The sequence below is a fragment of the Stenotrophomonas sp. Sm10 genome (genome assembly GCF_030985515.1).
Classification (GTDB): Bacteria; Pseudomonadota; Gammaproteobacteria; order Xanthomonadales; family Xanthomonadaceae; genus Stenotrophomonas; species Stenotrophomonas hibiscicola.
The window spans coordinates 1-41,855 of record NZ_JAPTFO010000037.1 but is presented as its reverse complement, the minus strand read 5'-3'; the positions used below and the strand labels follow the sequence as shown (position 1 = coordinate 41,855).

The window sequence follows — 41,855 nt, the reverse complement described above, 5'->3', positions numbered from 1 at the left end:
GGGGGGGGGGGGTTGGCTGGGGGCGTGAGCCGCATGGGCCCGAGGCATGCCTCGGGCGGGTTGGGCCGGATGCCCAACCCCGGTCTTGCCGTGTGCGCAGGACAGTGCACACGAGCAAGCGGCGACCGAGCTTACATGGTCGTACTTGCAGCGGCCCCCAGACAATCCACCCGCCCGGCCAAACCAAGCATCACTGAAACCCTTACCACCGCAGAGGGGGCTCAGCCCGGTCGCCGGAAAACCTCAATATCCCGCCGCCTGCCCATCCTTGCGGCTCTCCGAAGCACCGTAGTAAACACCGGTCTCGGGATCACGCATGATCGCCTGGTACCCGCCATACGGGCCATCGGCGAACACGATGCGATGCCCCTTGCGCATCAACGCGCGCACCGTCTCGTACGGGAAGCCGGTTTCCAGATTCACTTCACCACCATCGGTCATCGCCGTGGCCTGACCCGTCGGTTCAGTCGAGCCTTCGTGCTGGATGCGCGGCGCATCACCGGCTTCCTGCAGATTCATGCCGAAGTCCACCAGGTTCATCACGATCTGCGCGTGGCCCTGCGGCTGCATCGCGCCGCCCATCACGCCGAAGCTGGCATACGGCTTGCCGCCCTTGGTGATGAACGCCGGAATGATGGTCTGGAAGGGGCGCTTGCCCGGCGCGTAGCCGTTGGGATGGTTCTTCTGCAGCACGAACATCTCGCCGCGGTCCTGCAGGATGAAACCCAGACCGGGCGGTGCCATGCCGCTGCCCATGCCACGGTAGTTGGACTGGATCAGCGAGACCATCATGCCGTCGGCGTCGGCCACGGTCATGTAGATCGTGTCGCCCTCCTCCAGCTGCTTCGGCGTGCCCGGCTGCACTTCCTTCAACGCCTTGTCCATCGAGATCAGCGCGCGGCGCTGCGCGGCGTATTCCTTGGAAATCAGCTTCTGCACCGGTGCCGGCTGGAACGCCATGTCGGCGTAGAAGCGTGCACGGTCGGCGAAGGCCAGCTTCTTCGCTTCAACGAACAGGTGCACATGCTCCGGTGAACCAAACGGGATCTTCGAGAAGTCGTAGCCTTCCAGCACGTTGAGGATCTGCAGCGCGGCTATGCCCTGGCTGTTCGGCGGCAGTTCCCACACGTCGTAGCCACGGTAGTTGCTGCTGACCGGTTCGACCCATTCGCCATGATGGTCAGCCATGTCCTGATAGCTCAGGTAGCCACCGTTGGCCTTGAAATAGTCGCCGATGGTGCGGGCGATGTCACCCTTGTAGAAGGCGTCGCGTCCGCCATCGGCGATCTTCTGCAGCGTGCTGGCCAGATTCGGGTTCTTCCACATCTCGCCCTTGCGCGGGGCGTGGCCGTTGATCGTGAACTGCTCCTTGAAGCCCGGGTACTGCGACAGCTTGGGCACCGAGCGGTCCCAGTAGTAGGCGATCACCTCGGCCACCGGGTGACCCTCGCGCGCGTAGCGGATGGCCGGCGCCAGGTTGTCGGCCATCGGCTTGCGACCGAAGCGTTCGTGCAGTGCGAACCAGCCGTCGACCGCGCCAGGTACTGACACCGGCAGCGGGCCGGTGGCCGGGATGTCCTTCAGGCCACGGCGCTGGAACTCTGCCAGGGTGAGCGATTTCGGCGAGCGCCCCGAGCCGTTGTAGCCATAGAGCTTCTGCGTCTTCGGGTCCCAGACGATGGCGAACAGGTCGCCGCCGATGCCGTTGCCGGTGGGCTCCATCAGGCCCAGCGCTGCGTTGGCCGCGATGGCGGCATCCACCGCCGAGCCACCGCCCTTCATCACGTCCAGCGCGATCTGGGTGGCCAGCGGCTGCGAGGTGGCGGCCATCGCATGGGGGGCGATCACCTCCGAACGGGTGGCGAAGGTGTGGCCGGTAATGCGGTCGGCGGCAAAGGACAGCGCGGGCACGGCAGCCAGCACGGCGGCGGCGATCAGGGAACGGGCAAGGCGTCGGGACACGGTCGGGTTCCGATGGACGGGTGGTTCCCCGATCTTCGCCGCTGCGGCCTTCACGCGGTATCGGACAGACGTCATGGACGTTGATCCTGGGGTGGAAGAATCCAACGGATTCCGCGCAAAAACCGCCCAGAAAGGAGTGAATTCGGGTTCACCGAAACACTTTCAGCAGCAACCATCCTTGTGCCGCAAGCGATTGCGCTGGATTCACTGGAAACCGATAAAAAAACCGTCGCGAGGGTTGACACCGCCAAAACGGCTGTGTTTCTCTCGATCACATGTTGCATCACAACACGCCACTGCGAACCCACATCGAAGCCGCCGACACCGGCGCCGCCTCGCTGCGTTCGATTCTTGTGCTCGTACTTATTACCCAGCCACCAGGTGCGGGACGAGCCAGCGTGTAAGCAACAAACACACCGGAACTCATCAAAACCCGCACCCGCCCCGGTGCGGGTTTTTTCATTTCAGGACCTGGTTTCAGACGCAACCACCATGACCAACGCTCAGTGCAAAGCCCGGCCCCAGACCACCACCACGCCTCGTGGTGGCTGTGCCTGTGCGATGCGCAGCGCCTCCTCCACCGCTTTCCCCTGACCGGCCGGTACGTCACCTCGACGACCGGCCGTTCTTTTTTCTTCCCACCGCAAGGAACCTCCCCCATGAGCACCAACGACCTGCCCCAGACCAAGATCGCCGTCATCGGCTACGGCAGCCAGGGCCGCGCCCACGCACTGAACCTGCGCGAATCCGGCTTCGACGTGGTGGTAGGCCTGCGTCCGGGCGGCCCGACCGAGGTGAAGGCGCAGGCCGATGGCTTCGCCGTCAAGGCGCCTGCCGATGCAGTGAAGGACGCCGACCTGGTTGCCGTGCTGACCCCGGACATGGTGCAGAAGAAGCTGTACGACGACGTGCTGGCACCGAACATGAAGCAGGGTGCGGTGCTGTTGTTCGCGCACGGCCTGAACGTTCATTTCGACATGATCAAGCCGCGCGACGACCTCGACGTGGTGCTGGTCGCACCGAAGGGCCCGGGCGCGCTGGTCCGTCGTGAATATGAAATCGGCCGCGGCGTGCCGTGCATCTGGGCGGTCTACCAGGACAAAAGCGGCAAGGCCGCCGAGTACGCACTCGCCTATGCAGCCGGCCTGGGTGGCGCCCGCGCCAACCTGATCCAGACCACCTTCAAGGAAGAGACCGAAACTGATCTGTTCGGCGAGCAGGCGGTGCTGTGCGGTGGCGCTTCGGCGCTGGTGCAGGCGGGCTTCGAGACCCTGGTGGAAGCCGGTTACCAGCCGGAAATCGCCTATTACGAAGTGCTGCACGAACTGAAGCTGATCGTGGACCTGTTCTACGAAGGGGGCATCTCGCGCATGCTGGAGTTCATCTCCGAGACCGCGCAGTACGGCGACTACGTCAGCGGCCCGCGTGTGATCGATGCCGGCACCAAGGAACGCATGAAGGAAGTACTGAAGGACATCCAGGACGGCACCTTCACCAAGAACTGGGTGGCCGAGTACGAAGCGGGCCTGCCGAACTACAACAGGTTCAAGCAGGCCGACCTGGAGCACCCGATCGAGAAGGTGGGCAAGGAACTGCGCGCCAAGATGGTCTGGTTGCAAGGACAGGCCGCGTAAACGCGCGGCCCTCCCCCACCCGCTTTGCAAGGTTCCCCCATGAACTCTTCGACACATCGCAGCGCGCCGCCCAACGGCGCGCGCTGGCTGACCCAGGCGCTGGAGGCCGAAGGCGTCGGCACGCTGTTCGGCTATCCAGGTGGCACCATCATGCCGTTCTACGACGCGCTGGTGGATTCGTCGCTGAAGCACATCCTGGTACGCCATGAGCAGGGCGCGGCGCTGGCCGCCAACGGCTTCGCCCGCGCCAGCAACCAGGTCGGCGTCTGCGTGGCCACATCCGGCCCGGGCGCCTCGAACCTGGTCACCGGCATTGCCGATGCGATGCTCGATTCGGTACCGATGGTCTGCATCACCGGCCAGGTCGGCACGCCGCTGCTGGGCACCGACGCCTTCCAGGAACTGGATGTGTTCGGCCTGACGATGCCGATCGTCAAGCACAGCTGGCTGGTGCGCAGCGTCGATGACCTGCCGCGCGTGGTGGCCGATGCGTTCCGCATTGCCCGTGAGGGTCGCCCCGGCCCGGTGCTGATCGACCTGCCCAAGGATGTGCAGTTGGCCGATGCCAGCCATCTGCCGGCGCATGTGCCCAGCAGCGTCGAACCGCCGCCGGCGCCGGCCGAGGCCGCCATCGCCGAGGCCATCGCCGCGCTGGCCGCAGCCGAGAAGCCGGTGGTCTACGCCGGTGGCGGCATCGCGCTGGGCGATGCCGTGCAGGACCTGCGCGACTTCGTCGAGGCCAGTGCCATCCCCACCGTGATGACCCTGCGCGGCCTGGGTGCCCTGCCGGCCAGCCATCCGCAGTCGCTGGGCATGCTGGGCATGCACGGCACTCGCGCGGCCAACATGGCGGTGCAGGAAAGCGACCTGCTGCTGGTGCTGGGGGCGCGTTTCGACGACCGTGCCACCGGCAAGCTGGCCGAGTTCGCCCCGTTCGCCCGTGTGGTCCACATCGATGCGGACGCCTACGAGATCTCCAAGCTGCGCAGCGCCGATGTCGCCGTGCCTGGCAACGTCGGTCACGCCATCCGCGCCCTGCGTGCGGCCTTCCCCTCCCCCAAGGCCCACCAGGAGGCGTGGCGCAAGCGCTGCGCGCAGCATCGCGATCGCTTCGCCGCACGCTACGACGCACCGGGCCAGCACATCTACGCACCGGCGTTGCTGAAGCGCCTGAGCGAGCTGGCCCCGGCCGATGCGGTGATCGCCTGCGATGTCGGCCAGCACCAGATGTGGGTGGCCCAGCACTGCCGCTTCAACCACCCGCGCAACCACCTGACCAGCGGCGCGCTGGGCACCATGGGCTTCGGCCTGCCGGCGGCGATGGGTGCGCAGTTTGCCTGCCCCGACCGCACCGTGGTGCTGGTGTCCGGCGATGGCAGCTTCATGATGAACGTGCAGGAGCTGGCGACCATCGCCCGCTGCCGCCTGCCGGTGAAGATCGTGCTGCTGGACAACAGTTCGCTGGGCATGGTGCGGCAGTGGCAGGAGCTGTTTTTCGCCGAGCGTTACAGCGAGATCGACCTGTCCGACAACCCGGACTTCGTGGCACTGGCGCAGGTGTTCGGCATCGCCGCCACCCGCATCGACAACCGCGACGACGTGGAAGGCGGCCTGGCCGCGCTGCTGGCCGAGCCGGGCCCGGCCCTGCTGCACGTGGCCATCGATGCACGCGCCAACGTGTGGCCGCTGGTGCCGCCGAACACCGCCAACAGCACGATGCTGGAAAGCAACCCCGCCCATGCCCGCCAGGAGACCCCCAATGCAATACCGGCTTGACCTGGTGCTGCACCCGGCCGAAGGCGCGCTGCTGCGCGTGATCGGCATGGCCGAACGTCGCGGCTTCGCGCCGCGTGCGATCAGCGGCGCGCCGGTAGCTGCCGACGATGGCCGCTGGCACCTGCAGCTGGTCGTGGATGGCCAGCGCCCGGCGGAAACGCTGTGCCGGCAGATCGAGAAGATCTACGACTGCGTGTCCGTACAGGTCACCGCCGTGGAAGGAGTATCGCCATGAACACCCGTACCGTAGCGACCACGGTGCCGGTACGGAGGCGTCTTCTTCGCCGCCCGTGCCCGCATGCGGCGGTCTTCCGCACCGCGCTGGTGGCCCATGCCGGCCGCTGATGCCAGCCAGGAAAGCGATGTCGGCGACGTAAGCGTTGCCGACGTTCTGGCAGCGCAGGCCCGCCTGCGCCGCTTCCTGCCGCCCACCCCGCTGCACCATGCAGAGCGCTTCGGTACCTGGCTGAAGCTGGAGAACCTGCAGCGCACCGGTTCCTACAAGGTGCGCGGCGCGTTGAACGCGCTGCTGGCCGGTCGCGAGCGCGGCGACACCCGCCCGGTGATCTGCGCTTCGGCCGGCAACCACGCCCAGGGCGTTGCGTGGGCGGCCTATCGCTTGGACGTGCCGGCGATCACGGTGATGCCGCATGGCGCGCCGGCGACCAAGATCGCCGGCGTCGCCCATTGGGGCGCCACCGTGCGCCAGCACGGCAACAGCTACGACGAGGCCTACGCCTTCGCGGTCGAACTGGCGCGGCGCCACGGCTACCGCTTCCTGTCCGCGTTCGATGATGCCGACGTGATCGCCGGCCAGGGCACGGTCGGCATCGAACTGGCCGCGCATGCCCCTGACGTGGTGATCGTGCCGATCGGCGGCGGTGGACTGGCCTCCGGCGTAGCCCTGGCGCTGAAATCACAGGGCGTGCGCGTGGTTGGTGCACAGGTAGAAGGCGTTGATTCGATGGCGCGCGCGATCCGTGGCGATGTCCGAGAGATCGCCCCCGTCGCCTCGCTGGCCGATGGCGTGCGAGTGAAGATCCCCGGCTTCCTGACCCGCCGCCTGTGCACCTCGCTGCTGGACGACGTGGTGATCGTGCGCGAAGCCGAGCTGCGCGAAACCCTGGTGCGGCTGGCGCTGGAAGAACACATCATCGCCGAGGGCGCCGGCGCGCTGGCGCTGGCTGCCGGCCGCCGCGTCGCCGGCCGCCGCAAGTGCGCGGTGGTGTCCGGCGGCAACATCGATGCCGGTGTGCTGGCCGGCCTGCTCACCGACATCCGGCCGCGCCCGCCGCGCAAACCGCGGCGACGGCGCAGCGAAACACCCCGCTCGCCCGCCAGGGCCAGCGCGCCGTCCTCCCCCACCTCTTCCCCTTCCCACCTGCAAGCCGCAACGCCCGCTGTCGAGGAGATTTCCCTGTGACCACCATCGAACGAATTACCACCCCGCGCATCCGCATCTTCGACACCACCCTGCGTGACGGCGAGCAGTCCCCCGGCTGCAGCATGAGCCCGCCGCAGAAGCTGGTGATGGCGCGTGCGCTGGACGAACTGGGTGTGGACATCATCGAAACCGGCTTCCCGGCCAGCTCGCAGTCCGACCGCGAGGCGATGGCACTGATCGGCCGCGAACTGCGCCGACCGAGCCTGAGCCTGGCGGTGCTGTCGCGCTGCCTGCAGGCCGATATCGAGACCTCGGCACGTGCACTGGAAGCCGCGGCCAACCCGCGCCTGCACGTGTTCCTGTCGACCAGCCCGCTGCACCGCGAACACAAGCTGCGGATGACCCGCGAGCAGGTACTGGAATCGGTACGCAAGCATGTATCGCTGGCACGCTCGTACATCGACGATGTCGAATTCTCGGCCGAGGATGCCACCCGCACCGAGCTGGACTACCTGATCGAAGTCTCGCGCGTGGCCATTGCCGCCGGCGCCACTACCATCAACCTGCCCGACACCGTCGGCTTCACCACGCCGGAAGAAATCCGCGCGATGTTCCAGCAGGTCATCGCCGGCGTGGCCGACGTGCCGAACGCCGCCAATGTGATCTTCAGCGCGCACTGCCACAACGACCTGGGCCTGGCCGTGGCCAACTCGCTGGCCGCCATCGAAGGTGGCGCGCGCCAGGTCGAGTGCACCATCAACGGCATCGGCGAGCGCGCCGGCAACTGCTCGCTGGAAGAGATCGCGATGGTGCTGAAGGTGCGCCAGGCCTTCTACGAGCAGGACAGTTCGATCAACACCCCGCGCATCGTCGGCACCTCGCAGCTGCTGCAGCGCCTGGTCGGCATGCCGGTACAGCGCAACAAGGCCATCGTCGGTGCCAATGCCTTTGCCCACGAATCGGGCATCCACCAGCACGGCATGCTGCGCCATCGCGGCACCTACGAAATCATGCGTCCGGAAGACGTGGGCTGGGAGGATTCGCAGATGGTGCTGGGCCGCCACAGCGGTCGCGCCGCCGTCGAAGCGCGCCTGCGTGCGCTGGGCTTCTGGCTGGACGAAGACGAACTGAAACTGGTGTTCGAGCAGTTCAAGGGCCTGTGCGAACAGCAGCGCGTGGTCACCGATGCCGACCTGCAGACGTTGATGCAGGGCGGCTCCAACGCGCAGGGCTACCGCCTGGCCTCGATGACCATCAGCGATGTCGGCAGCCGCGCCAACGCGCTGGTCGAACTGTCCGACCCGGACGGCAACCGCGTGGCCGAGACCGCGCAGGGCGATGGCCCGGTCGATGCGCTGTTCGGCGCGCTGTCGGCCGCCACCGGCGTGCAGCTGATGCTGGACAGCTACCACGTGCACAGCGTCGGCATCGGCGCCGATGCGCGCGGTGAGGCCAACCTGAGCGTGCGCCACGAAGGCGTGGAGTACGACGGCACCGGCACCAGCAAGGACATCATCGAAGCCTCCGCACTGGCCTGGCTGGATGTGGCCAACCGCCTGCTGCGCCAGCGCCAGGCCACCGCCCACAACAGCACCGACGTTCCCACCCCTGCCACCGCCTGAGGAACCCGCCATGAGCGCCTTCGACACCTTCACCCCGGCCAGCGCCGCTGGCCAGCAGTGGAACGCCCAGGACTATGCGATCGACGCCGGCTTCGTCCCGCTGCTCGGCGGCGCGGTCTCGCGCCTGCTCGACCCGCGCGCCGGTGAACGCATCCTCGACCTGGGCTGTGGCGATGGTGTGCTCAGCACCGAACTGGCGCTGAGCGGTGCGCGCATCCACGGCGTGGATGCCTCGCCGGAACTGGTGATCGCCGCCCGCGCGCGCGGTGTCGATGCCCAGGTGATGGACGGCCACGCACTGTCGTTCGACAGCGAGTTCGATGCAGTGTTCAGCAACGCGGCACTGCATTGGATGGGCACTCCCGACCGCGTGCTGGAAGGCGTGCGCCGCGCCCTGCGCCCCGGCGGCCGCTTTGTCGCCGAATTCGGTGGCCATGGCAACGTGGCCACGATCATCGCGGCGGTACAGGCCGCGCGCGTGGCCCACGGCCATGGCGCCAGCACCTTCCAGTGGTATTTCCCGACGGCCGATACCTACGCCGACCGCCTGCGCCAGCATGGCTTCCAGGTGCAACTGATCGAGTGCACGCCGCGCCCAACGGCATTGCCGACCGGCGTGGCCGGCTGGCTGCGCGTGTTCGCCGCGCCGCTGCTGGACGACCTGCCAGCCGAGGCACGGGCTACGGTGCGCGAGGCCGCGAGCGCGCTGCTGGCCGAGCTGCCGCGCAACGCCGCCGGCCAGCCGCTGGCGGACTATGTGCGGCTGCGCGTGCTCGCCCGCCGTCGCTGACTTGACCGTTCCGCCTTCTTTACTGATGTTCGCTATTTCGTACTTCTGCCAGGCATACGCATGACTTCCGCTCCCCGCACCCTGTACGACAAACTGTGGGACGCCCACGTGGTGGTTCCCGAATCCGACAGCGCGCCCGCCGTGCTGTACATCGACCTGCACCTGATCCACGAGGTGACCTCGCCGCAGGCGTTCACCGAGCTGCGCGAGCGCGGCCTGTCGCCGCGCCGCCCGGACCGCACCAAGGCGACGATGGACCACTCCACGCCGACCCTGCCGGCCGCCGTGGACGGCACGCTACCCTATGCCAGCGCCGCCTCCGAGGCACAGGTCGCCACGCTGGCACGCAACTGCGCCGAGCACGGCATCGAGCTGTTCGACATGGCCTCGGACAATCGCGGCATCGTCCACGTGATCGCGCCGGAACAGGGCTTCACCCAGCCGGGCATGACCATCGTCTGCGGCGACAGCCACACATCCACCCACGGGGCCTTCGGTTCGCTGGCGTTCGGCATCGGCACCAGCGAAGTCGGCCATGTGCTGGCCACGCAGTGCCTGCTTCAGCGCAAGGCGAAGACCTTTGCGATCACCGTCGATGGCCCGCTGGCGCCCGGCGTCGGCGCCAAGGACGTGGTGCTGCACATCATCGGCGTGATCGGCGTCAACGGCGGCACCGGCCACGTCATCGAGTTCCGTGGCAGCACCATCGAAGCGATGGACATGGAACAGCGCATGACCCTGTGCAACATGTCGATCGAGGCCGGTGCACGCGCCGGCATGGTCGCGCCCGACCAGGTCACCTTCGACTTCGTCGCCAACACCCCGCGCGGCCCAAAGGGCGCCGATTTCGAGGCTGCGGTGGCGCGCTGGCAGCAGCTGCGCAGTGATGACGGCGCGCGCTTCGACAGCGAAGTACGCATCGACGCCACCGACATCCGCCCGACCCTGACCTGGGGCACGCATCCGGGCACCGCCATCGCGGTGGATGCGCCGATTCCCGCCGCCAACGATGCCGCTGCACAGAAAGGCCTGGACTACATGCACTTCCAGGCCGGCAAGGCACTGGCCGGCACGCCGGTGGACGTGGTGTTCGTCGGTTCGTGCACCAACGGCCGCCTGAGTGACATGCGCGAGGTCGCGCAGGTGCTGCGCGGCCGCCGTGTCGCTGAGCGGGTGCGCATGCTGGTGGTGCCAGGTTCGGAGATCGTCAAGCGCGAGGCCGAGGCCGAGGGCATCCACGAGATCGTGCGCGCTGCCGGGGCCGAGTGGCGCGAGCCGGGCTGTTCGATGTGCATCGCCATGAACGGCGATCTGGTCGCGCCCGGCCAGCTGGCCGTGAGCACCAGCAACCGCAATTTCGAGGGCCGCCAAGGCCCCGGTTCGCGCACCCTGCTGGCTTCGCCGATGAGCGCGGCGTGGGCCGCGGTCAACGGGCACGTGGCCGATACCCGCGAACTGTTCGCACAGGAGGTGGCGTGATGGCCGGTTTCCGTACCCTGACCTCGGCCAGCGTGGTGCTGCGCCAGACCAACATCGACACCGACCAGATCATCCCGGCACGGTTCCTGTCCACCACCGAGCGTGCCGGCCTGGGCCGCAACGCGTTCAATGACTGGCGCTGGCAGGCTGATGGTTCGCCGGTGGCCGACTTCGCCTTCAACCAGCCGCACAACGCCGGCCGCAGCATCCTGCTGGCGGGCCGCAACTTCGGCTGCGGTTCTTCGCGCGAACATGCGCCGTGGGCGCTGACCGACCTGGGCCTGCGTGCCATCGTCAGCAGCGAGATCGCCGATATCTTCCGCGGCAACGCGCTGAAGAACGGCCTGCTGCCGATCGTGCTGGACGAGGCCGACGTCCAGGCGCTGATGCAGCGCCCGGACGATGCGCTGACCATCGACGTGGCTGCGCGCGAACTGCGCACGCCCGATGGCCGCGTCTATTCCTTCCCGCTGGATGGCTTCTCGCAGACCTGCCTGCTGGAAGGCGTCGACCAGTTGGGGTATCTGTTGGGCCGTGTCCCTGAAATCGAACGTTACGAGAGTGAGCATGCACGCTGAAATTGTTGTCCTGCCCGGTGATGGCATCGGCCCGGAAGTGGCCGCCGCGGCAGTGGCCGTCCTGAAGGCCGTCGCCGAGCGCTTCAACCACACCTTCACCTTCAGCGAGCACGACATCGGTGGCGTTGCCATCGACCGCCACGGTGAACCGCTGCCGGCGTCGACCCTGGAAGCCTGCCAGGCCGCCAACGCGGTGCTGCTGGGCGCGGTCGGCGGCCCGAAGTGGTCCGACCCGAACGCCAAGGTGCGTCCGGAACAGGGCCTGCTGGCAATCCGCAAGGCACTGGGCCTGTATGCCAACCTGCGCCCGGTGCGTACCCACGAAGCCGCGCTGCACGCCTCGCCGATCAAGGCCGAGCTGCTGCAGGGCGTGGACTTCGTGGTGGTACGCGAACTGACCGGTGGCATCTACTTCGGCGACAAGACCCGCGACGCCGACAGCGCCAGCGACCTGTGCCGCTACACGGTGGCCGAGATCGAACGCGTGCTGCGCAGTGCCTTCCGCCTGGCCCAGCAGCGGCGTGGCAAGGTCACCTCGGTGGACAAGGCCAACGTGCTGGAGACCTCGCGCCTGTGGCGTGACGTGGCCGCTCGCATCGGCCGCGAGGAGTTCCCGGAGGTGGCGCTGGAGCACCAGCTGGTCGATTCGATGGCCATGCACCTGCTGGCCAAGCCGCGCGAGTACGACGTGATCGTCACCGAGAACATGTTCGGCGACATCCTCACCGACGAAGCCTCGATGCTGGCCGGCTCGCTCGGCCTACTGCCGTCGGCCTCGCTGGGTGAGCCGGGTGCGGTCGGCATCTACGAACCGATCCACGGTTCGGCCCCGGACATCGCCGGCAAGGGCATCGCCAATCCGTACGCGACGATCTTCAGCGCCGCGATGCTGCTGCGCCATTCGCTGGGGCTGGAAGCCGAGGCTGCGGCGGTGGAAGCTGCAGTGCACGCCGTGCTGGACGATGGCGTGTTCACCGCCGATCTGGCCGCCAAGGGCCAGGCGGTGAGTACCGCCGCTGCCACCGACGCCGTGCTCGCCAAGCTGCGCTGACCCATCGGGCAACACCTGTAGAGCCGAGCCATGCTCGGCTCATGCAACAGCAGTCGAGCATGGCTCGACTCTACAGGTAGCAGGCAGCCACGCCAGGCGTGGCTGCATTATTTGGTGGTGTACCCACCATTGACCAGGATGGTCTGCCCCGTCATCCACCAGCCATCGGTGACCAGGAAACGGATCCACGGCACGATATCGGCGATGTCGGTCAGCCCGGTGCGGGTGAACGCCGAGAGCGCGGCCGCGGTCTTGTGGTACGCCTGCGCATCGGCACTCTCGGCCGGGTAGAAGAACGGCGTGTCCATCGGGCCGGGCCCGATCGCAGTCACCGAGATGCCGCGCTCGCCGAACTCCTTCGACGCCGCGCGGGTGAAGTGCTCGACTGGCGCCTTGGTACCGGCGTAGCTGGAATAGAACGGCGTGTAGGCACCCAGCAATGAGGTGACCAGGGTGCAGATGCGACCACCGTCGTTGACGTGGCGGCCGGCTTCCTTGAGGAAGAAGAACGCCGCCTTGGCGTTGACCGCGCTCATCTCGTCGTACTCCGCTTCGCTGATGTCCAGCAGCGGTTTCTTCAATACCTTGCCGACCGTATTGATGGCGATGTCGGGACGGCCGACTGCGGCCACGGCATCGGCGAACAAGCGCTCCATCGCTGCCGCCGAGGTCAGGTCGCCCTGCAGGGCCACCGCCTTGCTGCCGGCGGCCTGCACTGCGGCTGCAGTCGCTTCTGCATCGGCCTGGGTAGCGGCACTGTTGTAGTGGATGACGATGGCTTTGGCGCCCTGTGCGGCGAAGTCGCGGGCGATCAGGCCGCCCAGGTTCTTGGCGCCACCGGCGATCAGCACGGTCTTGCCCTTGAGGGAATGCTCGGTCATGGCTTCGGTCTCGGGAGGGGGCTACCCGGGGTGGCAACCCTGCCCTGACGACGATATCGTGCAGAAAAAGCGGATAAAGCCCGCCACATTGACTTAACTTTCCAGAGCCAGCGAACAATGGACCGGATCGATCGCTTCCGCATCTTCACCCGGGTCGTGGAGTGCGCCAGCTTCACCCGCGCCGCCGACCAGCTCGGCCTGCCCCGCTCGACCGTTTCGGCGGCGGTGGCCGAGCTCGAACAGCGGCTTGGCACCCGCCTGCTGCAGCGCTCGACCCGCCGGGTGTCCACCACCCATGATGGCGACGTGTTCCATGCCCGCTGCCTGCGCCTGATCGCCGAGGTCGAGGACGCCGAATCGCTGTTCCGTCAAGACGATGCGCAACCGGTCGGTCTGCTGAAGATCGACGTGCCCAGCCGCATCGGCCGCCGCATCATCGCACCAGCGCTGCCCGAGTTCTTCGCGCAGTATCCGCAGGTGGAAGTGGACCTGGGCATGACCGACCGCGCGGTAAACCTGATCGAGGATGGTTGCGATGCGGTGCTGCGGGTCGGTCAACTGGGCGATTCCAGCCTGGTGGCGCGCACGCTGGGCCAGCTCGACTTCGTCAACGTCGCCGCGCCCGCTTACCTGCGCGAACACGGCGTGCCGCAGCATCCTGCCGACCTGCCGCAGCACCGCGCGGTGAACTACGCGTCGCCGACCACGGCACGGGTGGAATCGTGGGAGTGGCAGGACGGCGGCCAACTGCGCACGCTGCCGATGCCCGGCTGGGTGCGTGTGAACAGCGCCGAGGCATCGATTGCATGCTGTGTGGCGGGGTTGGGGTTGCTGCAGATTCCGCGCTACGACGTGCAGGCCGAACTGCAATCCGGCGCGTTGGTGGAGGTGATGCCACAGCACGTGGCGCAGCCCTTGCCGGTGACGCTGTTGCAACCGCATCGGCAACACCGCGCGCAGCGTGTTCAGGTGTTCATCGAATGGCTGCTGCCGGTCTTGAGGGCCGGCCTGCAACTGCAGTAGATCCACGCCATGCGTGGATGGGGCATCCGTGCCAACCAAGGTTGGCACCCACCTGGGAACGGACCAACCTGCATGGGTGGGGCCAGACCCTTTTCCCGGAGGAAAAGGGATCCGACCCCGGTCGGCGTTACGCCCCGGATTCGTCCGGCTTCACCCGGAACCACGCCGCATACAGCGCCGGCAGGAACACCAGCGTCAGCACCGTACCGACGATCAGGCCGCCCATGATCGAGATCGCCATCGAGCCGTAGAACGCGCTGCGCGACAGCGGAATCATCGCCAGCACCGCCGCCAGCGCGGTCAGCACGATCGGGCGGAAGCGGCGCACCGTGGCATCGATGATCGAATGCCAGCGGTCATGCCCGGCATCGATGTCCTGCTGGATCTGGTCGATCAGGATCACCGAGTTGCGCATGATCATGCCGGCCAGTGCGATCGTGCCCAGCAGCGCGACGAAGCCGAACGGCGCCCGGAACAGCAGCAGGAACAGGGTCGCGCCGATGATGCCCAGCGGCGCGGTCACCAGCACCATCGCTGCACGCGAGAAGCTGCGCAGCTGCAGCATCAGCAGCGTGGCCACCACCACCAGGAACAGCGGCATGCCGGCCTTGATCGAGTTCTGGCCACGCGCCGAATCCTCCACGGTACCGCCGGTTTCCAGCAGGTAACCACTGGGCAGCTCGGCACGGATGCCATCCAGTGTGGGCAGGATCTGATGAACCACGTCCAGCGCCTGCATGCCATCACTGATGTCGGCGCGCACGGTCACCGTCGGCAACCGGTTGCGGTGCCAGATGATGCCGTCCTCGAAGCCGTACTCCATCGTCGCCACCTGCGACAGCGTGATGCTGCCACCGTTGGCGGTGGGCATCGACAGGCTGGACAGCAGCTCCAGCTGGTTGCGCTCATCGGCCGGCCCGCGCAGCAGCATCTCGATCTGGCGATTGCCTTCGCGATACACGCTCACCGACTGCCCGGCCAACGAACTGGACAGGAACTGGCTGACCTGGGCGCTGCTAACGCCCAGCGCACGGGCGCGCTCCTGGTCGACCACCAGGCGCACCACCTTGCTCGGCTCGCTCCAGTCCAGGTTGACGTTCATCACGTGCGGGTTCTCCCGCACCTTGGCCTCGACCTGGCGCGCGATCGCCTGCACCTTCTCGATGTGCTCGCCGGAGATGCGCATCTGCACCGGATAGCCGACCGGCGGTCCGTTCTCCAGGCGGGTCACGCGCATCTGCACGTCCGGGAACTTCGGGATCACCTCGTGCAGCAGCCAGTCGCGGGTGCTCTCGCGCGCCTTGATGTCCTTGGCCAACACCACGAACTGGGCGAAGTTGGTCGCCGGCAGCTGCTGGTCCAGCGGCAGATAGAAGCGCGGCGAACCGGTGCCCACATAGGACACGTAGTTGGCAATGCCCTCGCGGCGGGACAGCAGCTTTTCCAGCTTCTCGGCCTGGGCCTGGGTCGAGCGCAGCGAGGCGCCCTCGGCCAGCTCGATGTCCACCATCAGCTCCGGCCGGGTCGAGTCCGGGAAGAACTGCTGGGGCACGAAGCGGAACATCATCAGCGAGAACACGAACAGGGCGATGGTCGCGGCGATCACCCACCAGCGATGGCGCAGGCAGGTATCGAGGAAGCGGCGGAAGCTGCGATAGAACGGGCGCTGGTACGGATCATGGTCGTGCCCATGCTGCGGCGGCGCAATCAGGTTGGCCAGCGCCGGGTAGCGGTCGGCCCACTGCTGGCGCTTGGCATGCCAGCGCGCGGACAGGCTGCCCGGCTTGGGCGGCTGCGGATTGAACAGGTCCGGCAGCATCTTGTCACCCAGGTAGGGAATGAACAGTACGGCCGCGATCCACGACACCACCAGCGCGATGGTCACCACCTGGAACAGCGAACGCGTATATTCACCGGTGCTCGATGCCGCCGTGGCGATCGGCAGGAAGCCGGCTGCGGTGATCAACGTACCGGTCAGCATCGGGAACGCAGTCGATTCCCAAGCGAAACTGGCCGCGCGCAGGCGGTCGTAGCCCTGCTCCATCTTGGTGGCCATCATCTCCACCGCGATGATCGCATCGTCCACCAGCAGGCCCAGCGCCAGCACCAGCGCGCCCAGCGAGATCTTGTGCAGGCCGATGTCGAAGTAGTGCATGACGAAGAAGGTCATCGCCAGCACCAGCGGAATGGTGACGCCCACCACCAGGCCGGTGCGCAGGCCCAGCGAGAAGAAGCTGACCAGCAGCACGATCACCACCGCCTCGGTCAGCACCTGCACGAACTCGCCGACCGACTCTTCCACCGATTGCGGCTGGTCGGACACCTTGCGCAGCTGCATGCCGGCCGGCAGGGTCTTCTGCAGCCGTTGGAACTCGGCATCAAGGTTGGCACCGAGCTTGAGGATGTCACCGCCATCCTTCATCGCCACCGCCAGGCCGATCGCCTCTTCGCCCATGAAGCGCATCTTCGGCGACGCCGGATCGGCGAAGCCGCGCTTGACCTCGGCGATGTCACCCAGGTGCACGGTGCGGTCGCCAGCACGGATCGGGAACTGGCGGATTGCTTCGATGTCGTTGAACTGGCCGGTCACGCGCAGCTGCACGCGATCGGTGGCGGTCTCGAAGAAGCTGGTGCCGGTGACCGCATTCTGGTCGGCCAGCGCCTGCTGTACCTGCTGCATCGACACACCCAGCGTGGCCAGGCGGGTGTTGGACAGCTCGATCCAGACCTTCTCGTCCTGCAGGCCGACCAGGTCGATCTTGCCGACATCGGGCACGCGCTGCAGTTCCAGCTGGATGCGGTCGGCGTAGTCGCGCATCACCGCGTAGTCGAAGCCCTTGCCGGTCAAGGCGTAGATGTTGCCGTAGGTGTCGCCGAACTCATCGTTGAAGAACGGGCCGACGATCTCGCGCGGCAGCGTCGCACGGATGTCGCCCACGCGCTTGCGCACCTGGTACCACAGGTCCGGGATCTGCCTGGAACGCAGGCTATCGCGGGCCATGAAGATGACCTGCGATTCGCCGGGGCGCGAATAGGAGCGGATGAACTCGTACTCGCCGGTGTTCATCAGCGCCTTCTCGATCGGCTCGGTCACCTGGCGCGAGACCTGCTCGGCGGTGGCGCCCGGCCACAGCGTGCGCACCACCATCGCCTTGAAGGTGAATGGTGGATCCTCGGACTGGCCCAGGTGCTTGTACGACCACGCGCCGATCAGCGCGAAGGCCAGCATCGCGAACAGCACCAGCGGGCGATTGGACAACGCCCACTCGGAAAGATTGAAGCGGCGCACCGGCTTACTCCCTGGCCTTGGCGGCAGCGGCCGGCGTGGCCGGCTTCAGCACCGGGCGGTTCTGCCGGTCCACGGCGATCACCGGCTGGCCCGCTCGCAGCAGGTGGCCACCGGCGGCAACCACCCAGTCACCCGCGTTCACGCCGGACAGCACCGGCACGGTCTCGCTGCCAAACGCACCGGTGGTGACCGAGGCGGCCTTCAGCGTGCTGTTGGCCGGATCGACCACCCACACGCTGGCGGCACCGTTGGCACCGCGCTGCAGCGCGCCCAGCGGCAGCTGCAGGGTACCGTGGCGACCGGCGCTGCTGTAGACGCGCGCGCTCTGGCCCAGTTCGACATCGGCCAGCGCATCGGCGGCCAGGCTGACGCGGGTGGCATAGGTGCGTGCCTGCGGATCGGCGGCGGCGGCGATCTCGCGGATCGTACCGGGCAGGCGCTGGCCCGGGCGGTTCCACAGTTCCACCTCGACCGGCTGGCCGACCGCGTAGTCGCGGATGGTGGCTTCAGGCAGGTCGATCAGCACTTCGCGGCCGCCATCGGCGGCCAGGTTGAAGATGGTCTGGCCGGCGGACACCACCTGCCCGGCTTCGGCCTCGCGGCTGGCGATCACGCCATCGGCCGGCGCGCGCAGCTGCGCGTAGTCAGCCTGGTTGCGCAGCACATCGAGGTTGGCGCGGGCCGCATTGGCCTGGCCCTGCGCGGCCTTGAACGCCGCGGACTGCTGGTCCAGCTGCGAGCGGCTGACCAGTTGCTGGTCGGCCAGCACCTGGTAGCGCTTGAGGTCATCGCGGGCACGCACCAGGTCGGCCTCGGCCGCAGCCAGCTGCGCCTGTGAGGCACGGGCCTGCAGCGCGAAGTCAGCCACGTCCAGTTCGGCCAGCACGTCGCCCTTCTTCACCCGCTGGCCGGCATCGACGTGGCGCTTGACCAGGTTGCCGCCGACGCGGAACGACAGCGGGCTTTCCTGGCGGGCACGCACCGTGCCCGGGAATGCCGCCGGCGCCTGTCCGGCCTGTTCGCCGGGGTGAACCACCAGTACCGGCACGGCCGCCTGCGGCGCCTGTTCCTGTCCCGAACAGGCTGCCAGCGCAGCCACCCACACCATACCGCCCATCCAGCGCACGATCTTCATCGGTCAACGTCCTGAAAACACAGGGTTGCAACAAGGGGGAGCCGCGACTGCCGGCCCAATTTAATAAACCGGCCGGTATAGTATAAATATCGAACCGCTTGGTCTAGTATTGTTGCGATGAGTTCTTCCACTTCCCGCAAGCCGTCGGCCAAGCCTGCTGCCAAGGCCGCCGGACCCGGGCGCCCCAAGGATCTGGGCAAGCGCGCGGCGATCCTTGAAGCAGCCAAGGTACTGTTCATCGAACAGGGGTATACCGGCGTGAGCATGGACACCATCGCCGCCCAGGCCGGCGTCTCGAAGCTGACTGTGTACAGCCACTTCGGCGACAAGGAGACCCTGTTCTCCGAGGCCGTGCAGTCAAAGTGCATTGAAATGCTGCCCGATGCCCTGTTCGTGGCCGACACGGACGGCCCGCTGCGCGACCAGCTGATCGGCATCGGTCTGGCCTTCTTCGAACTGATCACCTCCGACGCGGCGATCTCGATCCAGCGCATGATGATGGCGCCGGAGACCGACGAACGCCTGCGCGAGCTGTTCTGGAAGGCAGGACCGGAACGTACCTGCGAGGCCCTGGCTGACTTCCTGCGGGCACGCGCCGAGCGCGGCGAGCTGGAAATCACCGACTATTCGCTGGCTGGCGAGCAGTTCCTGACCCTGGTCAAGGGCGAAGTGCACATGCACATGATGTGCGGCATGCCACTGTCACCGGTGGAATGCGACCCTCTTGCCCACGTGACCGCCAGCATCGACTTCTTCCTGCGCGCCTACGCGCCGCGAGGGGCCGGAACAGCTGAATAACCAAAACTGAACGAACCGGAGGTCGCGATGACTTCCGGCACTGCGACCCCGGCCCCCGGCAGCTGATGCTCTGGGCGCGCCGCCGGCCTCCGGCACCGGTAAAATGGCCGGCCCACTGCGCTGGATTTGAACCTCATGACGATTGATTACGCCCACGCCCGCGAACTGATGGTGGAACAGCAGATCCGTCCCTGGGACGTGCTGGACATCAAGGTGCTCGACGTCCTGGCCCGCCTGCCGCGCGAGGCTTTTGTCGCCGATGCACACCGGGCACTGGCCTACGCCGATGTCGAACTGCCGATCGGCCACGGCCAGAAGATGATGAAGCCGGTCATCGAGGGCCGTACCCTGCAGGCGCTGGACCTGCAGCCGGGTGACGAAGTGCTGGAAATCGGCACCGGCAGCGGCTTCCTGGCCGCCTGCATCGGCGCGCTGGCGCGCGATGTGCTGAGCCTGGAAATCGACCCGGAGCTGGCCGCCGCCGCGCGTGCCCGCCTGGACGCTTCCGGCCTGGGCAGCAACGTCCGCGTGGAAGTGGCCGATGCCCTGTCCTGGCAGACCGAACGCCGCTTTGACGTGATCTGTGTCACTGGTGCGGTCGACGTGGTGCCGTCACAGTTCGCCTCGTGGCTGCGTCCGGGTGGCCGCCTGTTCGTGATCCACGGCCGCTCGCCGGCGATGGAGGCCCTGCTGGTCAAGGCCGACGGCAGCTCCGAGTCCCTGTTCGAGACCGATATCGATTACCTGCGTGGTGCCGCCCCGGCCCCCCAGTTCCACCTCTGAGTCCAAGGAAGCCGCAATGATCCGCCGATCCCTCGCTGTTGCGCTGGCCACTGCCCTGCTGCCGTTGTCCGCCCATGCCGCCGACCTGCTGCAGGTCTACGAAATGGCCCGCAACGGCGATCCGCAGCTGTCGGCCGCCGAATCGACCCGGCTGTACGACAAGGAAGGCGCCGTGCAGGCGCGTGCCGCCCTGCTGCCGCAGATCAACGGCCAGGCCGCGCTGAACCGCACGCGCAGCGAGCCGAACGCCGACGCCAACTCCGGCTCGTTCACCAACAAGCGCCGCACCTACACGATCGACGGCAGCCAGACGCTGTTCAACTGGACCCAGATCAACAACCTGCGCTCGCAGCGTGAGCTGAGCAAGGCGGCGGACTTCACCCTCGAATCGGCCAACGACAACCTGATCGTGCGCACCTCGGCGGCCTACTTCAACGTGCTGGTGGCGATCGAATCGCTGAACGCCGCGCAGACCAACGAAGCGGCCGCGAAGAAGCAGTTCGACTTCGCCGACAAGCGCCTGGAAGTGGGCCTGGCGCCGATCACCGACGTGCACGAAGCACGCGCCCAGTACGACCAGGCGCGTGCCAACACCATCATTGCGCAGAACACCCTGGCCGATAACTACCAGGCCCTGACCGAACTGACCGGCCAGCCGGTGACCAACCTGCGTGGCCTGCCGGCGGACTTCCGCCCGGAAGTGCCGGCCAACCGCGGCAACATCGATGAGCTGGTGCAGCAGGCCACCACCCAGAATCCGGCGCTGAAGGCGCAGGAGCTGAAGGTCAGTGCGGCCGAAGCTGGCGTGCAGGCTGCCCGCGGTGGCCATTACCCGACCCTGTCGCTGGGCGGCAGCTGGGGCAAGAGCGCGACCTGGGGCGACAGCACCGGCGCCGGCTCGTTGTCGCCGGACGCACGCACCAACAGCATCGGCCTGACCCTGAGCGTGCCGATCTTCTCCGGTGGTGCCACCCAGTCGGGCGTGCGCCAGGCGCTGGCCCAGCGTGACATCGCCCAGGACGGCTACGAGCAGCAGAAGCGTGCCCTGGACCGCAATACCCGCAATGCCTACCAGACCCTGGTGCAGGGCATCAGCGAAGTGGAAGCCCGCCGCTTGGCGGTGGTCTCGGCGCAGAGCGCGTACGACGCTTCGCAGGTCGGCCTGGAGGTCGGCACCCGTACCGTGCTGGATGTGATCCAGAACCAGCGCATCCTGTTCTCGGCGCAGCTGGACTACGCCCAGGCCCGTTACACCTTCCTGCAGAACCGCCTGCTGCTGAGCCAGTCGCTGGGCGCACTGGACGTGGCCGAGCTGCAGGACGTGAACCGCCTGCTGACCCAGGACGCGGGCAATCCGGCAACGACGACGCACTGAGCCGTCGCCTGCCGGCAACGAAAAGCCACCCGCGAGGGTGGCTTTTTTGTGCGCGATGCACGGCCATCAGCCGGGCCAGGCCCGCAGCCACCCGATGGCGGCCAGCATGCACAGTCCGGCGGCCACAGGCGCCAGCAGCGCAAGGCCACGTGCCAACGGTGACTGCCCGCGCAGTACGGCCAGGCACAGGGCGGCCATCACCACCAGCACGACCGGGCCGGGCAGCACCGGCAGGATGCCCGCGGGCACGCCGAAAGCCAGCACCGCCGCTGACAGAATCAGCGCGACCGGCACCGCCCGCACATGCATGCCGATTGCTTCGTCATGCCGTGCCGGCCACAGCTGCATCGCCAAGCACAGGCCCACCCGCAGCAGCACCAGCAGCAGCGCGGCCAATCCGGCCGCGCCGGCCAGCGGCAGCAACGGCATCAGCCACTGCAGCTGCGGGTGCGGTTGCAGGGCTACCGCCAGCGGTCGCGTGCTGTCCAATGCAGGGAACTCGACCAGCCCGGCCTGCAATGCAGCGACCACGATCAGCAACAGCATGGCCAGCAGCAGCATGCCCGCCAGCAGCCGCGACTGGCGCGCCTTCACCTGCCCGCCCAAGCCGGGAAATCCAACCGCCAGGCCCACGCTGGCGAACGCACCCAGCAGCGGCACGCTCGCCGCCAATACACCACCAAGCCCAAAGCGATAGGGAGCCGTCGCCTCCGGCAGCCAGGGAATCCAGTGCGCGTAGTGCATGTAACGGGCTGCCAGTGCCACCAGCAGCAGGCCGGTCCCGATCTTCATCGTCAACAGCGCACACGCCACCAGAACCATTCGTCGCCACGGCAGCAACCCGACCACACCAATCAGAAGCACCGCCAGGCTGGCCATCAGCGGACCCGGCACCGCGTAGTCGGCCTCGACGCCACAATAGGCCAGCAGTGCACGCAGATGACGGGCCAGCGATTGCGCCACGCCACCCATGGTCGCCACCAGTTCCAACAACAGCGCGCCGCCGAGCACACCGGCGGATGCCCGGCCCCAGCACGCACGCAACACTCCCTGCAGGCCATCGACAGCCGGCAGCTGCTGGTTGAGGGCGTGCAGGCAATACAGCAGTGGCATCGTACCCAGTGCGGCCAGCAACAGGCTCAGCACGATGGCCGGCCCAGCCTCGGCCGCCGTGTGCTGGCCGATCAGCGCGACCACATTGCCCCCCAGCAGCAGCGTCAGCGCCACCACTGCAAGATGCTCCATGCCGGGCCGGGCATCACCGATGCCCTCCGGCCTGCTGCCCCCATCCATCGCAAGCTCCCTTGATATCCGTCCAAGCGCGGTCGACAGCAGGCTGGCAGCCTGCGCCGAAGGGCGATATCAGAATCCTTGCCGTGCACGCCGCGATGTGACCGCAGACACGCCCAGCGACGCGCACCCGGTTCTGTCGCGACAGAACTCCGCCCGCTAAGCAGAATTGATGCAGTCGATCACGTCAGTCGACGGACTGGGCGCAGGCCTGTGCGGCCGGTGGACTCAGCCGCGCGGCGGCGGCAGATGTGGCGCGACCAGGGCCAGCGTGCGCTGCAAAGCGCCACGGCCATTGCTGATCAACGTGCAGCCTGCCCGCGCCATGTCCTCGCGCGCCTGCGGGTCCTGGAGCAGGTGCTGCAGCAGGTCACCCACCGCTTGCACGTCATCGCCGATCAGCAAGGCACCGGCCTCACGCATGCGGCGGGAGATCTCGGCGAAGTTGTGCAGGTGGGGGCCGGTCACAGCCGCAGTACCCATTGCCGCCGGTTCCAGCAGGTTGTGGCCACCGATCGGCTGCAGGCTGCCGCCGACGAAGGCAACCTGCGCGCAGGCATAGAACGGCATCAGCTCGCCCAGGGTGTCGATGACGAATACATCCGTGCCGGCCTCGGGCCATTGCTTCGCACGACGGGTCGCCACGCTCCAGCCCTGCTCGCGCGCCAGCACCTCCACCTTCGGGAAGCGCTCGGGGTGCCGCGGCGCCCACAGCAACAACAGGTCGGGGTGCTGCTGGCGCAGGCGCCGATGCAGGTCGATCACCGCCTGCTCCTCGCCATCATGGGTACTGGCCGCGATCCACACCGGGCGCCCGGCGGGCACGCAGGCGTGGAACTGCTCGACGAAGCGCTGCACATCCGGCGTGGCGATATCGAACTTGAGGTTGCCCAGGGCCTGCACCTGTTCCCGCGCCGCCCCCAGCTGCACGAAGCGCGCGGCGTCGTCCTGCGACTGCGCGGCCACGCAGGTGACCGTGCGCAGCGCACGGCGGATCAGCGCCGCCAGCACCCGGTAACCGCGCAGCGAACGCGCAGACAGGCGGGCGTTGAGGATATAGACCGGAATATGGCGGTCGCGGCAGCCGAACAGCATGTTCGGCCACAGCTCGGTTTCCAGGATCAGCGCCAGGCTGGGCTGGAAGTGGCCGAGGAAGCGGTTGACGCTGCCCGGCACGTCGTACGGCAGATAGACGTGGTCCAGCGCGTCCCCCCACAGCGCACGCACGCGCTCCGAACCGGTCGGGGTGATGGTGGTGATGACCCAGCGGATGTCCGGACGCTGTTGGCGCAGGGCATTCACCAGCGGCGCGGCGGCATTGACCTCGCCCACCGAGACCGCATGCAGCCAGACCCGCGGCTGGCCGGTCGGCTGCGGATACGAGGCATAGCGCTCGTCCCAGCGCCGGAAGTATTCACGGACCCGGAAACCGCGCCAGACCAGGTGGTACACGGTGATCGGCAGCAGGATGTAGAGCACGGCCGAGTACAGGCCGCGCAGGATCCATTCGGCAGGGTCTTTGCGCATGCGGCAAGGATACGGGAGCCCCCCGGGAAAGACACGCTGCCGGGTTGGTAGAATGGCGCCATGTCCGATGCCACCACCGCCGTCCGTCCGTCGCTGCGCGATCCCCGCAACTGGCCGATGTTCGCCGCCATGCTCGGCGCCTTCGCCATCGCCCGCCTGCCGTGGATGCTGCAGCGTGCGCTCGGTCGTGGCGTGGGCTGGATCAGCTGGCGCCTGCTCGGCAGCCGCCGTCGCGCCGCCGAAGTCAACCTGCGGCTGTGTTTCCCGGAAAAGGACGAAGCCTGGCGCCAGCGCCTGGTGCGCGACAGCTTCGACGCACTGGGTGTGGGCGTGTTCGAGTGCATCCGCGCGTGGTGGGGCAGCATCGACCGCATCCGCCCACAGGTGCAGATCGAAGGCCTGGAACATCTGCGGCGGATGCAGGCCGAAGGCCGCGGCGTACTGCTGGTGTCCGGCCATTTCATGACCCTGGAGATGTGCGGCCGCCTGCTGTGCGACTACGTCGATCTTTCAGGCATGTACCGCAAGCACAAGAACCCGGTGTACGAGTGGGCGGTGAAGTTCGGCCGCCTGCGCTATGCCAAGGCGATGTTCGCCAACGAGGACATCCGCGCGACCGTGCGCCACCTGAAGAAGGGCGGCTTTCTCTGGTATGCGCCGGACCAGGACATGCGTGGCAAGGACACCGTGTTCGTCCCGTTCTTCGGCCATACCGCGTCCACTATTACGGCCACCCACCAGCTGGCGCGCATGACCGGCTGCGCGGTGATTCCGTACTTCCACCGCCGCGAGGGCGGAAAGTACTTCCTGAAGATCGGCGCGCCGCTGGAGAACTTTCCCAGCGAGGATGTGGAAGCCGATACCACGCGGGTCAACCAGGCCATCGAAGCGATGGTGCGCGAGGCTCCCGACCAGTACCTGTGGATCCACCGCCGCTTCAAGCGCCAGCCCGGCGGCCGGAGCGATTTTTACAAGTAGATCCACGCCATGCGTGGATGCTCTTCGATTCCGTGCCGTGATTCACAACGGCCAGCGGCACCAGGCGTACGGGTATTCCCCCACCACGCACGCCAGGCCCGCACGGACTGGATTGGCCAGGATGTACATTGCCTTCTCGTGAAGTGATTCGTCGGTCCGCATTGCATGGTCGTGATAGCCGTGCTGCCACAGCGCGCCCTGCCGCTCCAGCCGCCGGTTCAGCAACCTGCTGCTGCGTGACTTCAGAAGGGGCATGCACCCGGCCAGGGTTCCTCCGCGCAGCTCCATCAGCCAGTGCAGATGGTCGGGCATGACCACCCAGGCGAGACTGTGGCTGAAGCCCCTACGCTCGACGAAGCGCAGGGTGTCGATCAGGATCGCCATGTTCGCCGCATCGGCGAATAACGGTTCACGGCTAAGGGTTGCCGTGGTCAATGAGTACACGTTGCCGGTTCGGGAATACCGACCGTAGCGGAGTCTGGGGCTGGCCATGCCTCCAGCGTGCGATACACACGGAGGCACAGGTAGTGGAGGTTGGCGTGCATTTGCGTCGGGAAAGCCCCATCCACGCATGGCGTGGATCTACTATGGCGACATGCGCCCAATGATCGTCCCATGCACGCCATGGCGTGGATCCACCGCGGCGACGTTCGTTCGGTACGTGCAGTAGAGCCACGCCATGCGTGGACGGACGATCACAGCAGCGGTGACGCGTCGTCCGATTCCCGCGCCAGCAGGCTGCCGGCGAACAAGGCAGCGAGCAGCACGGTCAGGCCGCCCCAGAACGCGGAATAGAACGCCAGATGCGTGTTGAGCGGGAACACGGTGACCGCCAGCGCCAGCATCGCAGGGCGGGCCCGGTCACGCGCGGCCGTCGGTGCATAGCGCCAGGCCCGCCAGGCCTGGGCCACGGCTGCCAGCCACAGCAGCAGGCCGATCACCCCGGTTTCTGCCAGGATTTCCAGCACGACCTGATGCGCGTGCAGGGCGGGAGCATCCCCCCATACCGCCAGCCCCTCTTCGGCCACGCAGGCGGGATAGGCATCGCGGAAACCGCGTGCGCCGACGCCGTTGAACGGGTGTTCTTCGATCATGCAGACGGCGGCTTCCCAGATACGCGCGCGCCCCGACAGTGCCTCGTCGACACCGCGTTCGCTTCCATCCCACGCCATCGCGGTACGCGCAAGGCGTTCGCGCAGCTGCGGCACGCCTGCGGTGAGCACGCCGGCGCCCAGCACGCCGAGCAGCGCCAGCAGCAGCATCCGCTTCACACCGAACTGGCGCACGCCGCTGTAGGCCAGCACCAGCGCGAAGGTGATCCACGACGCGCGCGAGCCGGCCAGCAGCAGCACGCAGCCCAGCGCCGCCGCGGCCAGTACCCAACCCGGATTGCCAAAGCGACGCGCCAGCGGCAACAACAGGAACGGTGAGAGACTGGCCAGGACCTGGCCGAACTTCAGGTTGCACGGCCCGAGTGCCCCACTGAGGCGATCGACCACGGCTGCCTCAGTGGCCGGGCACAACGCGTGACCACTCACCGCAAGCTTCAGCTGCTCAAGCGACCAGAACCACGGGCTGGTTCCGGCCAGCGCCTGCACCAGCGCATCCAGCGTCCATGCGCCGGTGATCAGCGCCAGACCGCCGAAGGTCAGCCGCCTGCGTCCCGGCGTGGCCACCGCGATCGCCACCAGCCACATGAAGGGCAGGTAGCGCAGGCCGGCAGCCGCCTTCGTCCACGACGCTGCCGGATCGATTGCATCAAACGCCGAGAACGCCTGCGGCAGCCAATAGCCGAGGAACAGGATGGAGGTCAGCGCCCACGCTGCCGTGCTCAACAGATGCGGGCGGCGCTGCAGGCGGCGCATGACCATGCGCGCGGCGGCGTAGACCGCGCCAAGGCCCAGCACGGTCTCCGCGATGCCCGGCAATGGCCACAGCGCTACGTACGTCAGCACCCACCACGGCGCCCAGCGCCCGGCGCGGTCGTCGCGCACGGTGACGGCGGAGTCAGCCAGCGAGGTCGGCATAGAGGCGGAGGGTATCGCGCTGCATGGCCTGCAGCGTAAACGGGATGCGGGTCGGCAGGAACGGCGGCTGCGCCAGCAGGGCCAGCGCACGTTCACCCAACGCGCGTGCATCGCCCAGCGGCACCGCGCCAGCGGGCTGCAGCTGCCGAAGCAGTTCGCCGACGCCACCATGATCCCAGCCCAGCACCGGACGGCCGACCGACAGCGCCTCGACCACGGTGCGGCCAAACGCTTCCGGTTTGTCCGACAGCTGCAGCACCAGATCGCTGGCCGCATAGGCCTGGGCGATACGCGCGGTAGGCGTGCTGATCTGTACGGCCTCGGCCACGCCCAGTGCCGCGGCCTGGCGGCGCAGGTCAGCCACGTAGGCCTCGCGCCCGGGTTCGTCGGTGCCCAGCATCCACAGCTGTGCCGGCACACCAGCTGCACGTACATCGGCGAGCAATTGCAGCGCATGGGCATGTCCCTTCAGCCGGGTGCCCCGCCCCGGCAGCAGCAGCAGCGGGCCCCCAACCTGCGCCAGCCACGGGTAGTCGGCTGCCAGCGCCAGTCGTGGCCGGCGGTCGGCGCTGGCCACGCGCGGAAACTGTGTGACATCGACGCCGCGCGGAATCACCTGCAGCTTCGCTTCGGGTACCGTCGGATAGTGCCGCTGCACGTAGTCGCGCACGGTGTTGGACACGCAGATCACGCGTTCACCGCTGGTCATCACCGCGCTGTAGCGACTGGGCGAATTCAACCCGTGCACGGTGGTTACCCAGTGCGGGCGCTGGGCGGCGGGCATGGCACGGATCGCGTACAGGCCCAGCCATGCCGGCAGCCGCGAACGGGCGTGCACGATGTCCGCGCCGAGTTCAGCGAACAGGCGGCGCAGGGTCGGCAGGTGGCGCAGCGTCAGCAGCGATTTGCGGCCGATGTCGAGGGTGAGGTGCTCGGCACCGCTATCGAGCAGGGGCTGCACCAGGCGGCCACCGGCGGAGACCACCAGCGCACGATGGCCGGCAGCGACCAGGGCCGCAGCGATTTCCAGGGTCGAGCGCTCGACACCGCCGGAGTGCAGCGCCGGCAGCAACTGCACCACGGTCAATCGGCGCATCGAAGGGGCCGCCGTTTAGTCGGCCAGCACGAACACGGAACCGCAGTACGGGCACTGCGCTTCGCCGTTGGGCTCGTCTTCGATCGGCAGGTACACGCGCGGATGCGAGTTCCACAGCGCCATTTCCGGGGTCGGGCAGCTCAACGGCAGATCGCTGCGGTGCACGGTGTAGCGCTTCTCGGCGTTGGCGGGCGCGGTGGCGGTATGGCTCATGGCGGATTCGGTGAACGGGTTGCGAGGCCCGTGATTCTAGCATCTGGGCCGCAACGACATTGCCCCGCAACGCGCCTTTGCACGCCGCCGCCGATGCCTCGCATCTCCCCACCGCACGCCGGGCGGCGGCGACTCCGGGGATTTCGCGGTCGTTCCGGCAGGTTCGCTCGCCAGAATCGACTCCAGCGATATTTCCCGCATTTGGATCGAACTAAATGGCACTTGCCAGCGCGCGGCGGCTGTTGCAGGATCGGGCCAGGTCGCACCCCGACCCACCCAATCCAACCCGATCGCATGGCCCGCCCCCCACCGGACCGGCATCGCCTCTTCCACTGCCAGCCTGGCGGGCGGAGCGATGCTGTCCGTGGTGTCCGCCGATGCGGGTTCGCCCGCCGCCAGCCCTTCCGGGAGACCCTTGCATGACCCTGTCCGATCCGCGCCGCGCCCTGCTTCCGCTCGCCCTGGCCCTGGCCTGTGCGACCACTGCGATGCCGGCGCGGGCGCAGGGGCTGCAGACCTCGTTCGAACCGGGCGAAACTGTACCGGCGCAGGCCACCGGTGCGCTACAGGTCACGATCGGCAATGGACCGGCCGCGCCCTACGCCGCCAAGCGCAACGCCGGCTACAGCGGCCTGCATGCGCTGCGCTACAGCAGCGAAGGCGGCAGCGCGCGGCGCGAACTGTTCAAGGCCGACCTGCCCATCGAGGCCGATACCACGCTGTCGTGGCTGGTGCTGCCGGAAATCGTCGGCAAGGACACCGTCGCCTCGACCTATGTATCGCTGGACCTGCTGCTGGACGATGGCAGCCGCGTTTCGGCCGGTGCGGCACGCGACCAGCATGGCGTGGCGATCGGCGCACGCGCGCAGGGCGAATCGAAGACGCTGTACCCGCAACAATGGGCCCGCAAGGCAGTGCGGCTGGGCGACGTGCCCACGCTGAAGGGCCGCCGCGTGGTGGCGATCGAGCTGGAGGTGGCCAGTGCCGAGGGCGCGCCGGTCTCTGGCTGGATTGATGACGTGCGCCTGGATGCCCAACCGCGCCAGCAGCCGCCGCGCGTCTCGGACTGGGTGCTGACCACACGCGGCACCCAGGCCAACGGAACGTTCTCGCGCGGCAACAACCTCCCGGCCACGGCGGTGCCGCACGGGTTCAACTTCTGGACCCCGGTGACCGACGCCGGCGCACTGAACTGGCTGTACCGCTGGAACGAACAGAACGATGCGCAGAACCGCCCGCAGCTGCAGGCGCTGGCACTGAGCCACCAGCCCAGCCCGTGGATGGGCGACCGCCAGACCTTCCAGGTGATGCCTTCGGCCAGCCCTGGCGCGCCGGACGCCGACCGCCGCAAACGCGCGCTGTCGTTCGACCGCCGCCACGAAAGCGCCCGCCCGTACCGTTACGACGTGCGCTTTGACAATGGCATCGCTGCCGCCATCGCGCCGACCGATCATGCCGCACTGTTCCGATTCGACTTCCCCGAGGGCGGCGACGCCAACCTGCTGTTCGACAATGTCGATGCGCGCGGTGGCCTGACCCTGGACGCCGCCACGCAGACGCTGTCCGGCTACACCGATACGCGCAGCGGCCTGTCCAACGGTTCCAGCCGCATGTACGTGGTGGCCAGCTTCGACAAGCCGTGGCGCAGCAGCGGCCGCCTCGACACCGGCCGCCCGACCGGCTACATCAAGTTCGACGCTGGCAGCGACCGGCGGGTGACGATGCGCATCGCCACCTCGCTGATCTCGGTCGAGCAGGCGCGGCACAACCTGGCACTGGAAATCAGCGCTGCCGATACGCTGGAGAGCGTGGCCAGCCGTGCGCAGGATGCATGGGACGCGCGCCTGGCCCGTTTCGACATCGGCAACGCCAGCGACGACCAGAAGACCACGCTGTACTCCAGCCTGTACCGGCTGTACCTGTACCCCAACTCCGGCCATGAAAACGTGGGCAGCGCGGCCCTACCCGACTGGCGCTACGCCAACCAGGCCAGCGCCAGCGATGACAACACCGATGGCAGCGCGACCCGCAGCTATGCGGCCGTGCGCGACGGCAAGGTCTTCGTCAACAACGGCTTCTGGGATACCTTCCGCACCACCTGGCCGGCCTATGCGCTGTTTACGCCCGACGATGCCGGCCAGCTGGTGCAAGGCTTCATCGAGCAGTACCGCGCCGGCGGCTGGATCGCGCGCTGGTCGTCGCCGGGCTACGCCGACCTGATGGTCGGCACCAGCTCGGACGTGGCCTTCGCCGATGCCTGGCTGAAGGGCATCGGCGGCTTCGATCCGGCCGAGGCCTACGCCGCCGCGCTGAAGAACGCGACCGTGGTCCCGCCCGACCGTCATGTCGGCCGCAAGGGCATGGACCGTTCGACCTTCCGTGGCTACGCCAGCGCGGACGTGCACGAAGGCATGTCATGGACGATGGAAGGCGCGCTCAATGACTTCGGCATCGCCAACATGGCCGATGCACTGGCCAAGCGCGCCACCACGCCGGCTGCACGCGAGCGCTACAGCACCGAGGCCGAGTACTTTCGCTATCGCGCCGCCAGCTACGCGACCATGTTCGACCCGGCCGCCGGCTTCTTCCAGGGCCGCAAGGCCGATGGCCGCTGGCGCGTGGACGCCAAGGATTACGACCCGCGCGTATGGGGCCACGACTACACCGAATCCAATGGCTGGACCTTCGCCTTCACCGCCGCCCACGATGGCGAAGGCCTGGCCGCGCTGTACGGTGGCCGCGACAAGCTGGCGGCGAAGCTGGATACCTTCTTCGCCACACCGGAAACCGCGGACCCGGCACTGGCCGGTTCCTACGGCGGCACCATCCACGAGATGACCGAAGCGCGCGACGTGCGCATGGGCATGTATGCGCACAGCAACCAGCCGGCACACCACATCCCGTGGATGTACCTGTACGCCGGGCAGCCGTGGAAGACCCAGCAGCATGTGCGCGAGATCCTGTCGCGGCTGTATGTGGGCAGTGAGATCGGCCAGGGCTATCCCGGTGACGAGGACAACGGCGAGACCTCGGCCTGGTACGTGCTGGCGTCGCTGGGCCTGTACCCGCTGCGCATGGGCGCACCAGAGTACGTGATCGGCTCGCCGGCCTTCGAACATGCGCGCGTGGAACTGCAGGGTGGTGCCGTGCTGACCGTGAACGCGGCCAACAACTCGCGTGAGAACGTTTACGTGCAGTCGCTGACGATCAACGGCAAACCGTGGACGAAGACCTGGGTGCCGCACGAGCTGATCGCCAAGGGCGCGACCCTCGACTTCGTGATGGGCCCCCGTCCCTCGCGCTGGGGCAGTGGCGTGGATGATGTGCCGCGCTCGTTGACCTCACGCGGCCAGCGCCCGCAGCTGCTGCACGACCTGCTCGGCAGCAGCGCGAAGGCGACGTTGGCCGATGGCCGCGCCCTGCCCGCGCTGGTCGATGACGATGCCGGCACGACGGTGGGCCTGGGCGGCGGTGCAACCATCGCGCTGACGGGCCTGGCTGAGGGCACCCCGACGATGTACACGCTGACCAGCGGTGACAGCCGTATTCAGGGCGGTGAGTGGACACTGGAGGCGCGCAACGGCAGCGGCAGCTGGGCCGTGCTCGACCAGCGCAGCGGCGAAGACTTCGAATCCGCCCGCCAGACCCGTCCATTCCGCATTGCAAAACCCGGTCGCTACAGCGAATACCGCCTGCGCCTGGCGGCACCGGGACGACTGCCGCTGGCGGAGATCGAACTGCTGGCGGCCGGCACCGTACAATGAGCGGCATGCGCTTCCGTTTTCTGCCCTTGGCCCTTGTTGCCCTGTCCTTCTCCAGTTTCGGCCAGACCCAGGCGTTCGATACGCAGCTGACCCGCGACGGCGTGACGCTGAACTACCAGGACGCCCGTGGCGCCCTGGCCGCGCCGCAGCGCAAGCGGGTGATCGATACGTTCTTCTTCGCCTACCTGCGCGAACGTGCGGACTTCCACCCGGCCGCGCCGGCGATGGTGCGCATCGTGATCGACCCGGCCTACACCGGCATCGCCTTCGTCGGCGACAAGGACCAGGCCGCAACGATCACCATCAACCCGGGTTGGCTTGCGCAGCACCCCAACGACATCGACCTGGTCACCCATGAGGCCATGCACATCGTGCAGGGCTATCCGGGCTATGGCGACGCACGGGTGCCGGGTTGGCTGGTGGAGGGCATCGCCGACTACGCACGCGACCGCTACGGCATGGACAATGCCGCTGCGGGCTGGGCACTGCCGGGCAAGGTCGAGAAGGGGCAGAACTTCGACAGCGGCTACCGGGTCACCGGTGCGTTTCTGAAATGGGCCGACGCCGAACATCCGGGCCTGGTGCTGGCACTGGACAAGGCCCTGCGCGACGGCCGCTATGCACCGGCGCTGTGGCAGAAGCACACCGGCAAGGCACTGCCTGCGCTGTGGACGCAGTATGCCAAGCCGCGTTCGGATGCACCGCCGCCGGCACCAGCGCGCCGCGGCAAGCGGCGCTGAGCCCCAACGCACTTTACGTTCGCCGGGCATTGCCCGGCGCTACCGCATCGCGGCCTCAGCGCGACTGCACGAAGCCGGCGTACAGCGCGAACAGTTGCTGGAAGTACCGCCGCGTCACTCGATTGCGCATGACACCCTCGCCCGTGGAAAGTTGGTCGGGCCCAGGGTGGGAAGGCCGGTCCGGTCCCTTCCCACGGCCGGGCCGCGTGGGCGTATTGGGCCGCAGCGGCGTTGCAGGGAAATGACCGCCGGACTGCAATTCATCGGGTAGCGCCGGGCCATGCCCGGCGAGCGCGCAGCGCGGCGCTTCTCGCATTCCGCCGGGCATGGCCCGGCGCTACCCGATCCGGTTTCCGCTGGGCGGAAACGAAACGCGCCCCGAAGGGCGCGTTTCTGCAGATCGCAGCGGAACGAAGGCTTACGCCTTCTTTTCCGCTTCGATCTGCTTGCGGATCTGCGCATCGACCGCCGCAATGGCGGTCATGTTCAGGATCCGGCGCGAGGTCGCGCTGGTGGTCAGGATGTGCACCGGCTTGTTCACGCCCATCAGGATCGGGCCGATCGCCACGCCGTCGGTGAACACACGCACCAGGTTGTAGGCGATGTTGGCCGCTTCCAGGTTCGGCAGCACGAACAGATTGGCGCGGCCCTGCAGGGTCGAGCCCGGCAGCAGCTTCTGGCGCAGCGCTTCATCCCATGCGGTGTCGCCCTGCATTTCGCCATCCACGTTCAGGCGCGGGTTGCGCTTGAGCAGCAGCTCGCGCACCTGGCGCATCTTCAGTGCATCCTTCGAATCGTGGCTGCCGAAGTTGGAGTGCGACAGCAGCGCCACCTTCGGCTCGATGCCGAACAGTTTCATGCGGTACGCCGCCTGCAGGGTTGCTTCGCACAGCTGCTCGGCGGTCGGGTCTTCCTGCACGTGGGTATCGACGAAGAAGAACACGCCCTGCTGGTTGATCACGCCGGTCATTGCCGAGGTCGAGGTGACCTTCGGCTCCAGCGGCAGCACGCTGCGCACGTAGCCCAGCTTCTTGTGGAAGCGGCCGACGATGCCGGTCAGCATCGCATCGGCTTCGCCACGGGCCACCATCACCGCTGCGATCAGGGTCGGGCGCGAACGCATCAGGTTCTTCGCCGCAGCCACGGTCACGCCACGGCGGCCGGTCAGGCCGTGGTAATACTGCCAGTACTCGTTGAAGCGCGGGTCGTCGTTGATGTTGGTGACTTCAACGTTCTCGCCGATCTTCAGGCGCAGGCCGAGGCGCTCGATGCGCGACTCGATCACTTCCGGGCGGCCGATCAGGATCGGATGCGCCAGGCCGTCATCGACCACGTTCTGCACCGCCTGCAGCACCACTTCCTCTTCGCCCTCGGCGTACACCACGCGCTGCTTGTCGCTGCGCGCACGGTCGTACACCGGCTTCATCATCAGGCTGGTGCGGTAGACGAACTGGGCCAGCTTGTCGCGGTAGGCGCCCATGTCCTCGATCGGGCGCGAAGCCACGCCCGAGTCCATCGCGGCCTGGGCCACGGCCGCCGACAGCTCCACCAGCAGGCGGCGGTCAAACGGACGCGGGATCAGGTATTCACGGCCGAAGCTCGGGGTCTCGCCGCCATAGGCCGAGCCCATGTCGGTGGCCGCGCGGCGCGCCAGCGCGGCGATGGCACGCACGCAGGCGATCTTCATTTCCTCGTTGATCGCAGTCGCGCCCACGTCCAACGCACCACGGAACAGGTACGGGAAGCACAGCACGTTGTTGACCTGGTTCGGGTAGTCCGAGCGGCCGGTGCCGATGATCGCGTCCGGACGGGCGGCGCGCGCCACCTCCGGCATGATTTCCGGAGTCGGGTTGGCCAGCGCGAAGATCACCGGATCCGGAGCCATGGTCTTGACCATCTCGGCGGTCAGGATGCCCGGTGCCGACAGCCCCAGGAAGATGTCCGCGCCGTCGACGATCTCGGCCAGGGTGCGCTTGTCGGTATCGCGCGCATAGCGCTGCTTTTCCGGGTCCAGGTCGGTACGGCCGGTGTGGATCACACCCTCGCGGTCGAAGGCCAGGATGTTTTCCGGCTTCAGGCCCAGCTGCACCAGCATGTTCACGCAGGAAATGCCGGCGGCGCCCATGCCCGTGGTCGCCAGCTTCACGTCCTCGATCTTCTTGCCGGTGATCGCCATGGCGTTGAGCACCGCTGCGCCGACGATGATCGCCGTGCCGTGCTGGTCGTCATGGAACACCGGGATCTTCATGCGCTCGCGCAGCTTGCGCTCGACCACGAAGCACTCCGGCGCCTTGATGTCTTCCAGGTTGATGCCGCCGAAGGTCGGCTCCAGCGAGGCGATGATGTCGACCAGCTTGTCCGGGTCGGTTTCATCCACTTCGATGTCGAATACATCGATGCCGGCGAACTTCTGGAACAGCACGCCCTTGCCTTCCATCACCGGCTTGCCGGCCAGCGCGCCGATGTTGCCCAGGCCCAGCACCGCGGTGCCGTTGGAGATCACCGCCACCAGGTTGCCGCGGGCGGTCAGCTCGCTGGCCTGCTGCGGGTCGGCCTTGATCGCTTCACAGGCATACGCCACGCCCGGCGAATACGCCAGCGACAGGTCGCGCTGCGTCAGCATGGGCTTGGTAGCGGAAACCTTGATCTTTCCCGGGGGGGACATCCGGTGGTAATCGAGGGCGGCCTGTTTGAAATCTTCGTTGGACATCGATGTGGGTTACATGAATGGGCAGAAGGGACAGGGGATCATACCCCCGTTGGAGCGTCTGGACCTGTCGCTATCCTGTCGCAGCCATGCTGCGACCGCACAATTCCGTGCCGTATGCGGCGGGGCCCCAGACCAGCATCGGCGTTGCCCATGACAGTCATGGGACGCCTTGAAACGCCGCGGGGCCGTACCACTGTCGTGGCCGGCCCCGCGGTACCACACACCTGGATCAGCCCTTGGCCGGCAGCGCCTCGGGCAGCGCATCGACCGGCGGCGGCAGTTCGCTCTCGCGGCCGTCCAGCGCCAGCTGCAGGCGGTTGCGGTCCAGCGCGCCTTCCCAGCGCGAGACCACCACGGTGGCCACCGCATTGCCGATGAAATTGGTCAGCGAGCGGCATTCGCTCATGAAGCGGTCCACGCCCAGGATCAGCGCCATGCCGGCCACCGGCACCTCCGGCACCACGGCCAGGGTGGCGGCCAGGGTGATGAAACCGGCGCCGGTGACACCGGCCGCGCCCTTGGAGCTGAGCATCGCGACCAGCAGCAGGGCGATCTGGTGGCCCAGGGTCAGTTCGGTGTTGGTGGCCTGGGCGATGAACAGTGCCGCCAGGGTCATGTAGATGTTGGTGCCGTCCAGGTTGAACGAGTAGCCGGTCGGGACCACCAGGCCCACCACCGACTTGCTGCAGCCGGCGCGTTCCATCTTCTCCATCAGCGACGGCAGCGCCGACTCCGACGAAGAGGTGCCCAGCACCAGCAGCAGCTCGGCCTTCAGGTAGCGCGCCAGCTTGAACACCGAGAAGCCACACAGTCGGCAGACCAGGCCCAGGATCACCGCCACGAACAGGAAGGCGGTGAGGTAGAACGAGCCCACCAGCCAGGCCAGGTTGATCAGTGAGCCGACGCCATACTTGCCGATGGTGAAGGCGATCGCGCCGAAGGCACCGATCGGGGCGGCCTTCATCAGGATGTGCACCAGCTTGAACACCGGGGCGACCAGCGCCTCCAGGAAGTTCACGATCGGCCTGCCTTTCTCGCCCACCGAGGCCAGCGCGATGCCGAACAGCACCGCGATGAACAACACCTGCAGGATGTTGCCATCGACGAAGGCGCTCACCAGCGTCTTCGGGATGATGTCCATCAGGAAGCCGACCAGGGTCAGGTCATGCGACTTTTCGACGTAGCTGTGCACCGCGGTCTGGTCCAGCTCGGCCGGGTTGATGTTCATGCCGGCGCCGGGCTGCACCACGTGCGCCACGATCATGCCGACGATCAGCGCCAGCGTAGAGAAGAACAGGAAGTACGCCATCGCCTTGGCAAACACCCGGCCCACCGTGCGCAGGTGGGTCATGCCGGCGATGCCGGTGACGATGGTCAGGAAGATCACCGGTGCGATGATCATCTTCACCAGGTTGATGAAGGCATCGCCCAGCGGCTTCATCTTTTCGCCCACCAACGGTTCGTAGTGGCCGAGGATGGCGCCGAGGACGATCGCCACGATCACCTGGAAGTACAGCTGGCGATAGATCGGCAACGGCTTTGCAGGCGCCGGGGCTGCGGTCGGGATGTGCATGGCGGACTCCGGAAGGGGCGTTTTCAGGCACGTACGGCCCCGGGACTGCACGGGAACCGCTACCGTGGAAACTGATCGCCCTGTGCTGCACGCGCAGGAGGTGCGACCAATGGACGCCTTTGTACGCGCTGGGCACGTCGGCGCAGATAACCTATTGGTACTAGCCCCCCGGTTCAGGTGGCGCAGGTGCCTACACTGGCGCCACACCGCCCAGACACGGGAAGGCCGGTGGCCCGGGCTAACGGCCGGGCGCGTCCTTGCGAAAGTTTCGGCCCCTGCGGCCGTTGTTGTCCTGTCCACACGCAATCCGAGAGAGCCGCACCCAACATGCGCCCGAATCCCACCTTGCTGGCCCTGTCGCTGGCCGCCCTTCCCGCCTTCGCCTCGGCCGCCGATTTCGACAACTGGCCGACCAAGTACGCCTTCGGCGACGGCACCGAACTGGCCGCTACCGCCAACATCGCCTACGACTACAACGATTTCTCCTCGGGCAGTGGCCTGGAGGATGACGACGCGGTGCGTCGCAAGGAGTTCGGTGCGACGCTGAAGAAGAAGGGCGTTTACGACGCGATGGTCTACTACGACTTCCAGTCCGATACCTGGCTGGACGTGTTCGTGCGCTTTGAAAGCAAGGCCTTCTTCGGCCGCGACATCGGCCGCTTCCGCTTCGGCTACATGAAGACCCCGGTCGGCCTGGACGCGAACACCTCTTCGCGCGCCGGCAGCTTCCTGGAAACCGCGCTGCCCGTGCAGGCCTTCTACGCCGGCCGCCGCACCGGCGTGGAATGGGTGCTGGAGCGCCCGCAGTACCTGCTGCAGGCCGGCGCCTATGGCGGCAAGGACCTGCAGGGTGACAACCCCGGCACCACCCAGGCCGTGCGTGCGGTGTGGACCCCGGTGAAGGCGCCGGGTGACGTGATTCACCTGGGCCTGGCCTATTCGCAGGAGAATCCGCGCGGCTACAGCGATGGCCGTGACGTGCACCACGAGGCCAGCGCGCGCCTGCGTGCACGCCCGGAAGCCGGCCTGACCGACATCCGCTATGTCGATTCCGGCGCGCTGGTCACCGCCGACCAGATCCGCCGCACCGGCCTGGAAGGCATCTGGATACGCGGTCCGTTCTCGCTGCAGGCCGAAGCCCTGCGTGCCACGGTCACCCGCCATGACGGCAAGCCCGACTACACCGGCAGCGGCCAGTACGCGATGGCCAGCTGGGTGCTGACCGGCGAGTCGCGCCCGTACAACGCAGGTGCCGTGGCCAACATCAAGCCGGCGCACGACTACGGCGCGGTGGAACTGGTGGCCCGTTACAGCCGCTTGGACCTCGACGATGGCAGCATCCTTGGTGGCCGCCAGCACGACCTGACCCTGGGCGCGAACTGGTACCTGACCAGCCACTTCAAGTTCCAGGCCAACTATGTGAAGGTCGACGCCAGCCGTCGCGGTGTGCACAGCACGCCGGAGATCTTCGAACTGCGCGCGCAGATGCACTTCTGACCCCTTCCACGTCAGACCCCGGCGGGCGTCCACGTCACGCCCGCCGGCCCTGCGTAGACTGCCGCCATGTACCGGCTCAGCCGCCACCGGCTGCTGTTGCTGACCCTCCTGGTGATGGTCGGTGGCACCGTGCTGTGTGCGGTCGCCGCCGGCCACTACGCCTGGCGGCGCGCCCTCGGCGAGGAAAGCAGCCAGGTGCAACGCCAGCTGCAGCTGTACGGCCAGGGCCTGCAGCAGCGCATCGACCGCTTCGGCACGTTGCCGCAGGTACTGGCGCTGGATCCGGATCTGCTGCACGCCCTGCGTGTGCCGCCCTCGCCCAGCGAACAGCAGCGGCTGAACCTCAAGCTGCAACGCGCCAATGAAGTCACCCGTGCCTCGACCCTGACCCTGGTCGGCCACGACGGCGTGGCAGTGGCGGCCAGCAACTGGGACCAGCCGACCAGCAACGTCGGCGAGAACTACAGCTACCGCCCCTACTACCGGCAGGCACTGGCGCAGGGCCGCGGCCGCTTCTACGGCATCGGCATGACCACCGGCGTACCCGGCTACTACCTGTCGCAGGCCATCGAGGAAGGTGGCAAGCGGCTCGGCGTGGTGGTGATCAAGGTCGAGCTGTCGGCGCTGGAACAGGAATGGTTGAGCAGCCCGGACGTGGTGCTGGCCAGCGACGACCATGACGTGGTGTTCCTGGCCAACCGTGACAGCTGGCGCTACCGCCTGCTGCGCCCGCTGGGCGCCGATGAGCGCCGCGAAATGCTGGACGCCCGCCAATACGCCGACCGCGCGTTGCAGCCATTGCGCGCGCGTACTGAAGACGTGCTTGCCGATGGTGGCCGCATGGTGCGCCTGCTCGATCCCGCACTGCCGCAGCCGATGCTGTGGCAAAGCCTGCCGCTGCCCGCCGAAGGCTGGAACCTGCATCTGCTGCACGACGCCAGCGCCGCCACCGCCGCCGGTCGCGCGGCCGCACTCACCGGCGGTGCTGCGTGGCTGGCGCTGGGCTTCCTGGTGCTGTTCGTGCAGCAGCGCCGACGCCTGGCCAAGCATCGCCTGCGCAGCCGCCGCGAACTGGAAACCCTGCTCAAGCAGCACGCACAGGAACTGCGCACCGCACAGGATGGCCTGCTGCAGGCGGCCACCGACGCCGACAGCGGACTCAGCCGCAGCCTCGAACACCTGCCGCAGGGCGTGGTGGTGATCGACCGCGAACTGCGCCTGGTCGCGTGGAATTCGCGCTATCTGGAACTGTTCCGGTTCCCGGCAGACCTGGTCCGCGTGGGCCGGCCGATCGAGGAACTGTTCCGCTTCAACGCACGCCGTGGCCTGCTCGGTCCGGGCCCCGTCGATGAAGCAATCGAGCGTCGCCTGAACCACCTGCGCAGCGGCCGCCCGCACATGCGCGAGAGCGAGAAGGACGACGGCACGGTGCTGGAGATCCGTGGCAATCCGCTGCCTGACGGCGGCTTCGTCACCAGCTATGCCGACATCACCAGCTACAAGAACGCCGCGCGCGAACTGCGCTCCTTGGCCGATGCGCTGGAACACCGCATCGCCGAACGCACCCGCGACCTGGACGAAGCACGCCGCGAAGCCGAGCAGGCCAACCGCTACAAGACCCGTTTCGTTGCCTCGGCCGTGCACGACCTGCTGCAGCCCCTCAACGCGGCGCGCATGTTCGTCTCGGTGCTGCGCGGCAAGCTGAGTGACCCGGCGCAGCAACAGACCAGCGACCACATCGATGCTGCATTGGCCGCGCAGGATGCGATCCTCAACAGCCTGCTGGATATCGCGCGCCTGGAATCGGGCAGCCTGCCCACGCGCGTACAGGCGTTCCGGCTCGGGCCTTTGCTGCAGACGCTGGCACGCGAGTTCGGCATCGCCGCGCAGTCACGTGGGCTGGTGGTCGACTGGGTCGATACCGCTGCGGTGGTGGTCAGCGATGAAGCGCTGCTGCGCCGCATCCTGCAGAACTTCCTGTCCAACGCACTGCGCTACAGCGAACGTGGCCGCGTGCTGCTCGGCTGCCGTCGCCGCGAAGGCCTGCTGTGGATCGAAGTTCACGACCAGGGCCCCGGCATTCCCGATGCGCTGCAGGGCGAGATCTTCGAGGAGTTCCGCCGCCTGCACGACGGCCAGCAGCGCGGCGCCGGCCTTGGCCTGGCGATCGTCGACCGCATCGGTCGGCTGCTCGGCCACCCGATCCGCCTGCGCTCGCAGCTGGGCCAGGGCAGCGTGTTCGCGGTGGGCGTGCCGTTCGGCGAAGCCAGCGCGATTCCCGCTACTGCTCCTGTGCCGGTGCTGATGCAGGAACCGGCCGCAGACAACCCGCTTCGCGGTCGCCGGGTGTGGGTGATCGACGACGATCCGCACGTCTGCGCCGCCAGCCGCGCGCTGCTGGAGCGCTGGGGCTGCGAGGTGGCGCTGGCCGACGGCCCGCAGGCGGCGCTGCAGCTGGCGGCAACAGGCGCGGTGCCAGAGCTGGTGCTGCTGGATGTGCGCATGGGTGACCACCATGGCCCGGTGCTGTACGAGACATTGGCAGAGCTGTGGCAGGCCCGTCCGCCGGTGGTGCTGGTCACCGCCGAGCGCGATGCGGGATTGCGTGAGATGGCTGCCGAACGCGGTTGGGGAATGATGGCCAAGCCGGTGAAGCCGCCGGCGCTGCGGGCGCTGATGAGTCAGTTGCTGATCCGGCATCGCGGGTAGTTTCCAGCCAACGGCGCAGCCCCTCGTGGGTGGTGTCTGGTTGGTCGTGGAAAGCAAAAGCCGTGGGTGGGGCCGGGGGGGGGGGGGGGGGGGGGGGGGGGGGGGGGGGGGGGGGGGGGGGGGGGGGGGGGGCCCGCCCCCCCCCCCCCCCCCCCCCCCCCCCCCCCCCCC

Annotated in this window: 30 protein-coding genes; 18 read left to right on the top strand and 12 right to left on the bottom strand. The window is 67.7% G+C overall.

Going from position 1 to position 41,855, the window contains the following annotated elements; translation table 11 throughout:
* Positions 1-243: 243 nt before the first annotated feature.
* Positions 244-1,962 (bottom strand): gamma-glutamyltransferase, encoded by a 1,719-nt coding sequence (gene ggt / locus O0J15_RS12105; RefSeq protein ID WP_308305711.1) that lies wholly within the window; start codon positions 1,960-1,962, stop codon positions 244-246.
* Positions 1,963-2,621: 659 nt separating this feature from the next.
* Between ggt and ilvC the strand changes: the two genes are divergently transcribed.
* From ilvC to leuB, 9 genes are all read left to right on the top strand, one after another.
* A complete protein-coding gene (gene ilvC / locus O0J15_RS12100) occupies positions 2,622-3,596 on the top strand; it encodes a ketol-acid reductoisomerase (RefSeq protein WP_164145202.1) in 975 nt (324 codons plus the stop codon).
* A 39-nt stretch (positions 3,597-3,635) separates the two neighbouring features.
* Positions 3,636-5,372 (top strand): acetolactate synthase 2 catalytic subunit, encoded by a 1,737-nt coding sequence (gene ilvG, locus O0J15_RS12095; RefSeq protein ID WP_021202139.1) that lies wholly within the window; start codon positions 3,636-3,638, stop codon positions 5,370-5,372.
* A complete protein-coding gene (locus tag O0J15_RS12090) occupies positions 5,356-5,607 on the top strand; it encodes an ACT domain-containing protein (protein ID WP_005410947.1) in 252 nt (83 codons plus the stop codon). The genes ilvG and O0J15_RS12090 overlap by 17 nt, the downstream gene beginning before the upstream one ends.
* Positions 5,608-5,703: 96 nt before the next feature.
* Complete coding sequence (locus O0J15_RS12085; RefSeq protein ID WP_021202140.1) at positions 5,704-6,795, top strand: threonine dehydratase; 1,092 nt, start codon at positions 5,704-5,706, stop codon at positions 6,793-6,795.
* Positions 6,792-8,378 carry a 2-isopropylmalate synthase gene (locus tag O0J15_RS12080; protein ID WP_155030084.1) on the top strand — a complete coding sequence of 529 codons (1,587 nt, stop codon included), beginning with the start codon at positions 6,792-6,794 and terminating at the stop codon, positions 8,376-8,378. The genes O0J15_RS12085 and O0J15_RS12080 overlap by 4 nt, the downstream gene beginning before the upstream one ends.
* Positions 8,379-8,388: 10 nt before the next feature.
* On the top strand, positions 8,389-9,168 hold the full coding sequence (locus O0J15_RS12075) for a class I SAM-dependent methyltransferase (RefSeq protein WP_164145201.1): 780 nt from the start codon (positions 8,389-8,391) through the stop codon (positions 9,166-9,168).
* A gap of 60 nt (positions 9,169-9,228) precedes the next feature.
* Positions 9,229-10,647, top strand: a complete 1,419-nt coding sequence (leuC, locus tag O0J15_RS12070) for a 3-isopropylmalate dehydratase large subunit (protein WP_308305710.1) — start codon at positions 9,229-9,231, stop codon at positions 10,645-10,647.
* Positions 10,647-11,225, top strand: a complete 579-nt coding sequence (gene leuD / locus O0J15_RS12065; protein WP_021202144.1) for a 3-isopropylmalate dehydratase small subunit — start codon at positions 10,647-10,649, stop codon at positions 11,223-11,225. Before leuC ends, leuD begins: the two co-directional genes overlap by 1 nt.
* On the top strand, positions 11,215-12,276 hold the full coding sequence (gene leuB / locus O0J15_RS12060) for a 3-isopropylmalate dehydrogenase (RefSeq protein ID WP_021202145.1): 1,062 nt from the start codon (positions 11,215-11,217) through the stop codon (positions 12,274-12,276). The genes leuD and leuB overlap by 11 nt, the downstream gene beginning before the upstream one ends.
* Positions 12,277-12,383: 107 nt before the next feature.
* Here the strand turns inward: leuB and O0J15_RS12055 are convergent, their stop codons facing one another.
* Entirely contained in the window at positions 12,384-13,157 is a 774-nt protein-coding gene (locus O0J15_RS12055; RefSeq protein ID WP_134731355.1) for an SDR family oxidoreductase, read from the bottom strand.
* A gap of 117 nt (positions 13,158-13,274) precedes the next feature.
* Between O0J15_RS12055 and O0J15_RS12050 the strand changes: the two genes are divergently transcribed.
* Positions 13,275-14,180, top strand: coding sequence for a LysR family transcriptional regulator (locus O0J15_RS12050; RefSeq protein ID WP_134731357.1), 906 nt, complete (start codon positions 13,275-13,277; stop codon positions 14,178-14,180).
* Positions 14,181-14,307: 127 nt separating this feature from the next.
* Here O0J15_RS12050 and O0J15_RS12045 read toward each other — a convergent pair whose 3' ends face one another.
* Both O0J15_RS12045 and O0J15_RS12040 read right to left on the bottom strand, forming a co-directional pair.
* Positions 14,308-17,469, bottom strand: a complete 3,162-nt coding sequence (locus O0J15_RS12045) for an efflux RND transporter permease subunit (protein ID WP_019662049.1) — start codon at positions 17,467-17,469, stop codon at positions 14,308-14,310.
* A 4-nt stretch (positions 17,470-17,473) separates the two neighbouring features.
* On the bottom strand, positions 17,474-18,604 hold the full coding sequence (locus O0J15_RS12040; protein WP_019662050.1) for an efflux RND transporter periplasmic adaptor subunit: 1,131 nt from the start codon (positions 18,602-18,604) through the stop codon (positions 17,474-17,476).
* 117 nt (positions 18,605-18,721) lie between these two features.
* On the opposite strand from O0J15_RS12040, the gene O0J15_RS12035 reads away from it, so the two are divergent.
* The 3 genes from O0J15_RS12035 (at position 18,722) to O0J15_RS12025 (ending at position 21,560) form a co-directional block, all read left to right on the top strand.
* On the top strand, positions 18,722-19,402 hold the full coding sequence (locus tag O0J15_RS12035) for a TetR/AcrR family transcriptional regulator (RefSeq protein ID WP_019662051.1): 681 nt from the start codon (positions 18,722-18,724) through the stop codon (positions 19,400-19,402).
* 135 nt (positions 19,403-19,537) lie between these two features.
* Positions 19,538-20,185 (top strand): protein-L-isoaspartate O-methyltransferase, encoded by a 648-nt coding sequence (locus tag O0J15_RS12030; RefSeq protein WP_019662052.1) that lies wholly within the window; start codon positions 19,538-19,540, stop codon positions 20,183-20,185.
* A 16-nt stretch (positions 20,186-20,201) separates the two neighbouring features.
* Positions 20,202-21,560 (top strand): TolC family outer membrane protein, encoded by a 1,359-nt coding sequence (locus O0J15_RS12025; protein WP_005419128.1) that lies wholly within the window; start codon positions 20,202-20,204, stop codon positions 21,558-21,560.
* A 66-nt stretch (positions 21,561-21,626) separates the two neighbouring features.
* Here O0J15_RS12025 and O0J15_RS12020 read toward each other — a convergent pair whose 3' ends face one another.
* Together O0J15_RS12020 and waaA are read right to left on the bottom strand one after the other, a co-directional pair.
* Entirely contained in the window at positions 21,627-22,853 is a 1,227-nt protein-coding gene (locus O0J15_RS12020) for a hypothetical protein (protein WP_058983544.1), read from the bottom strand.
* Positions 22,854-23,078: 225 nt separating this feature from the next.
* Complete coding sequence (gene waaA, locus O0J15_RS12015; RefSeq protein WP_308305709.1) at positions 23,079-24,377, bottom strand: lipid IV(A) 3-deoxy-D-manno-octulosonic acid transferase; 1,299 nt, start codon at positions 24,375-24,377, stop codon at positions 23,079-23,081.
* A gap of 60 nt (positions 24,378-24,437) precedes the next feature.
* Here waaA and O0J15_RS12010 point away from each other — a divergent pair, with 60 nt between their 5' ends.
* Positions 24,438-25,355, top strand: a complete 918-nt coding sequence (locus tag O0J15_RS12010; RefSeq protein WP_058983548.1) for an LpxL/LpxP family Kdo(2)-lipid IV(A) lauroyl/palmitoleoyl acyltransferase — start codon at positions 24,438-24,440, stop codon at positions 25,353-25,355.
* Between the two features lie 42 nt (positions 25,356-25,397).
* On the opposite strand, the gene O0J15_RS12005 is transcribed toward O0J15_RS12010, so the two are convergent.
* The 4 genes from O0J15_RS12005 to O0J15_RS11990 form a co-directional block, all read right to left on the bottom strand.
* Complete coding sequence (locus tag O0J15_RS12005; protein WP_308305708.1) at positions 25,398-25,847, bottom strand: transposase; 450 nt, start codon at positions 25,845-25,847, stop codon at positions 25,398-25,400.
* 203 nt (positions 25,848-26,050) lie between these two features.
* Complete coding sequence (locus O0J15_RS12000; RefSeq protein ID WP_308305707.1) at positions 26,051-27,382, bottom strand: O-antigen ligase family protein; 1,332 nt, start codon at positions 27,380-27,382, stop codon at positions 26,051-26,053.
* Entirely contained in the window at positions 27,363-28,478 is a 1,116-nt protein-coding gene (locus O0J15_RS11995; protein ID WP_308305706.1) for a glycosyltransferase, read from the bottom strand. Before O0J15_RS11995 ends, O0J15_RS12000 begins: the two co-directional genes overlap by 20 nt.
* A gap of 15 nt (positions 28,479-28,493) precedes the next feature.
* Positions 28,494-28,691 carry a zinc-finger domain-containing protein gene (locus tag O0J15_RS11990; protein ID WP_005410967.1) on the bottom strand — a complete coding sequence of 66 codons (198 nt, stop codon included), beginning with the start codon at positions 28,689-28,691 and terminating at the stop codon, positions 28,494-28,496.
* Positions 28,692-29,110: 419 nt separating this feature from the next.
* Here O0J15_RS11990 and O0J15_RS11985 point away from each other — a divergent pair, with 419 nt between their 5' ends.
* Together O0J15_RS11985 and O0J15_RS11980 are read left to right on the top strand one after the other, a co-directional pair.
* Positions 29,111-32,455: a GH92 family glycosyl hydrolase gene (locus O0J15_RS11985; protein ID WP_308305705.1), complete on the top strand. Its 3,345-nt coding sequence runs from the start codon at positions 29,111-29,113 to the stop codon at positions 32,453-32,455.
* Positions 32,452-33,195: a basic secretory protein-like protein gene (locus O0J15_RS11980; RefSeq protein ID WP_058983558.1), complete on the top strand. Its 744-nt coding sequence runs from the start codon at positions 32,452-32,454 to the stop codon at positions 33,193-33,195. Before O0J15_RS11985 ends, O0J15_RS11980 begins: the two co-directional genes overlap by 4 nt.
* A gap of 418 nt (positions 33,196-33,613) precedes the next feature.
* Here O0J15_RS11980 and O0J15_RS11975 read toward each other — a convergent pair whose 3' ends face one another.
* Together O0J15_RS11975 and O0J15_RS11970 are read right to left on the bottom strand one after the other, a co-directional pair.
* Positions 33,614-35,905 (bottom strand): NADP-dependent malic enzyme, encoded by a 2,292-nt coding sequence (locus O0J15_RS11975; RefSeq protein WP_021204353.1) that lies wholly within the window; start codon positions 35,903-35,905, stop codon positions 33,614-33,616.
* Positions 35,906-36,134: 229 nt separating this feature from the next.
* Entirely contained in the window at positions 36,135-37,478 is a 1,344-nt protein-coding gene (locus O0J15_RS11970; RefSeq protein WP_021204354.1) for a dicarboxylate/amino acid:cation symporter, read from the bottom strand.
* Between the two features lie 327 nt (positions 37,479-37,805).
* Here O0J15_RS11970 and O0J15_RS11965 point away from each other — a divergent pair, with 327 nt between their 5' ends.
* Both O0J15_RS11965 and O0J15_RS11960 read left to right on the top strand, forming a co-directional pair.
* On the top strand, positions 37,806-38,975 hold the full coding sequence (locus O0J15_RS11965; protein ID WP_111098062.1) for an OprO/OprP family phosphate-selective porin: 1,170 nt from the start codon (positions 37,806-37,808) through the stop codon (positions 38,973-38,975).
* Positions 38,976-39,041: 66 nt separating this feature from the next.
* A complete protein-coding gene (locus tag O0J15_RS11960; RefSeq protein WP_308305704.1) occupies positions 39,042-41,684 on the top strand; it encodes a PAS-domain containing protein in 2,643 nt (880 codons plus the stop codon).
* The last annotated feature ends 171 nt before the right edge of the window (positions 41,685-41,855 follow it).

What these genes read in the sequence shown, in the direction of transcription:
- O0J15_RS12085 (WP_021202140.1), top strand. Translation starts at nt 5,704, where the DNA reads ATGCCGGCCGCTGATGCCAGCCAGGAAAGCGATGTCGGCGACGTAAGC.
- O0J15_RS12020 (WP_058983544.1), bottom strand. Translation starts at nt 22,853, where the DNA reads ATGGATGGGGGCAGCAGGCCGGAGGGCATCGGTGATGCCCGGCCCGGC.
- waaA (WP_308305709.1), bottom strand. Translation starts at nt 24,377, where the DNA reads ATGCGCAAAGACCCTGCCGAATGGATCCTGCGCGGCCTGTACTCGGCC.
- O0J15_RS12005 (WP_308305708.1), bottom strand. Translation starts at nt 25,847, where the DNA reads ATGGCCAGCCCCAGACTCCGCTACGGTCGGTATTCCCGAACCGGCAAC.
- O0J15_RS11995 (WP_308305706.1), bottom strand. Translation starts at nt 28,478, where the DNA reads ATGCGCCGATTGACCGTGGTGCAGTTGCTGCCGGCGCTGCACTCCGGC.
- O0J15_RS12025 (WP_005419128.1), top strand. Translation starts at nt 20,202, where the DNA reads ATGATCCGCCGATCCCTCGCTGTTGCGCTGGCCACTGCCCTGCTGCCG.
- O0J15_RS12050 (WP_134731357.1), top strand. Translation starts at nt 13,275, where the DNA reads ATGGACCGGATCGATCGCTTCCGCATCTTCACCCGGGTCGTGGAGTGC.
- O0J15_RS12010 (WP_058983548.1), top strand. Translation starts at nt 24,438, where the DNA reads ATGTCCGATGCCACCACCGCCGTCCGTCCGTCGCTGCGCGATCCCCGC.
- O0J15_RS11975 (WP_021204353.1), bottom strand. Translation starts at nt 35,905, where the DNA reads ATGTCCAACGAAGATTTCAAACAGGCCGCCCTCGATTACCACCGGATG.
- O0J15_RS11970 (WP_021204354.1), bottom strand. Translation starts at nt 37,478, where the DNA reads ATGCACATCCCGACCGCAGCCCCGGCGCCTGCAAAGCCGTTGCCGATC.
- ilvG (WP_021202139.1), top strand. Translation starts at nt 3,636, where the DNA reads ATGAACTCTTCGACACATCGCAGCGCGCCGCCCAACGGCGCGCGCTGG.
- O0J15_RS11965 (WP_111098062.1), top strand. Translation starts at nt 37,806, where the DNA reads ATGCGCCCGAATCCCACCTTGCTGGCCCTGTCGCTGGCCGCCCTTCCC.
- O0J15_RS11960 (WP_308305704.1), top strand. Translation starts at nt 39,042, where the DNA reads ATGTACCGGCTCAGCCGCCACCGGCTGCTGTTGCTGACCCTCCTGGTG.
- O0J15_RS12040 (WP_019662050.1), bottom strand. Translation starts at nt 18,604, where the DNA reads ATGAAGATCGTGCGCTGGATGGGCGGTATGGTGTGGGTGGCTGCGCTG.
- O0J15_RS12000 (WP_308305707.1), bottom strand. Translation starts at nt 27,382, where the DNA reads ATGCCGACCTCGCTGGCTGACTCCGCCGTCACCGTGCGCGACGACCGC.
- O0J15_RS12075 (WP_164145201.1), top strand. Translation starts at nt 8,389, where the DNA reads ATGAGCGCCTTCGACACCTTCACCCCGGCCAGCGCCGCTGGCCAGCAG.
- O0J15_RS12035 (WP_019662051.1), top strand. Translation starts at nt 18,722, where the DNA reads ATGAGTTCTTCCACTTCCCGCAAGCCGTCGGCCAAGCCTGCTGCCAAG.
- leuD (WP_021202144.1), top strand. Translation starts at nt 10,647, where the DNA reads ATGGCCGGTTTCCGTACCCTGACCTCGGCCAGCGTGGTGCTGCGCCAG.
- O0J15_RS11990 (WP_005410967.1), bottom strand. Translation starts at nt 28,691, where the DNA reads ATGAGCCATACCGCCACCGCGCCCGCCAACGCCGAGAAGCGCTACACC.
- O0J15_RS12030 (WP_019662052.1), top strand. Translation starts at nt 19,538, where the DNA reads ATGACGATTGATTACGCCCACGCCCGCGAACTGATGGTGGAACAGCAG.
- leuC (WP_308305710.1), top strand. Translation starts at nt 9,229, where the DNA reads ATGACTTCCGCTCCCCGCACCCTGTACGACAAACTGTGGGACGCCCAC.
- O0J15_RS11980 (WP_058983558.1), top strand. Translation starts at nt 32,452, where the DNA reads ATGAGCGGCATGCGCTTCCGTTTTCTGCCCTTGGCCCTTGTTGCCCTG.
- O0J15_RS12055 (WP_134731355.1), bottom strand. Translation starts at nt 13,157, where the DNA reads ATGACCGAGCATTCCCTCAAGGGCAAGACCGTGCTGATCGCCGGTGGC.
- ilvC (WP_164145202.1), top strand. Translation starts at nt 2,622, where the DNA reads ATGAGCACCAACGACCTGCCCCAGACCAAGATCGCCGTCATCGGCTAC.
- leuB (WP_021202145.1), top strand. Translation starts at nt 11,215, where the DNA reads ATGCACGCTGAAATTGTTGTCCTGCCCGGTGATGGCATCGGCCCGGAA.
- O0J15_RS11985 (WP_308305705.1), top strand. Translation starts at nt 29,111, where the DNA reads ATGACCCTGTCCGATCCGCGCCGCGCCCTGCTTCCGCTCGCCCTGGCC.
- O0J15_RS12090 (WP_005410947.1), top strand. Translation starts at nt 5,356, where the DNA reads ATGCAATACCGGCTTGACCTGGTGCTGCACCCGGCCGAAGGCGCGCTG.